Origin of the sequence: Brevibacterium permense (assembly GCF_025506275.1) — a bacterium.
Classification (GTDB): domain Bacteria; phylum Actinomycetota; class Actinomycetes; order Actinomycetales; family Brevibacteriaceae; genus Brevibacterium; species Brevibacterium permense_A.
In genome coordinates, this window is the sequence record NZ_QYCP01000083.1 from 57,672 (window position 1) to 111,200 (window position 53,529).

The window sequence follows — 53,529 nt, forward strand, 5'->3', positions numbered from 1 at the left end:
CGGATGAGGTCGTGGCTGTCTGCACTGTGCACTGGTGTCAGTCTCTCTGCTGGATGCGGATCATGTTCCCGGCGGGGTCCCGCAGGGCGCAGTCTCGCAGACCATAGGGCTGGTCCATCGGCTCCTGTACGATGTCGGCGCCCTTCGCCTCCACCTCGGCGAAGGCCTCATCGACGTTCGGTGTCGCGAGCACGATCGCGGCATAGCTGCCCTTGGCGATGAGTCTTTCGATGGTCTCCCGTTCGGTGTCGCTGATCGTCGGGTCGGTCACGGGAGGGGTGAGCACGATCGATGTATCGGGTTGGCCGACCGGTCCCACAGTCAGCCAGCGCATGCGTCCGGCACCGACGTCGAGGCGCAGCTCGAAGCCGAGGATGTCACGGTAGAAGGTCAGGGATTCTTCCGCATCGGTGTGCGGCAGGAAGCTGGCGTTGATCGAGATGTCCATGTCAGCAATCGTAGACTGCTCAGCTCGGTGGGACTTCTCGATTCCTGACCGGTCTCAGTGCATTCTTCACCACGATCGTCGGCAGCCGGTGCTCGCCTGCGGCGACTCCGTCGCGGTAACGGGTCGGTGAGAGTCCGACGAGTTCGCTGAAGCGAGTGCTGAAGGTGCCCAGGGACGAGAAGCCGACGGTGAAGCAGATCTCGGTGATCGTGAGATCGCCGCGGCGGATGAGGGCCATGGCCCGTTCGATCCTGCGCGTCATGAGATACGAATACGGCGATTCGCCGAAGGCCGATCTGAACTGGCGGCTGAGGTGCCCGGCGGACATGTGCACGCCTGTGGCCAGGGCCTCCACGCTCAAGGGCTGGTCGAACTCGCGGTCGATGCGGTCCCGGACTCGGCGCAGAGCCACCAGCTGTTCGTTCACCCCTCGTCGACTCCCTGTTTCAGGGTGCGTCCGCGGAAGAAGTCGGGATGGCGGACGGATTGGATGATCATGATGACCACGCCCAGGGCCAGCACCCCGATGCCGAGGACGAAGACAAGTCCGACGCCGAAGACCGAGGATCCCGAACCGTAGTCGGGGTCGAGCGAGTCGATTGCGGTTGTGATGAAGATGATCAGCAGGGTCACGCCCCCGATGAGCGGGAACAGGAACCGGTAGAAGAACGTGCGGGTCGAGGCGAAAAGGCTGCGTCGGAAATACCAGATGCAGGCCAGACCCGTGATGCCGTAGTAGAAGCAGACCATGAGTCCCAGCGCAGTGATCGTGTCCCACAGAGCGTTCTCCGAGAGCAGGCGCATGACGACATAGAAGATGATCGCGGCCCCCGCCGAGGTGACGGTGGCGACCGATGGGGACTTGTAGCGGGGAGAGACCCGACCGTACTTCTCCGGAAGCGCCCCGTAGTGGCCCATCGCCAGGATCGTCCGCGAGGGCGAGACCATCGTCGCCTGCAGCGAGGACAGGGAAGATGAGAGCACCGCAACGGACACGAGCACTGCAAAGGGCCCCATGACCGGGCCGGCGAGTGAGGCGAAGATCGATTCCTGGTTATCGGGATTGCCCGCTCCCAGCCCTTCGGTGCCGACTCCTGCAAAGGAGATGACGGCGATCGTACAGGCGATGTAGATGATGACGATCCCGATGATCGTGAGCATGGCCGCACGGCCCGGAGTCTTCTCCGGATCCTTCGCTTCCTCGTTCATCGTGATCACCGTGTCCCAGCCCCAGAACAGGAAGATCGACAGCGATACGGCCGCAGCGACGGTGGAGAAGTCGCCGGCAGACAGCGGATTGAACCAGTCGAGAGACACCGGTGTCGGATCGTAGGAGGTGCCGTTGGAAGCCTGCACCATCGCGGCGACGACGAACCAGCCCAGCGCCAGCACCTGGAAGGCGACCAGCCACACCTGCAGCTTCTCGGTGGCTTCGACTCCCCGATACGACACCCAGGCCGCAGCGGCGGTGATGATGATCGTCACGGGGATGTTGATCCACAGCACTCGTGTGAGTTCGGCGATGGACGGATCGGAGAACACCTGGGACAGCAGAAGGAAGAGGAAGTCGACGGCCACGGCCGCGAGGTTGGACAGCACAAGGACGGTGGCGGCGACGAGTCCCCAGCCGCCCATCCAGCCCAGCCATGGCCCGAACGCTCTGGTCGCCCACGTGAACGTCGTGCCCGAATCCGGCATCGCGGTGTTCAGTTCGCGGTAGCCGAAGACGACGAGGAGCATCGGCACGAAGCCGATGAGCAGCACGGCCGGGGTGTGCACCCCGACCTCGGAGATCGTCGGACCCAGTCCCGAGGTCAGTGTATAGGCCGGAGCGATGCAGGAGATGCCGATGACGGCTCCCCCGATGGCTCCGATCTTGCCGGCGGAGAGTCCTTTAGAGCTCAGTCCGCTCGTGTTCGTCGACGGTGACGGCTGTGTGCTGCTCATCTCAGGACTTCTCGCCGAGGATCCTCTCGGCGGTGGCGGTGCCGATGCGCACCGCTCCGTCGACGTGCTGGTAGCCTTCGGCAGCGATATCGGAGCTGGCGAAGTGGATGGGCCCGACGGGGTCGTTCTGGAACGGTCCCCACCGGTGCAGACCGCCCAGGTCGTAGCTCGTCGCATAGGCTCCGCGAGTCCATTCCTCCGCGCCGAAGTCGGAGAGGTAGAACACCCGCGGGTCGAGTGCCTTCGGGCCGAGGAATTCGGCGAGGGCTTCGAGTATCTTCGTCCGGCGGGACTCTTCGTCCAGGGCCCACATGGCATCGGCGTTGACATCGGAGATGAAGCCGACGAGAGTGCCCTGCTCTTCACCGTGGTTCGTGTTGTCGTAGACCTCTTGGACGAGACGGGAGGCGCCGAAACCGGTTCCGCACAGACCGTCTTCGCGCCAGAACGGGGTGTCGTAGGTAGCGTGGACCTTGATGACGAGTCCCATCGACTGGTGTTGGTGGAAGATCTGCTGAAGCCGGGGCAGAGGCGGGTCATAGCTGATGCGCGAGTAGAGGTTCGGCGGAACGGCGACGATCGCCTGGCCTGCGCTGACTGTCAGTTCGTCGGTCGATACGCTGACGCCGGTCTCCGACCATTCGATCCGGCGCACCGGCTGCTGCAGACGGACGATGTCTTCGCCGAGCTCGTCGGCCATCTGCACCGAAACCGACTGCATCCCGCCGACGACGCGACGATCGAGGATGAAGTGATCGTCGACGAGATTCGTGAAAGATCCCGCCGAGGCGGCCATGAGAATGGCTTGGAGTGCTGAGAAGGTGGTGGCGGGCTTGGTCAGCATGCCGCCCGCGACGAACAGCCCGATGTTCTCACATGCGAGTTCGTCCTCGGACTGCTGACGCAGCCAGTGGTGGAAGGAGATCGAATCGAGTTCGGCAGCATCTTCGGCATCCCAGGGGGCCTTAGGACCGATCCTGGCGGCGAGTTCGTCGAGGATGCCGATGAGGCGCTCCATCTCGGACTGGGTCGACTCCCCCACCGGGAACATCTCTCCCGAATAGACGGTACGAGTTCCGTCGGGAGCGATGTAGACGCTGTCTCCGTCACGGTACCGCGGGTAGGTCTCTTTGCCGAGTTCGTCGACGAGGGCCAGCAGCGCGGTCTGGTCCGGGGAGATCCACTGTCCGCCGAGTTCGAACATCTGCCCGTCGATGTGTTCGGTCCAGGTGCGGCCGCCCACGCGGTCACGGGCCTCGAGCACGATGACGCTGCGTCCGGCCTTCCGCAGCCGACGGGCGGCGCTCAGGCCCGATGGGCCTGCTCCGATGATGACGACGTCACGGGTTTCTGCGGACACGGCGAACTCCTTCTGAAGCGATTGGGATGGCTTCAGACTAACGAGGTCCCGGGCCCGTGCCAAGACGGATTCGGCAAGTGCGGAATCCGCACTCGCCCGGGCGGTCAGCGGAACTCGCGGGGATCCGCCGCAGGGTCGTTCTCGAGAGCAGTGATGAAGCTCCACGAATCGGGTCGCGAATCGTCGAGGTCATTGAATCCGTAGTGGACGGCCAATCCGTGGGTGTCCTGCGTCGTCGAATTGAAGCTGTGCCGGTCGGGATCGGCGGCCAGTGCGACAACGGAACGACCGAGCAGGTGAGGCGTCTCGGAGATCGCGAAATCGCGTGGCGGTTCGGTGCGGGTTTCGTCGAGCGAGTCGCGCATCCAGTCGTCCTCTGTGGTGCCGAAGTGATCGAGCATCATCTCCGATCGCAGCCAACCGGGGGTGATGGCAACGGCCGTCGCTTCCACCTTGTCGAGTTCGTGGCCGAGTCCGAAGGCCAGACGGCTCACAGCCGTCTTCGTGATGTCGAGGAAGATATTCTCCCGGTAGTGGCTTGCGTTGAACTCTGCGGTGCCGTCGGTGATCTCGATATGGAGACCGCCCGGATTCCGTGTGAGCAGGGGCAATGCAGCATGTGCGGTGTGCAGGTGAGTGAGCAGACCCGCCCGGAACAAGCGCATCTCGGTATCGAGTTCGGTCTCCCAGAACGGCGTGCCCCACTCGACGTAGGCTTCTCCCCCGATGTCGTTGACGAGGATGTCGAGACGCCCGTGGTCGGTTTCGATCTGGCCGATCACCTGTGAGATCCGGGCCGGATCGAGGTGATCACAGACGTGGGCTTCGGCCTGGCCGCCATCGCCGGTGATGAGGGCGGCGGTGTCTTCGATCGTCTCCGTGCGTCCGTAGTCGGAGCGACGCCCGTGGGTCGATCGGCCGGTGCAGTGGACGAAGGCGCCGGCGCGTGCGAGGTCACGGGCGATGGCGCGGCCGGCTCCTCGGGTGGCTCCGGCGACGAGGGCGACCTTGCCGCTCAGCGCACGTTGAGAGAACGGAGCGAAGTCGGCGGGGTCGGCGGCGTGAGTTGATTCCGGTGTCGGTGTATTCATGGGACCAGTCTCATCGGCTTCCGCTGACATCTCGTGTCAGTGTCCTTCTTTATTCTCGGAACTATGAAAGCTGCTCGCCTCGTTTCGGAGATCGTCATCCTCGGTGCGCGTTCTCGGCCGATCACGGCATCCGATCTCGCGGGACGTCTCGAGGTCACCGAGCGGACGATCTACCGTGACCTCGGTGAGCTGTCGCGGATGGGCGTTCCCGTCATCACCGAGGCGGGGCCCGGCGGCGGGATCAGCCTCCTCGGCGAATGGGTCTCGCCTGTGGCGGGTCTGACCCGGGACGAACTCGACTCCCTCCTCATCGGCTCCCCTGCTGCGGCCGATCTCGGCTTCTCGTCCACGTTGGCCACGGCCCGAGCGAAAGTCCTCACCGAATCGTCATCGGCATTCTCGCAGCTCATCCTCGTCGACGGGCCGGACTGGTTCATGGCCGAGGAGAATCCCGAGCAGCTCGACACCATCGTCACCGCACTGCGCACTCAGCGGGGACTGCAGGTCACATATCGCGGACGGAACGGTCTGCGATCGCGCGCGCTTCTGCCTCTGGGACTCGTCGTCAAGGCCGGTCGCTGGTATCTCGCGGCTCAGCCGCCGGGAGGCAGTCCCCGAACCTATCGAGTCTCACGGATCGGCTCGGCCGAGCTGCGATTCCTCCACTGCACTCCCCCATCTTCTTTCGACCTCGCGGGCTACTGGACGAGGGCGCTGGCCGAATTCGACGCCTCGATTCGCCGGACACTCGTGAGACTGCGACTGCCCGTGGCCCAGATCGACGACCTTCTGCGCGCGATTCCGGGCCGACTCACCGAGGACGCCGTCAACACGGGGCGGACAGATCGCGACACCCTCGAGATCGACATTCCGATGGAACCCGACGAGGTGGCCGTCAGCCAGCTCGTCACCGTGCCCGGGGTCGAAGTGCTCTCACCAAAACAGCTCCGCCGCGACCTGCACGATCATGCACGGGCCGCGGCGGAGCTCAATGAGTGAAGTGAGCAGTCAGCAGCTCACAGCCCGGGTCACTGCACTTCGTACTTGCCGTTGATCTGCCCGGCGCCGACGCCGCCGACGGCCTCCATGGCAGCCTTGGACAGGTCGAAGCACCGATTGCCGTGGTAGGGGCCGCGGTCGTTGACCCGCACCGTCACGGACTTTCCGTTCGCGCTGTTCGTGATCTTCACCTTGGAACCGAACGGCAGAGTCTTATGGGCCGCGGTGAGTTTGTTCGTATCGAACTTCTCACCGTTTGCAGTCGGACGGCCGTCGAATCCGTCACCGCCGCCGTAGTAGGACATGGGGCAGCTGCCGGATTCGCCGGTCGACTCGCCGGAGTTCGACGGTCCGTCGTTCTCACCCGCGGACCCGCCGCCGGTCGAGGCCTCATCCTTTTTGTCTGCGGTCTTCGACGGCTCGGGGCTGGGTGTCTCGATATGGGTGTCGATCGTGACTTCTGCGGGCTTCTCCTTGGCCTGTTTCTTCGCTTTGGCGAGGAATTCATCCGCGGCCTTCGTCGGTTCGGAGACGGCGACGGCGGGGGATTCGGCCGGCGCTTCCGCCACGACCTGGCCGCCCGTGGAGGAATCATTGGGCACCATTGCGAGGCTCGAAGCGACGACGGCTGCCGTTGCGGCGGTCGGCACGATGAAGGCGGAGAGCACCGGACGGGTGCGGACTGCTGCCAGCACTCCCCCGGCGGTGTTCTGGCGGTCGGTCGGTCCGTGGCGTCCAGTCTTCTTCTTCGCCGTCAGCGCTGAGAAGATCGAGCCGGTCTTCTTCGTGCTCGGTGCTGAGTGTCTGCCCACAGTGGTGTTCCTCGTCGTCATCAGAGAGTGTCTCGGCAACTCGGAGATGCGATGGGAAGACCTCTCGCTGCAGTGCGCTCGAGGAGAAACTCCAAGTTATCTGATCGTTATCTTCACAGATTCTAGTTAAGGAACTGTTACAAAAGCAATGTGGCACACCGGAACGGTGTGCCACACCGATGAGAGTCTGCTCACTACAGCATGTCCATGTGCCGCTGGTCCTCGGAATCTCGACGGGCGCGAGAGACGCAAGCCGATCCTGGTGAGCCGGTGATGGTCAGCGGGGCTTGCGCGTCACCAGCTTCCGGACGCCTTCGGCTCCTGTCGTCACGGTCTCCTGCGCTCGATCAAAGGCTCGTTCGACCTTGCCGCTGCGCACAGCATCATCGATCGCGTGCGAAACGCTTCCCAATGCACGGTTGACACCATTCTCGGTGGCTTCGATGAGGCGGGAGGTCGAAGTCGCCTCACGCACGTTCTTCACACCGGTGCTCGCAACGCTGTATGCGCGTCCGGCGGCCCGGCGGGCGCGTTCGGTCGGGGTTTTCGCGGTCGCGTCGATGACGTCGTCGGGTTCGATGGGTTCGCGGTGTGAGCTCATGGCTCCATCCTTGAACACAGCCTCGGTGAAATCAACACCCTGGTTAGGATTGGACCATGAATTCCCAGCGGGAGGTCATCGCGGACCCAGAGATCATCGCACACCGAGGTGGCCTGTGGCCGGGGATGAGCGAAAACACCCTCGAGGCCTTCGCCGCGGCGGCGGCGGCCGGAATCGAGTGGATGGAGACCGACGTCCACGCCTCCGCCGACGGTGTCCTCTTCGCCGCGCACGATGCCGACCTCAATCGCATCGCCGGGCTGTCCCTCACCATTCGCGAACTGCCGGCAGCCGAGCTCGACCACGTCGAACTCCTCGCGGGCGGTCGGCTCCCACGCCTCGAGTCGTTGGTGGAAGCACTGCCGGAGGTGCGATGGAACATCGATGTCAAGGCTGCCCACAGCATCGGCCCGATGATCCGCCTCGTTCACAATTTCCATGCTGCGAACCGAATCCGTCTCGCCTCATTCGATTCCGCAACGCTCCGACGGCTGCGCATGGCTCTGCCCGGTGTGCGGACGTCGACCGGAACGACGGAGACCGCCCTCTTCGCCCTCGGTCGGCTGCCGGGAGTTCCCGATCACGGGGTTGCTCCCCTCCCACCCGGAGCCGACGCCCTCCAGGTTCCGGTCTCGTTCAGACGGGTGCCTGTGGTGACTGCCGATTTCGTCGCGCGGGCTCACCGGTCAGGGCTGCTCGTCCACGTCTGGACGATCAATGACGAGGCGACGATGCGGTCGCTGCTCGATCTCGGAGTCGACGGAATCGTCACCGATGATGTCGAGCTCGGCCTCTCGGTGCTGGCAGGCCGGCACGGCTGAGTCGAGAATCCGGTCGAGGAATGGTTCCCTCCCGGTCGGCGAGGAATATTCGAGCACGGTAGACTGTTGCATTGCGTCCAAGGTGTGCAGTCGAGTCGGAAGGTCTTAGATATGAGCGAACGCAGTCTCCGCGGAACACAGTTGGGCTCGCGCAGCCTCGAAACCGAAGAGGGCGTCGAGCCGGCACCCCGCCAGATGGTCGAATTCGAATGCGAAGACGGGACCCGTTTCAAGGTGCCGTTCTCCATCGAAGCCGAGGTCCCCTCGACCTGGGATTCGGGAATCCACGGCATCGGTGTCCGCGTCGGAGTCAACGAACCCGATGGCGACCCCGTCAAGCATGTGCGTTCCCACTGGGACATGCTCCTGGAACGCCGATCCTTCGACGAACTCCAGGTGCTCCTGGACGAGCGCCTCGCAATCCGTCGCGGTGAGGTTCCGGCCAAGAGCTGAATCAGCCGCAACAGGAACCCAAAAGGGGTGCAGGTCAACAGACCTGCACCCCTTATTGCTACCTGACGGCGCAGCTGACTGCGGCGGCGACTCAGCCCCCAGCCGGCGACCTTCGTGAACGCTTCGGTGATGATCGAGCCGCTCATCTTCGATTCACCGAGCTCGCGTTCGACGAAGACGATGGGCACCTCGGTGACGCGGAAGCCGGCCTCCACGGTGCGGTAGGTCATGTCGATCTGGAAGCAGTATCCCTGCGACTGCACATCGGTGAGATCGAGTGCCTCCAGAACCGCGCGGTTGTACGCGCGGAAACCGGCGGTCGCGTCTTTGACTCCCAGACCCATGACCGCGTTGACGTACACGTTCGCGCCGCGGGAGAGGAAGTATCTCGACTTCGGCCAATCGACGATCTCTCCGCCGGGCACCCACCGTGAGCCGATGATGAGGTCCCCTCGTCCTTCTGCCGCGGCGTCGAGCAGCTGCCCCAGGTCAAGGGAACGGTGAGAACCGTCAGCATCGAACTCGCAGATGATCTCGTAGTCGCGGTCCAATGCCCATTCGAATCCAGCGATATAGGCCATTCCGAGGCCTGACTTCTCGCTGCGGTGGAGGACGTTGATGCGGGGATCCTTCTCAGCCTGCTCATCGACCCACTCGCCGGTTCCATCGGGAGAGCTGTCGTCGACGATGAGGACGTCGGCTTCGGGCTGCTGCTCGAACAGTCCGGCCAAAGTTACGGGGAGGGCGAGACGTTCGTTGAAAGTGGGGATGACGACAAGAATCTTGGAAAGCACGGACTCCACGATACGCGGTAGTCGCCCCAGACAATGAGTCGACACCCCCGCCTTCGGACCACGCTGCCGCGGCAGCGAGTTATCTATTGACGGGAGTGCCGACTCCATCCCACTTCAAGCGGAATGTTCACGTCGAATCTAGTGGCCCACAGAGACTTTGCAAAATCGCTGTGACCTGCGCTGATGGCTGAAACTGCAGGTCAGAGGCTCAATCAAAAAACCGAAATTTTCAGTCCATCGGCGTGTCGACTGGACAGACCGAGGCGTCGGTTTCGGATCAGAGTTCCACCCGAGTGGGCAGCGCCACATCGGGAGACAGTTCGGGCAGCCCAGGCGTTCCCGACCGCGGGTCGGTGCTCCAGGCTGCGACGCGCGGGTCAGCGACCTGAACGACGAGCCGTTCGACCTTCCAGCGCACGATATCGGCATCGGCACCGGGGGCGAGCACTCCGCCTTCGGGATTTCCGGCCGCCCTGTGGGCGAAGCGGGTTGCAGCGTTGAAGGCCGCACGGGCGCCGATTCCTCCGTCGCCGACGACGGCATCCCGCACTCCTGCCCAGGGCGAGGTCTCGGAATGGCTGAAGGACACCTGCGCTCCCGAGGCAAGCAGCTGAGCCAGGGGCTGCGGGCGAGCCGGGTCGACGGTGATGGCGATTCCGCTGCGGCCGAGGGCTTGGACCTGATCGTCCGGAACGGCGAAGTCCAGGCGCAGACGGTACCCGTGGCGTTGGGCATGAGCGGGATCAGCCCGCAGAGTCTCGAGCACCTCGGTGAGCTGGTCGTCCGAGTCGACGAGGATGAAGAGGCTCAGTGCCGGCAGCTCCTCGAGTCCGAGCAGGTCAGCGGCGGTGATCGAGGCGCGACGGGACCCAACGGAACCGGAGTCCAGCTGCGGGTAGTCGACGATCGACAGTGCCTCCGGAGCGTCGGCGGCGAACCGGGCGACCGCCTCGGCGGTGCCGATCGCGTGCACATGAGTGAATCCCTGCGCGTACAGGTCGGCTGCCGACGGGGCCGAGTCGTCCACGATCAGCCCGGCGTGGACGAAGCCCGGGGTGAGGAAGTCCTCACCGAGGTCGATCGCCTCCGGGTCCAGAGCCTTGGCCGCTTCATCGGAGCCGATGAACGAGACCTTTCCGTCTGCATATCCCAGCGCCGTCGCAAACGGGTCGACACTGCTGTAAACATCTCCGCCAAAGCACATAGTCACAGCCGACAGGCTACACCGTCGGCCGTTGCGGCTACACCTGTGTCAGCAGGGTCGGGTATCGTCATCGATTGTGAAGCCCTTGGTTCTGCTCGATACTCCAGCCCTGTACTACCGCGCCTTCTATTCGGTGCCGGATTCGATCGTCAATGCCGACGGTCACCCGGTCAACGCCGTACGAGGGGTGCTCGACACCGTCGCCCAGATGGTGCGCCGGTTCGACACCGATCGTGTGATCGCGACGATGGACGCGGATTGGCGTCCGGCCTTCCGCACCGCGGTCATGCCCGAGTACAAGGCGGCACGCGTCAAGGATGAGGAAGCCGGCACGGAGATCCCCCCGGAGCTGGCCGTGCAGCTGCCGATCATGAAACGCGTCCTCACGGCCGCGGGGATTCCCATCGCCGAGGTGGCCGGGACCGAAGCCGATGACGTCATCGCCACGATGGCCGCCCAGTCGAGAACCCCTGTGGTCATCGTCTCCCCCGACCGCGATCTGTTGGCTCTGCTCGACTCGTCCGCCGAAGTCAGCGTACTGCGCCCCCGGAAAGGCGGCGAGTGGGAAGCCCTGGCGCAGACCGACCTGCCGACGGCCTACGGAGTGCCCGACGGCGCCCGCTACCGCGAGCTCGCCGCTCTGCGCGGCGATCCGTCCGACGGGCTTCCCGGCGCACCTGGCATCGGGGAGAAGACCGCCGCGACCCTGCTGGAGAACTTCGGCTCCCTCGAATCGATCGTGAAGGCCGCCAAGGCCGGGGTGAAGACCGGCGGGCTCAGTCCGAAGCGAGCCGCAACGATCATCGAGGTCGAGGAGAGTCTGTACAAGACTCTGGAGGTCATGCGCTGCCTGACCGACGTCGATCACGGCATCGACCTCGACACCGTCCCGAACAGCTTCGACCGCGACGCGGTCGAGGGCGCGGCCGAGGGGCAGAACATCCGCCGCTCCGTCGACAATCTCATCGGTGCTCTCGAATCCGTATCGGGGACCGCCGGTGCGGCATCAGCACAACCCGCGGCACCTGGACGCACAGCGACAGCGTCCCCGCCACCCAAGTCTGCCGAGTCGGCTGAGTCGACGGCCCGGAGCGGGAACGCCGGTTCGTGGCCTCAGTCGCGGCTCGTCGGCTTCGACCTCGAGACCACCGGAGTCGAACCGGCCACTGCCCGCATCGTCACCGCCGCCTTCGTCGATGCGGCGGATCAGGTGCGCACGTGGCTGGCCGATCCGGGGATCGAGATTCCCGAATCGGCGCGGGCGGTCCACGGCATCACCACCGAATTCGCTCAGGCAAACGGAGCGACCGCCACTCAGGTCATCAGCGAGCTGTGCGCAGAATTCGCCGCACTGAGAGAAGAGGGCGCCGTCATCGTGGGGCACAACGTCGTCTACGACCTCAGTGTGATGGCCGCCGAGGTGGCCCGCCACCGCCCGGACATCGATTTCCCCTCGATCATCCCGACGATCGTCGACACCTTCGTCGTCGACAAGCACATCGATCCCTACCGTAAGGGCAAAAGGACGCTCATAGAGACGGCGAAGACCTACCGCGTCGAACTCCTCGACGCCCATGATGCTGCCGCCGACGCTCTGGCGGCTCTGGACATTTCCCGAGCATTGGCCGAAAAGTCCACGGAAATCTCGGCGCTGAGCAACGATGAGATCATGGCCGCACAGGCCGATTGGAAGCGCTCACAGGCCGCTGGGCTGCAGGCCTGGCTACGGCAGAAGGGCAATGCCGAGGCCGTCGTCGACGGTTCGTGGCCCATGTCCTGAGCGCTAGACTCGACACCGACGTACAAACGACGAAGGACGACAATGGGATTCTTTTCTCGCCTGCTCAACCGACCCGGCTCTCATGCGGAGAAGACGACAGGTTGGTTCGAGCGCGCCGTCGACGATCTGGACGCGGCCGGGCGCGAATTCTCCGAGCTCAGCGATGCCGAACTCACGGAAGCTGCCGGCGAGGTATTCGCTTCGGGCACCCAGCAGCAGACTTTCATCCGCTACTGCGCTCTGGCGCGCGAAGCCGGTGAGCGGGTTCTGGACGAGCGCGCCTATGACACACAGCTTCGCGGACTCATCGGCCTGCTGCAGGGCAGCATCGTGCAGATGGCCACCGGTGAGGGCAAGACTCTTGTCGGTGCGCTGGCCGCAGCCGGCTACGCACTGCAGGGGCGACGCGTTCACGTCGTCAGCGTCAACGACTATCTCGCCGTCCGTGACCGCAACTGGATGAAGCCCCTGTTCGACCTCCTCGGGGTGAAGTCGGCCGCGATCTCCGGCGCGCAGGGCGATGACGAACGCCGTGAAGCCTACCGCTCCGAGGTCGTCTACGCCTCGGTCACCGAGGTCGGCTTCGATGTCCTCCGTGACCGGTTCCTGACAGAGGATGCCGATCAGCGGGTTCCCGAACGCGATGTCGTCATCGTCGATGAGGCCGACTCCGTGCTCATCGACGAAGCGCGTGTGCCGCTCGTCCTCGCCGGATCGTCCAGCGTCCAGGACACCGACGCCGCCATCGCAGCGCTCGTGTCCCGACTCAGCCCCGACACCGACTATGAGGTCAGCGCCGACAGGCACGCCGTCTCACTCACCGACGCCGGAGTCGACCGGGTCGAGGAGGAACTCGACGTCGAACTCTTCGGAGAGGACTCCGAGACGCTCGCCGCCGTCAATCTGGCACTCCATGCCCGAGCGCTGGTCAGACGCGACGTCGACTATCTCGTCGTCGATGGACGGATCAAACTCATCTCCTCCTCCCGAGGTCGCGTCGCCGAACTCCAGCGCTGGCCGGACGGACTCCAAGCTGCGGTCGAAGCCAAGGAGAGCCTCGACGCCACCGACAGCGGTGAGATCCTCGACCAGATGACGGTCGAAGAACTCATCCACGGATATCAGACCGTCTGCGGAATGACCGGCACCGCTCTGGCTGTCGGGGACGATCTGCGCGAATTCTATGGGCTGGAGATCGTGCCCATCGATACGCACCTGCCCGTGATCCGCGTCGACGAACCCGACCGCCTGTTCACCTATCAGGAGTCGAAGGAACGAGCGATCGTCGAAGAGGTCGCCGACCATCATGCCCGCAGCCGTCCCGTTCTCATCGGCACCTCCTCGGTGGCCGAGAGCGAGTCGTTGGCCGAACGGCTGACCGAACGCGGAATCGACGTCGCCGTCCTCAACGCCAAGGACGATTCCCGGGAAGCAGAGATCATCGCGAAAGCCGGTGCACCCGGTGCGGTGACGGTGTCGACGCAGATGGCCGGACGCGGAACGGACATCCGACTGGCCGACGACGAGGTCGCTGACGCCGGGGGCCTCCTCGTCATCGGTGCCGGTCGCTATCCGTCATCGCGACTCGATGACCAGCTGCGCGGTCGCGCGGGTCGTCAGGGCGATCCCGGCACGTCCGTGTTCTTCACCAGCCTCGAAGACGAACTGGTCACCAGGGTTCCCGAGATCCAACGCTTCGTCTCCGAAGGTGATGAGACAGGTCTCATCGAATCCAAGCGCGCGCTCGGCCTCGTCGAACACGCTCAGCGCATCGCTGAGGGACAGAACACCGCACTGCATCGTGACACCTGGCGCTTCAATGAGCTCATGGCCAAACAGCGCGAGCTCGTCCTCGAGCGCCGAGCCGAGATCCGCAAGGACGACGAGCCCGTCGAGCAGCTGCGCAAGGAGCTCGGCGACCGTGCCGATGAGATCGCGCAGGACCACTCCGAAGAGCTGCTGGACTCGGTGCTGCGAGAGGTCATGCTCTTCCACCTCGACGCGCGTTGGGTCGATCACCTCGCCTTCCTCAACGATCTGCGTGAGGGCATCCACCTGCGCACATTCGCCAGGGAGAAGCCGCACGAGGCGTTCAACACCGAGTCGATCCGGGTCTTCTCATCGTTCTGGTCCGATGTCATCGACGATTCGAAGTCGACGGTCGAGGAAGCGACGATCACCGATGAGGGAATCGACCTCGAGTCGCACGGACTCAAACGCCCGTCGTCGACGTGGACCTACCTGACGACGGAGAACGCGTTCGGCTCCGATATCGAGAACATCGTCAAGAAGGTCCGTCGCTGAGACGATGACGCTGCGTCTGCACTCCCCCGGCGGAGAGCGCAGACGCGGTGACGCTCAGGAGTCGGCGACGACTCCGCGACGAATGGCTTCGATGGTGCGACGAACGCGCACTGCGGTCTCCGCGTCGATGACCTCAGCGACCTGACCGAGCAGATCGAGGCTCTGTTTGGCCCATCTGACGAAGTCACCGGCAGCGATATCACTGCCCCGCAGTGATTCCGACAGGGTTTTGCCTTCTGTCCACCGGTACATCGGTCTGATCAGCCCACGGTCCGGTTCGTCAGTCGTGGTCAGAGCATGCTGTTCTTCGAGGTGGAAGAGCCGACGCCAGATCGTCTCCGATTCATCGCAGACAGCCTTGAGGTCGGCGCTCGGTGCCCGATGTGCGGTCAGGGTGTCCCTGCGCGACTGGAACACGAAGATCGAGGCGTAGGCTGCAAGTTCCGGCTCATTGAGTCTGTCCCACAATCCGGCGCGAATCGTCAGTGCCACCAGGAGATCCCGTTCGCCGTAGATCCGCCGCAGCATCGTCGAGTGCTCGGGATCGAACCCGAGCCCGCGCAGCACATCCTGGACACGGTCGAACACCAGAGCGATCGAGGTGGTGCGGCCTTCGATCCGGGCGATGAGCGAATCGTTCTCCCGGACGAGCTTGTCCGCACGGTTGGCCCATCGGGCGTGGACTTCCCGATCCGGGCAGTAGTGACAGGGATGTGCCCGCATCTGTGCCTGGAGTTCGGCGACAGTGGTGCTCTCCCCCTGATGCTGTCGGGTCGATTGCCAATGGGCCTCCGCATCGACCCTGCCGTCGGCAACAGCGGCTTCGAGGATGGACAGCAGCTGCCTGCGATCGCCTGCCTGCCGGTGGTTGAACTTCTTCGGCACTCGGACGCGCCCCTGGGAGGCGACGGGTTCGGTCACCTCGTGGGGTCGCAGATGCCACACCTTGCCCTGCTCTGTCAGGACGGTGGGCAGTCGCGAGACACCGTCCTTGTTGCTCATCGGATTGATGATGACTGCGCGACCGCCGACCCGTTTGGCCGGCATCGTGACGACATCGCCGATCTTGAGTGCGGTGAGGGATTCGACGATGTCGCGCTGCCTGTTCCGCGACTTCGTCCGGGTCTCCTGCTTCTGGGTGTCCGAGAGAGCCCGGCGCAGTCCGGCGTATTCGGAGAAGTCACCGAGATCGCAGTGCATGGACTTCTCGTACGCCTCGATCGTGGCTTCGTTCTTGCGCACCTTCCGCGCCAGGCCGACGACGGCCTTATCGGCCTGGAACTGGGCGAAGGAGGTCTCGAGCACCTTGGCTGCCTCGTCCGAACTCATTCGCGACAGCAGATTCGCCGTCATGTTGTAGGTCGGCCCGAACGCCGAATTCAGTGCGTAAGAGCGGTTCGAGGCCAAGGCTGCCAGCTCGCTGACCTCGATGGTCGGGTGCCACACCACGACCGAATGGCCGATGCGGTCGATTCCGCGGCGACCTGCCCGCCCGGTCAGCTGGGTGTACTCCCCCGGAGTGATCATCACATGTGCTTCGCCGTTGAACTTCACGAGCTTCTCGAGCACGACGGTGCGCGCAGGCATGTTGATGCCCAGCGCCAGCGTCTCCGTGGCGAAGACGACCTTGATGATTCCCTGCGAGAACAGCTCCTCGACGAGCTGTTTGAACTGCGGGATCATCCCCGCATGGTGCGCGGCAACTCCGAGCAGCAGACCCTCGCGGAAGGTGTGATAGCCGAGGATGCCGAGGTCTTCGTCGGCGAGATCGTCGCGCAGCGACTCGAGAGCGGCATTGACGATCGTCTTCTCCTCCCGAGAGTTCAGATCGGTGCCCGTGCCCAGATACTGTTCGACGGCTTCATCGCAGCCATTGCGGGAGAAGATGAACATGATCGCCGGGAGCATGGCCGCCTCGGCGAGAGATGCCACAACCTGAGTGCGGCTGGGACGGCGGAATCGGGCACGGGTGGCACGTGCGCGCTTCGACCGCGGTCCCCCGTGTGTGCGAGTGGCGTGGTTGAGTGCCGGATCGATGCGGTCGGAATCACTGTGCGTGAACAGGTCGTACATCCGATGGCCGACCAGGACGTGATTGACCAGCGGCACCGGCCGGTGACTCGTGGATACGATCGTCGTCGGTCCCCGGACTTCACGCAGCCAGGCCCCGAACTCCTCCACATTCGACACCGTCGCCGACAGAGACACCATCTGCACACGGTCCGGCAGGTGGATGATGACCTCTTCCCACACCGGCCCGCGGAACCGGTCGGCGAGGTAGTGGACTTCGTCGAGGACGACGAATCCGAGGTCCGAGAGACCAGACACGTCGTTGTAGAGCATATTGCGCAGCACTTCGGTGGTCATCACGATGATCGGCGCATCGCGGCGGATCGACGTGTCGCCGGTGAGCAGCCCGACGTTCTCCGCCCCATGGACTTCTGCGAGGTCATTGAACTTCTGATTGCTCAGCGCCTTGATCGGGGTAGTGTAGAAGACCCGTTTGCCCTCGCCGCGGGCCAATTCCACAGCGAACTCCGCGATGAGCGTCTTGCCGGCACCGGTCGGCGCTGTGACCAGCACGTCCTCGCCGTCCTGCAGATGACTGCAGGCTTCGACCTGGAAGTCATCGAGGGCGAACTCGGTGCGCTCCATGAACTGTCCCAAGGGAGTGCGGGCGAATTCCGCACGCGCCTTGAAATCGGCATAGGCGGCCGAGGGGCTCAGCGGTTCTTCGGCAGAAGTGTCGGACGAAAGCGGCGTAGGGTCAGTCATTCTTCTCTTCGTCGGTCAGTTCGTCCTCGTCGACCCACAGGCCCTGCGCGATCAGGCGCTTCTTACGTCGGCGATCATTGAAGACACAGATCACCCACGCCAGGCAGAACAAGGTCATCATGGGGATGACGAGGAAGAACATGGACATGGCATCCGGAGTCGGGGTGGCGATCGCGGCGAACAGGAAGACGAGCATGACGATGATGCGCCACGATTTCTTGATCCTCTCCGCCGACAGGATTCCGAGCATGTTGAGTCCCACCATGAGCACGGGAAGGACGAACGCGAGTCCGAAGACGACGATGATGATCATCACGAAGCTCAGGTAATCCTGTGCCGGGATGATGTTCGTGCCGCCCTCGGGGGTGAACGAGGTCAGTGCCTTCACCGCATTGGGCAGAGCGAAGAACGCCATGGTCGACCCGGCCAGGAACAGCGGAATCGCTGCCCCGAGGAATCCGAGGGAGTACAGCTTCTCCTTGCGCTTCAGTCCCGGGACGATGAAGGCCCAGACCTCATAGAGCCAGATGGGGCAGGAGAGGAAGAGACCGATGAAGAACGAGAGTTTGATCTTCAGGTCGAAGGGAGAGGCGACTCCGGCGAAGTTGATCTCGGCCATCCGTCCGCCGTTGTCACGGATCGTCCGGATCGGCTCTTGGAGGATGTCGAGGACAGGGTCGTAGAGGAACCAGCCTGCCACCGCGCCCAGAGCGATGGCGATGGCGGAGATGATGACGCGATTGCGCAACTCGACGAGGTGCCCGACGACGGGCATCTTCTTCTCAGGATTGCTCTTCCGTGATCGAGATGGCTTCCGCTGGCTGTTCTCTTTCACTTCTCGTGAGACTGCGGGTCCTGCTTCTCTCGCCGCGACTCCTCGGATCCAGTGGTTTCACCGGTGGCCGTGGTGGAATCGGTCGAGGAGTTCTGGTTGAGCGCTCCCGGCTCGGTGGTCTTGCCGGATTCGTCGTCGTCGCGCAGGTCCTTGACTTCGGACTTGAAGATCTTCATCGACTGTCCCAGGCTTCGGGCCAGCTGCGGCAGTTTGGGTGCGCCGAAGATGATCACGATGATGAGGATCACGATCGCGATCTGCACGAAACTTGGTCTCATGGGGAGCTCCTTGGATTGTTGATGCTGTGGATGATTCTACGCGCTGCGGCTGAGCCTTTCATCCACATCCGGGCGCGGTCTTCGTCTCAGCCGAGCCTGCGCAGGGCGGCCGCAACGGCTTCGGTGTCGTCGATCTCGGTGATGACATCGGCATGGCAGAGCAGGAACCGGCTGAGCCAATCCACTGAATGCACGAGCAGGCGGATGCGTACGCTCGTGTCACCGCCGTCGAGGTACTCGCGATTCGTCACGTCGAGTTCATCTGCCAGCCATGCTCCCGCGGCCGCGAGACCGAGGGTGACTTCGTAAGAGCTCGTCGTCGACTCACTGACCGACATCGGCGGATGCGCTGCCGGTTCCCAGGAACGGATGCGCCCTAGGGCGAAGCGGCGGGGTGCACCGGCCGAGTAGCACCAGGCATCGACGTACCAGTCAGCACCGGGTACGAGCCGGGTCGGGGCGATGGTCCGGGTCGTGAGTTCGTCGCGGGAGCCGACGTAGTAGTCGATGCTCATCGCCGTGCCTTCTTCGACAGCCTGTCGCAGTGCGGTCAGCAGCTCTTCGTCGGCATCGATGGGGCTGACATCGACGGCGGTGCGCAGGTTCTCTCCTGCCGCTGCACGCAGTTTGGATGCTGCTGTGGCCACGGCTTCGGAATCGAGCCCGGGCAGGGACGAGAGCATGTCGAGCGCGAGCACGAGGACGCCGGCTTCCTCGGCGCTGAGCCGCACGGGCACGGAGACCTCTTCGGCGTTGGAGATGAAGATCTGCCCGCCTTCCCAGGACGCGTCGATGAGATCATCGGGCATATGTCCGGGTCGACCTGTGACGAAGAGCAGCTGCAGATCGTCGATGAGGGTGTCGGAGTCGATGCCGAAATAGGCGGCGGTCTCTTCGAGGTCCGCTCCCGGATGCGCATCGAGGTAGGGCACGAGACTGAGCAGCCGGGTGAGGCGTTCACGCGCTGAGGACACTGGTGCCTCCCAAGCGGTTGAGCGAGTCCCGAATCGTTTCGCGTCGGCGGTCGACTGCACGCACGAGGTCGGGCGGATCGACCACGTCGACGGCGTCCCCGAAGCCGACTATCTCAGCGGCGAGGCCCTCGACATCGGAATATCCGATGATCACGTCGTCTCCGTCGCTGCGGATCTGTCGACGGCGCAGCGGATCGGCCCGTTGGGCACGGATCCGCAGCGTCGCCTCGGCGACGACGGCCATCTCGGAACTCGACTGCAGGGCCAGCTGCGGGGAGAAGTCCTCGGGAATCTCATAGTCGCCGGGTTCACGGCCGCTGAGCTTCGCGATCCCTCCCTCCACACGGGAGAGCCGGAAAGTGCGGCGAGCTTCGCGATCGAGGTCGAAGCCGAAGAGGTAGACGCGGTCACCGCGGCTGAGCAGGGCATAGGGTTCCAGACGCACTTTCCTCACGCTCTGGCCGGGTTTGTGGTAGCGGAAGCCGACGGCTTCGCGGGCGTTGATGTGGTGGAGGGCTGTGGCGAAGTTCGCGCTCGCAAGCCGGTGCGCGGCGGTGCCCGGGTCGACGCTTCCCGGCCCGGCGGCGGACTGGCCGAGGTCGATGCCGAGAGCACGCAGCTTCGTCAGCGCCTGAGCCGAGGACTCCCCGAGTTCGGTCTCCGACCAGAACGCGGCGGCCACGGTCACGGCAGCCACCTCGGCGGGGGTGAGATCGACGTCGCCCATCGCATAGTCGGCGGTCGAGATCCGATACCCCGTCTCCCCCACATCACCGTAGGCATCGTGTTCGGCCCGGGTTGCGATGGTGATGCCCATGTGCCGCAGCAGCTCTTTGTCGCGAGAGAATTTGCGATCGAAGGCGACCTCGTCGAGTCCGGAATAGCCGTCGATGGCGCTCATCAGCGTTTTGCGCGACACCCAGCCGCGGGAAGCGCGCAGGGCGATCAGCAGATTCATCAGACGTTCGGTCTGCTGTCTCTGTCTGCTGGTGCGGGGTGTATTCACGATTCCACCGTAACCTAAGCCGGGCGATAGTCTTGGGACCATGATTCATTGGCGCAAAGGAATCGTCGCAGCGATTCGGTCCACCCGGCCAGGATACACAGAGGTCGAGGTCGAACTGGACGAGGCCGTGCCCGGCACCGATGTGAGATCCATCCGAGCGGTCGCCTACACCGATGCCGTCGGGCAACCGCAGAACCAGGACACCGTCATCGTCAATGTCTCGGCTCTTGCGAAGCGCCTGGGCACCGGTGGCTTCGGTCTCATCGTCGCCCTACCCGATGCGCTGCCGGCAGATCCCCCGGACGGCCCCGGTCATCTGGTCAAGGACCGCTATTCGCCGTTGCAGACGATGGTCCTCGGTGTCGACGATCAGGAGTCGCAGCATCATTCCACCCTGGCCGAGGCGGACAGCCTCGGTGGCATGCCGGTGGTCGTGGCCGATCTGCATTCGGCTCTGCCCGCGGTGCTCGCCGGCATCCGCGCCGTCGCCCCGTCGTCGTCAGTGGCCTATGTGCTCAGTGATGGTGCGGCTCTGCCGGCCCCGTTCTCTCAGGCCGTCGCCGGGCTCAAGGACGCCGGCTGGCTTAAGGGCGTGATCAGCACAGGCCAGGCTTGGGGCGGAGATCTCGAAGCGGTGACCATCCACACGGGACTGCTCGCGGCCAAGCACGTGATGGGTGCCGATATCACCATCGTCGCTCAGGGCCCTGGGAATCTGGGCACCGGCACGAAGTACGGCTATTCGGGGCTGGTCACCGGAGAGCACCTCAATGCCGCGGCACTGCTCGGCGGGCATCCGATCGGTCTGCTGCGGATGTCGAACGCCGATGCCCGCGGCCGCCATTTCGGAATCTCCCATCATTCGCTGACGCCCTTGAGTGAGATCGCACGACCGGGGACGACCGTACCGGTGCCCGATTTCTCCACCCTCGCCGAGGCGGAACGAGCCGAGATGGACCCGGATCCCGGTGTCGTCGCCGAGACCGTGGCCGAGCAGCTGCTTCGACTCCAGATGCATGATCTCGTCGACATCGATCTGACGGGGCTGTGGGAAGCCCTGCGCACTTCACCTGTGCGCCTGTCGACGATGGGAAGGAAGCTGCCCGCCGATGCGGCGTCGTTCCTCGCAGCAGCCGCCGCTGGACGCTGCGCCGCCGGGTTCGTCCGCCGCTGACCGCGTCGAACACAGGTCAGCGCCTGATCTCCGCAGTATCCCCCACCCCGTCCGGGAAGACAGATGTGGCCGAGTTCCGAAGAACCCGGCCACAGTCGTCTCAGGCAGGATCAGCGTGTGCTGATGATCTGGCTGATTCTCAGCGCACGTTCTCGAGGTCGCAGACGAAGATCAGCGACTCTCCGGGCTGGATGACTCCGCCCGCGCCCTGATCGCCGTACGCCAGGTGCGGTGGGATCTGCAGGGTGCGGCGTCCACCGACCTTCATGCCCTGGATGCCCTGGTCCCAGCCGGAGATGACCATTCCGGATCCGAGACGGAACTCCAGCGGGGTGCCGCGGTTGTACGAGGCGTCGAATTCCTCGCCCGTGGAATGGGCGACTCCGACGTAGTGCACGCTCACGGTGTCGCCGGGTCCCGCCTCGGCGCCGGTGCCGATCACATCATCGGTGATGATGAGCTCGGTCGGGGCGTCTCCGCCGGGGAAATCGACTTCGGGCTTCTGCTTGCTCATGTGTTCCTCCTGGTGTCGGGTCTGTTGAGATATCGGACGTTCTCAGCCCTGGGCCGAGAGGATGTCGACGACGAAGATCAGGGTCGCATCACCTGGGATGGACGGTTCGCTGCCCTGTTTGCCATACCCCTTGTCCGGCGGGACGACGAGGACGACCTGGTCGCCGACCTTCTTGCCGACGAGTCCCTCGTTCCAGCCGTCGATGACCTGAGCCTCGCCGACCGGGGCGACGACGAAGGGTTGTCCGTCCTTCTTCCAGTTCGAGTCGAAGGTCTTCGATGTGTCGTCCCAGAGCCAGCCGGAGTACTTCACGGCGACGCTCTGGCCCTTCTTGACCTCGTCGCCTCTGCCTTCGATCGTCGTGTACGACTCGAGCTCGGTCGGCTTCTTGCCCTTCGGCTTCGAGATCGATGGGGCACCGTCGTCGGCCCACTTCACGGTCACGGGGTTGTCCGACTGATCGGCTTTCTTCCCCTCGGCGCGAGTCAGCGGCTTCTTCGTGTCCTCGATGTCGATGACGTAGACGAGCGTCTGTGACGCCTCCCCCTGCTGGGCGCTGCCGTTGAGCGACATCATCACGCGGGAACCGACCTTGACGTCGATGAGCGCGTTGTAGAGGTCTTCGGAGATCTGGGACTTGTCCATGGGGAATCCGGCGGCGGAGTCCGAATCGTAGCTGGATTCGACGGTCTTGCCGGTCGTCCCGGAGACCAGCGTCATCTGTGCCGTGACCTGCTCGCCGTCGGCGACTTTGTCGCCGGTGCCCTCTTTGAGCACCTTCTTCTCGGTCTTGTCCATGACCAGCGGTGCTTCGAAGCTGACCTTAGGTTTCTTCCCCATCTTGCCGTCGACGGTGATGTCGTCGAGGCTGGTCGACTTCGCGTCCTGAGCGGCCACCGACGGCGGAGGCGTGGTCGAGTCCTCTGACTCATCACCCTGCCCGCAGGCCGAGAGCAGCAACAGGCCCGCCGCGATGGCGCTGAGCACTTTGGTGCGCACTGGTTTCCTTTCGTCACGCCGAGGCCGCGCCCGGGTAGGGGCTCGACCGAATCACAGGGCGATCTTACAGGCCCGCGATGAGTGTTTCCGCCTGCGGGTGAGTCGTGGCGAACGGGTCCTTGAGTGCGACTGCTCGTCCGGATTCGTCGTTGAAGCGCAGGTGCACCCAGTCGACGGTGTAGTCGCGACGGGCCGCATGGGCTGCGCGGACGAATTCGCCGCGGATCGCCGCCCGTGTGCTCGCAGGCGGTACGTCCTTCGCTCGTTCGGCCGCCTCGGCGGGGACGAGGCTCTTCGCCATCCCGGCGGCCTCGAGCTTGGGAAACAGGCCCGTCGCGGGCGTGATGTCGTGGAAGGCGATGTCGAGGCGGTGGATGCGCGCATCGGCGATATCCGTGATTCCGCGCTGCATCGACCGTTCGATGAGCGTGCGTTTCATCACCCAGTCGATCTCCGTGTCCACGGTCGAGAAGTCCTTCGATTCGACGGCGGTGAGCATCCGCGACCACAGGTCGATGACGTAGTGGGCCAGATCATCATCGCCGAGGCTGTGCTCCCCGGACTCCACGATCCGCTGCGCCCGGTCCCGGTAGTCGCCGAGCAGTCCCAGCGGAGTCGTCGTGGTTCCGTCGGTGCGTTCGAGCACGACCCGTCCCGTGAGATCACGGGCGACGAGCCTGATATCGCGCACCGGGTGGCGCAGCCCGTTCTCCGGGATCCGTGCGCCCTGTTCGATGAGGTCGAGCATGAGAACTGCGGATCCGATCTTCAGCGCCGAGGTGGCCGTCGACATAGAGGAATCACCGACGATGACGTGCAGCCGTCGGTACTTCTCCGCATCGGCGTGCGGTTCGTCGCGGGCGTTGATGATCGGACGCGACCGTGTCGTCGCCGATGACAGCCCTTCCCACATGACGTCGGACCGCGCGGAGAGGCCGAACATCATCTCCGAGCGGTCGGCTTCCTCGTCGGGGGTGAAGGCCGAACGGCGTGGAATCACGGCTCCGGCTCCGACGAGCAGCTGCCGCGAGACGAGGAAGGGCAGCAGGACCGTGGTCAGCCGGTTGAAGTCGAGGGTGCGGCGGATGAGGAAGTTCTCGTGGGACCCGTACGAGTTGCCTGCCGCGTCCGTATTGTTCTTGACCATGTGAACGCGTCCGCCGATGCCGTCGGCCTCGAGGGCGGCCTGTGCTCTGTCCAGCAGGTCGATCATCAGGCCTTCGCCGGCTCGGTCCTGGGCGAGCAGGTCGCCTAAGTCATCGCATTCGGCGGTCGCATACTCCGGGTGGGATCCGACGTCGAGGTAGAGGCGCGACCCGTTGGGCAGGAACACGTTCGACGACCGACCCCATTCGACGACGGGACGGAAGAGATATCGGGCGATCTCCTCGGGGCCGATGCGACGTCCGTCGGGGTCGACGGTGTGGGCGAGTCCGTATTCGGTTTCGAGCCCGTAGATGCGTGCCATTCAGTCCTCCCGCAGTGCGCTCATCGCCGCGTCGTCGAGGCGGCGGAAGGTCCGCTGCTTCGTCGTCGTGCGGTCGAGAACGGCTGCCTCGAGTGCGTCGGTGGCCAGGATCGCCTGGGTCGCGGCTCCCAATGCGGTCACACCGTGGTTGAATACTTCGCGCAGAGTCATCTGCGAGGTGCGCACCCCGGCCAAGGAGGCCGTGATCGCATCGGCCTGACCGCCGATGGCCACATGTTCGGTCTCGTCGATGACGGATCCGTCATAGCTGAGCCGGTAGAGCTGGTCGGTCTCCGGTGTGAGTCCGAGTTCGGCGACGACGAGTTCGACTTCGAAGGGCTTCGACTCGGTGGTGAAGACGCCGGCCAGCGTCTGTGCGTACGCGTTCGTCAGTCCGCGAGCGGTGACGTCGGAGCGGTCGTAGGAGTATCCGCGCAGGTCGGCATAGCGGACGCCGGCCTGACGCAGGGTTTCGAACTCGTTGTACTTGCCGACCGCGGCGAAGCCGATGCGGTCGTAGATCTCAGCGATCTTGTGCAGCGTCGGTGACGGGTTCTCCGCCAGCAGCAGGATGCCTGCATCGAAGCGCATGACGACGACGGATCGGCCGCGGGCGATGCCCTTGCGGGCGAAGTCGCCCCGGTCCTTCATCAGCTGTTCGGGTGAGACGTAGAACGGTGCCTGACTCATCGACGATCCTTTCGCTGTAGCGGTGCCGCAGTCATCACCGGGCGGTGGCCGTGCGGCGGGCGACGACCTCGGTGGCGGTGTCCAAGACGGTGGCCGAATCGACCTCGGTGATCCCGTTCTCGAGGTCGACGGTGAAGATCGTCGGAGCGATCTGCCGGACGAAATCCGGTCCGCCTGTCGCCGAGTCGTCGTCTGAGGCGTCGAAGAGGGCTTCGACGGCAACGGAGATCGCCGAGGCGGTGTCGAGGTCGGCCCGCCACAGCTTCTTCAGCGCCCCGCGGGCGAAACCGGAACCGGAGCCGATGGAATGGAATCGGTGCTCTTCGTACTTTCCGCCGGTGACATCGAAGCTGAAGATCTGGCCGTGCGGTCTGGATTCGTCGACTCCGGCGAACAGCGGGACGACGGTGAGTCCCTGCATTGCCAGGCCGAGGTTTCCGCGCAGCATCGCAGCCAAGCGGTTGGCTTTGCCGTTGAGCGAGAGACGGGCGCCTTCGATCTTCTCGTAGTGTTCGAGTTCGAGTTGGAAGAGCCGGATGAGGTCGAGTGCGACCCCGGCAGCGCCGGCGATGCCGATGACGGAGTAGTCGTCGGCGGCTTTGACCTTCTCCATCGAGTGCGAGGCGATGAGGTTGCCGATCGTCGCTCTCCGGTCACCGGCCATGAGGATGCCCGAGGCGGTGCGGAAGCAGATGATCGTCGTGCCTTCCGGCGACTGTTCGGCCAGATCCCGCACACTGGGGTGCGGAAGCGCTTCGGGCGCCAAGGAGCGGGCGAGTTCGACGAACGAGTTGCTCGTCGAACTCAAGAATGCAGGAGGGAATCCTGCCATCTCATTGGCCGCCCTTCTGCACGAAGTTCTTGACGAACTCCTCCGCGTTCGACTCGAGCACACCGTCGATCTCGTCGAGGATGGAATCGACGTTCTGAGTGTTGATCTGTCCCTGCACGGCCTCCGGCGGATCGACGGGGGCGTCTCCCCCACCGGACGATTTGTCTCTCTGGACCTGTTCCTGCGAGCTCATCTCACACTCCTTCAGTCGTTCTTCGAACTCAGTCTATCCACTCCGAGTGCCTTCAGCAGGCCCTCGGCGGTCTCGATTCCCTCCACCCGATCGGCAAGCAGCTCACGGGTGCCTTTGAGCGGTTCGTGCATGGGCAGACGCACCACACCCAGGGCTCCCGCGTTGACCACGAGCGAGTCCCAGCTGGCGGCGACCAGATCCTCGCCGAGGCGGCTGACCGCCACGGACCGCAGGAACGCGCGGGTCCCGTCGGGTGCGTTGACCACGGCGGCTTCGACCTCGGCGTCGGTGGTCATCCGACAGATGCGGCCGGCACGTTCGAGCTTATGGAACAGCCCCTTCTCCGGTCGCACATCGTGGTACTGGACGTCGATGAGGGCCAACTTCGGATGGTCCCAGTCGATTCCCTCACGAGAACGGTAGCTCTCGAGCAGCACCCATTTGGCGACCCAGTCGATGGAGTCGGCCAGGGTCTTCGGATCGGTCGAGAGCCCATCGAGGAATCGGCGCCATTCGGCGAGCACCTCGGCGGTTTCGGCATCCTCGGCATCGGCGTGTTCGAGGCACGCGGAGTAGAAAGCTTCTTGAATCTCCAATGCCGTTGTCGTCGTACCGTCGCTCAGCGCCAGCGGAGCGCTGAGGTTGAGGTCGTGGCTGACGTCCCACAGCGACTGCAGGGCATCGGCGAGTTCGATCTGCGGAGCCAGCCCGGCCTCGATGAGTCCGAGGACGAGGGAGGTCGAACCGAAGCGGACGAACGTCGCAGGCTCCGCCAGGGTCGCGTCGCCGATGATCACGTGCAGCCGACGGTATTTCGCGGGATCGGCATGTGGTTCGTCCCGGGTGTTGACGATGGGACGGCGCAGGGTGGTCTCGAGCCCCACTTCGGCTTCGAAGAAGTCGGCGCGGGACGAGATCTGGAAACCCTTGTCCTCGCCTTGGCGGCCGATGCCGACCCGTCCGGATCCGCACAGGATCTGCCGGGTGACGAAGAACGGGACGAGGCCCGCGACGATGTCATCGAAGTCCGTCGACCGGTCGACGAGGTAGTTCTCATGGGTTCCGTAGGAGGCTCCCTTGGAGTCCGTGTTGTTCTTGTACAGATTGACCGGTTCGGCGCTCTTCTCGAGGGTCCGCACCGATTCGAGGGCGACGAGGTCGCCGGCCCGGTCGAAGGTGACGATATCGCGTGGAGTGAGGACTTCCGGGGACGAGTACTCGGGGTGAGCGTGGTCGACGTAGTAGCGGGCGCCGTTCTCCGTGACGACGTTCGCCAGGTACTGGGCTTCGACGTCGTCCTGCGGTATATGGGTCAGCTGCGAGGAGTCGGCGTCGGCGATGTTCATGAAGAAGCCGCGGGCGTCGGCCAATGGAGACTCGGTGGCGAAGTCCCAGAAGTTCTGGGACGACTTCAGTCCGCGCGGTCCGGCATACGCGTCGACGACACGCGCCGAGTCCCGCATCGGGTTCGCTCGCGGATTGCCCGGCTGGCTGAGGCCGAACTCCGTCTCGGCTCCCATGACGCGCCTGACTCTGAGCATCTGATTCTCCTCCAAGGTCTAGACTCGGGGACGTGGCAACGAAGAAATCTCATCTCCCCATCGCATTGATCGTCGACCTCATCCTCGTGGTTCTGTTCACGATCGTCGGTCATTACACACATTCTCACAATTTCGATCCGCAGGGGCTGATGACCACAGCATGGCCGTTCGTCGCAGCCCTCGTCATCGCCTGGCTGCTCACGGCCGTCTGGGATCGGCCGATCGCTCCGCTGGCCACGGGAACCGGGGTCTGGGCGATCACCGTCCTCGTAGGACTCGTCCTGCGCGGGGTCACCGGAGCCGGCGGCGATCCGGGGTCGGTGCCGGTGAGCTTCATGATCGTCGCGACGTCGCTCAACTTCATCACTCTGGTCGGTTGGCGTCTCATCGCCACGGCCGTCTCCGGGGGTTCGGGCCGCCGCAAGCGCAGCCGGTGAGCATCTTCCGCTTCGGCCCTGTGCACGGCCGGCAACGAGACGAGCCCGCCGCTTCCGTCAGCTGACGGAGGCGGCGGGCTCGTCGTTCTTCACGGAACCGGACCCTTCTCAGACGAGGTCCGAGTTGGGCCGCACCTCGGCGATGTCGGTCTCGTACGGCACTGTCGGGGCTCCCCTGGTCGTGTCGAGGTGCATCATCCGCAGATGAGTGACCCTTTCGCCCTTGCGCCCGGAGATCCGTGCCCATTCGTCGGGGTTCGTCGTGTTCGGCAGGTCTTCGTGTTCGCTGAACTCTTCGGCGATCGCATCCTCGAAGTGGCCGGGGCGCAAGCCGCGCTCGCCGGTGTCGAGCAGCGATTTGATCGCCGCCTTCTTCGCACGGTCGACGATGTTGTGGATCATCGCACCGGAGGCGAAGGCTGAGAAGTGGAGGACTTCCTTCGACCCGTCGGCGTAGCTGACCTCGACGAATTCATTCTCCGGAGTCTCTGCGAACATCCGTTCCACACAGCTGTCGATGAGTGCCGAGACCGCCTCGGCGGGGGTGTCGTGGCCGGCGAGCACGCTCGAGTGCAGGGGCAGCTCCGCGGTGAGGTACTTCTCGAAGATGTCTCGGGCCGCTTCGGCGTCGGGGCGTTCGATGCGGATCTTCACATCAAGCCGGCCGGGGCGCAGGATCGCGGGGTCGATGAGATCTTCACGGTTCGACGCACCGATGACGATGACGTTGTCGAGCTGTTCGACTCCGTCGATCTCGGTGAGCAGCTGCGGCACGATCGTCGTCTCCACGTCCGATGACTTGCCGGTGCCGCGGGTGCGGAACAGTGATTCCATCTCGTCGAAGAACACCACCACGGGGAACCCTGCCGAAGCCTTCTCCCGTGCCCGGGCGAAGATCAGGCGCAGCTGACGTTCGGTCTCGCCGACGTACTTATCGAGCAGCTCCGGACCTTTGATGTTGAGGAAGTAGGTCTTGCTCGTGCGCACCTTTCCGGTGCGGTCGGCCAGGGAGTTCGCCACGGCCTTCGCGATGAGCGTCTTTCCGCAGCCGGGAGGGCCGTAGAGCAGGATGCCCTTGGGCGGTTTGAGTCCGTGTTCGGTGTAGAGCTCGGGATGTTCGAAGGGCAGTTCGACGGCATCCTTGATCTGTTCGATCTGGTCGGCCAGTCCGCCGATGTCCTGGTAGGTGATGTCGGGGACTTCTTCGAGCAGCAGCGAGGAGACCTCGGGCTTCTCGACGACCTGCAGCGCGTAATGAGTCCGGGTGTCGACGACGACGGCATCGCCGACGCGCAGTCCCGCGTCGACTAGGCCGGCTGCGAGGGTGAAGACCTGCTCGTCATCGCCGGGAGCTCCGACGAGGATGCGCTGGGAGTCGACGAACTCACGGACGTTGACGACCGATCCCACGGGTGGGAACTCGCCGGTGCCGATGATGACGAGGCCTTCGGACAGGAGCACATCGGCACCGGCTCGCAGCGTCTCGGGTTCGACTTCGGGGGCGACGGCCACGCGCATGCGTCGTCCGCCGACGATGACATCGGCGGTCACTGCGTTCTCGCCGAGCGCGATGAGTGTGCCCCAGTTGTTCGGCGGCTCGGTCAGGCGCCGAGCCTCTTCCTTGATCCGGTTCAGCTCATCACGGGCCGTGCGCAGAGTCTTCGACAGTGCTTCATTGCGTTTGCCCGCTGTGTAGAGCTGCTGGCGCAGGGACGCGGTGTCCTCGCGCAGCTTCTTCACCTCGGTCGTGGTCTCTGTCATCGATCCTCCTTCGGCCCTGTGCTGTTGCTGGTCGGGCTGTCTGTGACATCTGTGGGCAGCGCATCTGCGGAGTCGTCAGGCTCGGTGCGCAGGCGTCTGCCGGCCTCTCGCATCACACGGCGCAGCTTCTTGCCGTGCGCTGTGCGGGTGCCGATCGCCGCCTCGGTGACTTCGGGCTCCGTCCACGCCGCCACATCCTCCGCGGCCGCGGTGGCTCCCTGAGGACGTTTCTTCTTCTCCAGCGGACTGATGCCGTCGGCCATTCGGCGGGCCATGATGAGGAACCCGGTGTGGGCGATCATCCGGTGGTCCGGCCGGACGGCGAGTCCGTCGACGTGCCAGCCGCGGACCATGGCCTCCATGGACTCGGGTTCGGCGAACTTGCCGGAAGTGCGCAGGGCTTCGACGAAGCGTGAGAGCTGCGGAACGGTGGCGACATACGCGATGACGATTCCACCGGGTGTCAGGGCTTCGCTGACGGCCTCAAGTGTGTTCCAGGGGGTGAGCATGTCGAGGACGACGCGGTCGACGCTGCCGGGCCCGAAGGTCTGCGGCAGAGTATCGGCAAGGTCGCCCACGGTGACGGACCAGTTGTCCGGTTCGCCGTCGAAGAAGTCGGCGATGTTTCCGGTCGCGATCGTGGCGAATTCCTCACGCAGTTCGAACGAGTGCACGGATCCGTTCGGTCCCACGGCGCGCAGCAGCGCCATCGATAGGGCTCCGGATCCGACGCCGGCTTCGACCACGGTGGCGCCGGGGAAGATATCGCCGAGGGTGACGATGAGTCCCGAATCCTTCGGGTAGACGACTGCGGCGCCGCGGGGCATGGAGAGCACGAAGTCCTCGTAGCGCGGACGGAAGACCTGGAAGTCGACTCCCCCGGTGTTCGCGACGATGATTCCTTCTGTGCGCCCGATGATGTCGTCGTGGCTGATGAGGCCCTTGTTCGTGTGGAAGTGCTCACCCGGCGCGAGCACGAAGGTGTGCATCCGCCCCTTGGGGTCGGTGAGTTGGACCTTCTCTCCGCGGCTCAGAACGCGCGGGGGCCGGGAATGCAGTGGCTGAGTCATGATGAGTCCACTCTACGCTGGTGAGGATTGCCTCACACAACCGGCTCAGGCTGCTAAGAGTTCGTCGAAGAATTCCTGCAGGTCGATGACTCCGACCAGGGTGCTGCCGTCCATGACCAGGCTGAACTGCGCCTTAGGACGGTGGGTGAGCGATTCGAGCAGGTGCGGGGCCGTGATGTCCTTCGGCACTCCGATCCACCCGGCCAGAGGGCGGGCGACCTCGCCGGCGGGAACGGCTTCGAGGGTTTCTGCGAGACGACCGGCTGCGGCGTGCCGGTCGACGAGACCGTACGGCAGCCCCTTCTGGTCGAGGACGACGATGAGGGTGCGTTCCTTAGCGTTCCCGAGCGTGTTCGCATAGTCGAGGGTGTCGGCAAGGTCGGCGTCCCAGGTGGCGGCGATCGCGGGCTGGATGACCTGGGAGAGGTCGTAGGTCTCCATCTTCCGGGCCCTCTTGGCGTGGGTGGCGGCATCTCCGGCGGAGAACCACAGCATGATCGCAATGAGCGACATCCAGGCCACGGTCAGCGGATCGGGTCGATCGCCGCGGAGCAGCGGGGTGATGACCGACCAGCCGATGAAGCCGACGGCGATGATCCGGCCGACCCAGCTGGCCACGATCGTGCCGAGGAACTGCGAACCGGTGATGCGCCACATGATCGCCTGCAGCGCCCAGCCGCCATCGAGTGGAATGCCCGGCAGCAGGTTGATAGCACCGAGAGCGACATTGGCGAAGGTGACGGCGATGAGCAGCAGCCACGGCACCGAGGTAGGACTCGCCGCACTGAGACACCACCACCCCAGCAGGGCGAGAACGATGTTGACGATGGGGCCGACGATGGAGATGACGAAGCTCGTCATCGCCGCTTTGTCGCGCGGGTTGTCCATCTGCGGTTCGAAGCGGGTGAACCCGCCCCAGATGTTCAGCTCGATCGCGGCGACCTTCTGCCCGTAGAACTGGCCGGCGACTCCGTGCGCGAGTTCGTGGAGGAACACGGAGGCGAAGAGGAGGACAGCGTAGGCGAAGGCGACGAACCAGGCCCCGATGCCCAGATCCGGTCGGACCTGGTTGAGCCACGGGGTGAAGAGGATGGTGATCACGATGGCGGCGAGGAACCACGACCATGCCAGAATCACCGGAGCGCCGAGGACGGTGCCCAGGCGCAGACCCGATGACGCACCGGGGTGGTGGTTTTTCGCGGCCATTGAAGGGGTTCCTCCGGTCGATGTCGTGGTCAGCGGACCACTGAGGGTCGGTTACTCAGCCTAACAGCGACGACGCACTCATCGCTGGTCGCCACGTCGTGTCCGTGCAGGTCGTTACAGTGGAGTTATGGCCGAGCTCACCAGTCTGTCGCCCTCCCGGGCCAATGACTTCATCCAATGTCCTCTGAAGTTCCGCTTCCGCAGCATCGACAAGCTGCCGGAGCCGCCTTCTCAGGCGGCGTTCCGCGGCACTGTGGTCCATTCGGTACTCGAGAAGCTGTTCACCGCGCCGGCGGCCGAGCGCACGGCGGAGCTCGCACAGACGATGCTCATGCCGGCGTGGGAGGAGCTTGTCGAGAAGGACCCGGATGTGCTCGAGATCTTCGAGGGCGAATCGGAGAAGGAGACGTTCTTCACATCGGCGCGTCGGCTCATCGATTCCTACTTCGTGCTCGAGTACCCCGAGCATCTCGAACCGGAGGAGACGGAGAAGTTCGTCCGCACCACACTGGACAACGGTCTCGAGCTGCGCGGGTTCATCGACCGCGTCGACGTCGCCCCGGGTGGGGAGCGGCGCCTCGTCGACTACAAGACGGGCAAGCAGCCGAAACCTCAGTACGGACGAGAAGCCAAGTTCCAGATGGGCTTCTACGCTCTCGTCGTCTACCGGCTCTCGGGCGAGCTCGTCCACACCCTGCAGCTGATGTACCTGGGTTCGCGCAGCGTACTGAAGTCTCATCCGACGATGGCGGAGGTCGAACAGACCCAGTTCGAGATCGATGCCATCTGGAAGGACATCATCGCCTCGGCCGAGTCGGACCGCTGGCGGCCGAAGAAGTCACCGCTGTGCAATTGGTGCACGTTCAAGCCGCTGTGCCCGGCGTGGGGCAACACCGCTCCCCCGACTCCGGAGATCACGAAAATCGTGGGAACGTAGAGCTCAGGCGCTCTGCTGCGCACGGAGGCGTCGCAGATCGGCGACACTGCGGCCTTCGAGACTGTTCCACAGGATCCGCCCCGGACGAGGTTCGAGGTCGATGAAATGTGGGATTCCGATCGCAATGGTGCCGGCCGTCTCGGCGCTGGCCAGACCCGGCTTCGAATCCTCCAGTGCCACACAGTCGGCCGGGTCGAGGTCGAGCAGCGCAGCACCCCGCAGATAGGGCTCGGGATCCGGTTTGCCGACGGTCACCTCATCGCCGGAGACGAGACCGGCGAAGCTGTCGGGCGGACAATTGGCGATGACCGCCTCGGCCAAGGGCCGGTACGACATCGTGACCATGACGTTCGGGATGCCTTCGGTCTTGAGTTCGGCCAGCAGCTCCAGCGCACCGGGGCGGAAGGGCACGGATTCTCGGATCTGTCCGATGACGCTGTCCATCAGGGTCTCGACGATCTCCTCGGCGGGAAGGTCGAGGCCGGCCTCACGCATCATTCGGGCGGAGACGATGAGCTCGTTGCCGACGAATTCGAGCCCCTGCTCTTCCGACCAGGACAGCCCATGGGCGTTCATGAGCTCGGTCTCGGCGCGGATCCAATACGGCTCGGTGTCGACGAGCGTTCCGTCCATGTCCCACAGGACGGCGGCAGGGTCGGCTGATGCATGGTTCGTCATACGCCCAGCGTAGTCTGGAACCATGAGTATTCTTCCATCCGGGTCCGGGGCACTCGTCTTCATCGCCTTCGAAGGTCAGGATGCCGATGCTTCCGAAGCAGCGAGCTCACTGGTCAAGGATCTCATCGAAGTCTGGCACCTGGACGACTCCGAGATCCTCGACACCGATGGGTTCTACGAATTCCGCTTCTCCGAACCCGAGATCATCCGCGACGAGGACGGGACGGCGTCGATCGCCTGGCCGGGTGTCGCGGTCCATCGAGGTCTCCTCGGCGAGCAGCCGATCACGGTCATCCACGGTCACGAACCGGGATTGAAATGGCGGGAGTTCCTCTCCCTCGTCCTCGCTCACGTCGGTGACGACGATACCGTCATCCTCCTCGGCGGTCTCCATGCCGAGGTTCCGCACACACGTCCGCTGCCGATAGTGGCCAATACGGAGGACGCAGAGCTTGCATCCGAGCTCGGCATCGACGCCAACGGCTATGAGGGTCCCATCGGCATTCTGGGTCTCCTCAGCGTCGCCTGCCGGTGGCGCGGGGTCCGCGCCATCAACCTGTGGGTGGGAGTGCCGGACTATCTGGCCGAGTCGCCGTCGCCGAAAGCCGAACTCGCGTTGGCGAAGGCCGTCGAACGCTATGTCGGCATCGAAATCGACATCCACGTGCTCGAAGAGGAGAGCCGGGCATGGGAGCTCGGCGCCGACGAACTCGTCTCCTTCAACCCGCGTCTGGCAGAACTCGTCCAAGCACTGGAGAAACAGAACGATTCGACGGAGCTTCCCGAAGCCAGCGGGGACGCCATCGCGGCCGAGTTCGAACGCTATCTGCGCAAACGCGGCCGCGATAAATGAATCACCGACTCCCGGCGGTCAGGCGGTGAACGCCGGTCGACAGCGGTCGATCGATGTCAGTCGAGCAGGCGGATGCCGAGGAGGGCGTCGACGGCGTCGGCGACTCGGTCGCCGGTGATCGCTGCTGTCTCCGAGGGTTCGGAGTCCGCATAATGTTCGGCCCATTCGTCGAGGATCCCCAGAGCCCGCGGGCTGTCGAGGTCATCGGTGAGTGCTTCGCGCAGCACCCCGATGATGTGCTCACGCAGACCCTGGCGACATTCTGATTCGCATTTGGCCGCATGCTTCCATGCCTGCAGGCGTGCTTCGGCGATGGACAGCTGCTCCTCGGTGAAGCTCCAGTCGCTGCGGTAGTGGTTGGACAGGATCACGGTGCGGATGGCCATGGGGTCGACTCCGCGCTCGCGCAGCTTCGAGACGAGGACGAGGTTGCCCTTGGACTTGCTCATCTTCTCGCCGTCGAGGCCCACCATACCGGTGTGCATATAGGTCTTCGCCATCGGTGTGTCCCGCCAGGCAGCCGCATGGGCTGCGCTCATCTCATGGTGAGGGAAGATGAGGTCGCTGCCGCCTCCCTGCACGTCGACGGGGAAGCCGAGATACCGATCGGCGATGACTGTGCATTCGACATGCCAGCCCGGTCGTCCCCGGCCCAGCGTGCCTCCGTCCCAGGACGGTTCGCCTTCGCGTTCGGCCCGCCACAGCAGCGGATCGATGGGGTTCTTCTTGCCCGGAGTCTCGGGGTCTCCGCCGCGTTCGGCCGAGAGCGCTGCCATGGTCTCGGCGTCATCATGGCTGACTGTGCCGAACGGTGGGGTGATCTGCGTCGACACACGGTAGTAGACGTCACCGCTGTCGAGAGTGTAGGCGGCCCCCTTGTCCACGAGATCGCGGACGCCGGCGGCTATCTCGTCGACGGATTCGACGACGCCGATGAAGTTCGCCGGCGGGATCACCCGCAGGGCTTCCATATCCTCTCGGAAGAGATCGATCTGCGACGAAGCGAGGTCGCGCCAGTCGACTCCCGTTGCGTCGGCCCTCTCCAGCAGAGGATCGTCGACGTCAGTGGTGTTCTGTGCGTACTCGACTTCGAGTCCCGCATCGCGCCAGATCCGGTTGAGCAGGTCGAAGGCCACATAGGTGGAGGCGTGCCCGAGGTGCGTCGCATCGTAAGGGGTGATGCCGCAGACATAGAGCCGAGCGGTCTGTTTCGATCCACGCAGTCTGCGCGGGCTGCGTGTGCTCGTATCAAAAACCGTAGGCACCTTGCCGGTGCTGGTCAGACGGGGCAGTTGAGGTTCGGGCCATGACTTCACGGCACCCAGCCTAACCGAGAGGCAGGCGTTCGGCACTTCCGAGGCGAAGTGATGCCGGTTTCATATCGGCGGCCAGGGTATGACGGTGCGATCGTCCGGTGCGTCGGGGAAGAACTCGGCGGCGAGAAGCCGGTTGGCCCGGTCCTTCAGAGCCTCGATCTCGTCTGCCGACAGGCAGTCGCTCAGCTGCGTCCGCAGCCTCTCGTCCATGGTGGCGACTTCCTGAAGCGCATCGATCTCTTCGGCGCAGAACGATGTGCGAGAGAAACCCCACAGAACGGTGCGCAGCTTCTCCTCATTGTGGAACGTCAGTCCGTTGTCGATGCCGAATACGCCGATGTCGGCCGCGGCGGTGCTCGGCAGACAGCTGCCGGTGATGACATGACCTGCTTTGCGGTCGGCGTTGTTGGCGAGCAGGTCGAAGAAGGCGATGGAACGCAGGCCCTCGTCGACGGAGTGCGAGAGCACGAGGTCACGTCCGTCCTCGGTGCGCAGAGCGAAGATCGGAGTGTGATCGACGGGAATCCCTGTGACCGTCGACAGCGTCACCGCTTCGCCATCGTCGGAGGCTTCGACATAGGCCTGCAGGGATCCGCGGCCGGCGGGCAGATCATCGCGCAGAACCGTCGGTGGAACGACCCCCAAGTCGAGTGCGGCGGAGAGTCGATACGCCGCCACCTCGCGCAGAGCCAGTGTCTGTGCCGGGAAATCGTGCAGGGGCCGTTCGCCTGAGATGGGCTTGTAGACGGCCTTGATAGCCCGGCCCTCGTGTTCGAGCACGAGCAGTCGGGTGTCGTTGCTGGCGCGAGGGATCGATCCCATCTCCGTCCAATCCCCCGCGGCCAGCGCGTCGAGGAGAATCCCGTGGTCCATCACTGATCAGGCGCCCGGGATCCCGTTGGCACGGGGGCATAGATGGCCGTCGGGTTCGAGCGGGAGGGAGCAGAACGGGCAGTCTCCGCGTCCGGCGCTGACGACCTGTTCTCCGCGGCGGGCGAATTCTCGGGCGGCGGCTGCGTCGAGGACGATGCGCAGGACTTCGCGTTCGACTTCGTCGTCATCGGGGTCGGCAGAGGTTCCGGCCTGGGCGTCCGCCTCTGTGAGTTCGAAGCATTCGATGACGAGTTCGTGCTTGACGGTGTCCCACCCCAGGCTCATCGTGCCGACGCGGAACTCCGGTTCGATGGGGACGTTGAGACCGGCGTTGTCGATGAGATCGTCGAGCGCCGTCTGCGGCACCCGTGCGGCCGGATCCTTGATCATCACCATGTCGAGCAGTTCGGTGATCCGGTCGGAGAGGATTTCGACCTGCTCCTTCTCGACGACCACGGTCGTCAGCGCGTTGCCGGACTTCGCCTGGAGGAGGAACGTCCTCTCACCGGGGAGTCCGATTGTGCCGACGACGAAACGATCGGGTGTGGGGTGGTCGTACAGAGCTGCCATGTCTTCAGCCTAGTTCAAAGACTTACATGTCGGTCCGGCCTGGGATACATTTGAGTCATGAGCACTGATCCTCGTGAGGCCCTGGACGCATTCCTCGAAGCAGTGAGAGAGCATTACGCTGCATCCGCGCACCGCAACGGTGACCAAGACCCCCGAGTCGAAGCCGCTTATATGGCTTTGGCCGATGCCTTCGAAATCTACGAAGACGCGATCTACACCGCGTTCGACGAAGTGACCCCATTCGAACTCTTCGATGATGTCGAGGATGCCAAGGACGATGACGAGTTCCTCCTCGACGATGACGACGAGGACGACTGAGAGCTTCGTGCGCTGACCACTTCGCGGAGGTTTCCGTGAAAAGCGTGGCACAATTGCGCCTTGTTGCCGTGACGGCATATGCCCCGCCTGCGACATCAGTGAAGCCGATTGAGATCAGAGCAGCGAGCGCGTTTCCGGATTGTCCTGTACAGACGTCAATGAGAATCCCGAGCAAGCCGAGGCTTGACGAGATCGCGCCCATCGCCACCGCGGCCGTAGCCATCCTCGAGGTACCTGCAACTTGCAGAACGCGGCCCCTGCGAACCAGACCGCCACTGCCGCAGTCCCGAAGAGCAGCGCGGCGATGTTCAATGGTCGATCATTCGCCCGGGGAGGAGTCACTTCTGTCGTCCGCCTCATCATGCAACCTGTCCCCCCTCTGAAATTCGCCCTAGACCGACGGACTCCATGAGATCTGGTCGAGCACCTCGGCGATCTCATCTGCCAGTTCGACCTCGCTGGCGGTGACCTCGGCCAACTGTGCCGAAGTGCGCGGCGAGACCAGAGTGCTCGCGATTCCGTGCTGCCGGTTGAAGGCCAGGGCGATGTCCAATGTTGACACGCCCAGAGCGGTCGCGGCACGACGGACGCCGGCAAGCACGCGGTTCGATCGCTCATCGAGGTAGGCACCGGCGTAATCGCTCAGCTCCCCCGCCAATCGCGAATCCTGAGGAGTCGCGTTCCGGTACTTGTCGGTGAGCACTCCGCGACCCAGTCCTGCTCCGGCGATGAGTGAGACTCCCGCATAGTCGGCGGCCGGAACGAGCTCTGCCTCGGCCTCGCGGTTGAGCAGCGAGTATTCTGCGACGGCACACGCGACCGGAATCCCGGCCCCGCGCATCTCCGCCAGCTGCCAACCGGTGTGGTGGGACACGCCCACGTAGCGGATCTTCCCGAGAGTGAGCAGGGTCTCGACCGCCGATGCGGTCTCGGCACGGTCGACCTCGGCATCGAAGACGTCGAGGACGAGCACGTCGAGGTGGTCGCGACCGACTGTGCGCAGCAGGGAATCGACTTGGCTGAGGATCCTGGAGCGTCCGAGTCCGGCCTCGATGTGGCCGGGTTCACTTATGGACACGCCCACCCGGGCCAGCAGCAGAATCTCTTCGGGAAGTCTCAGCCGTCCGAGCACCTCGGCAGAGATCGTGGCCGAGCTGGGCAGCTCGATGAGGTTGCCACCTGCGTCTTTGTACCCATCGACAAGGCGCTGGGCGACCTGGTCATCGACCCGGTGCCCCCACTCGAAGGTCCCGAGACCCACATCGCTGACGTCCAGACCGGTAGTGCCGAGGCGTTGGTGCTTCATGCTTCTTGAGGTTACCCGATGCTGCGACTACCGTGGTTTCGTTCCCACCTCATATTCTCAAGGAGTCGTATGTACGACTGGCTGGTCGCTGCCGTGCTCGGAATCGTGCAGGCACTCACCGAGTTCCTCCCGATCTCCTCCTCGGCGCATGTGCGCATCGTCGGCGAACTCATGCTGCCCGGTTCGGATCCGGGCGCGTTCTTCACCGCCATCATCCAGATCGGCACCGAGGCGGCCGTCGTCGTCTACTTCTGGCGCGATATCGTCACAATCATCTCGAAATGGTGCAAGGCACTCGTCGGCAAGCATGATCGCAAGGACCCCGAGGTGCGCCTCGGTTGGCTCATCATCGTCGGCTCGATCCCCATCGTCATCATCGGCCTGCTCTTCCAGGACTACATCGAGGGTGCTCTGCGCAGCCTGTGGATCACCGCGACGATGCTCATCGTATTCGGTCTCATCATCGGCATCGCCGACTGGGCCGGGAAACGCGAACGCACCCTCGAGGACATGAACTGGGGTCAGGGCATTCTGTTCGGCTTCGCCCAGGCGCTCGCTGTCATTCCCGGCGTGTCACGCTCGGGCGGCACGATCATGGCCGGCCGTTTCATGGGCTTCGATCGTCCAGCGGCGGCTCGCTACTCGTTCCTGCTCGCCATTCCCGCCGTCGTAGGTTCCGGTCTCTACGGTGTGGCGCAGACGCTCGGTCGCAGTGAAGCCATGGTTCTCGGTTGGGGACCGACGTTCCTCGCCACAGTGATTTCGTTCGCTCTCGGTCTCGTCGTCATCCACTGGTTTCTCAAGTACGTGGAGACGAAGTCCTTCGCCATCTTCGTCTGGTATCGCGTGGCCCTGGGCATCGTCCTCTACATCCTGCTCGGCACCGGAGTCCTCGCAGCAGTCTGAGCCGGCGCATTTCATTTCGGGCTGTCGTCCGACACTCCAGCATCATCTGATCCCGGCATTCGCTCGTGAGTGCCGGGATCAGCGCATTCCGCCGCCGCCGACGGCGGCCGATTGAGCGAGTCCGGCGGCGGTCACCGACATCGCCGCGAGCACCGGACTGTCACCGGAGAAGTCGATGACTGTGAACGATCCGGGAGCGACGCTCAGCCGTTGGAAGTCATCCAGCGGCATCCCCAGGGCGTCGGCGACGATCGCCTTGATGATGTCTCCATGGGAGACGATCATCGCCCACCGAGGCGGCGCCGATTTCTCGGTACCGTCCGTGGGTTCTGCATCGGGCCGGGATTCGGCATCGGCATGTTCCTCCTCACGCAGCTGGGCCACGAGATCACGGACGCGGGCTGTGGAACGCTCGGCCGCCTCGGCGATGGATTCCCCTCCGGGGAACCTGGCCTGCGACGCCGACTTCACTACGGTCGCCCACAGAGGCTCCTCGCCCAGTTCCTTGAGTGGCCGGCCCGTCCATTCGCCGTAGTCGAGCTCGATGACGGCCTCGTCGACGTCGATGCGATCGAAGTCAGCTGTTTCGGCCGCGATCGTTGCGGTCTGTTCGCAGCGCTGCAGGGGCGAATGCAGCAGGTGGGTGAAGTGCCGGTGCGGCAGAAGTTCGAGATTGGCCCGCAGCGCCCGGATTCCCTCGTCGGTGAGGGACACGCCGGGGGCACGTCCGGCCAGGATTCCGGAGACGTTGGCGCTGGAGAGGCCGTGCCGCAGCAGAACGATGACGGGCATACCCTCAAGATTAGCCCAGATCGTCTAGGGTGAGGCCATGAAACGTCAGCGTCCACGTATGACATACGAGTTCCGGAAGGTCTCGTTCTCTCGCGATGTGCCGCGGTCGGTCAGTCTGCAGGAACTCAACGACCAGGCGGAATACGGCCGATGGGAGCTCGCCCGCACCCGCATCTCCGTCGGCGGAGTCCGCACCGTGTGGCTGCGCCGGAAGATCATGCCGTTGACGATGAGCAGCTGATGGTGTGAGATCGCCTTCCCTCGTTCCTGTTCTCACTGCCGGCCTCGTCACGATCACTGCGGGAGCGGCGATGTCCCTGCAGGGACGAGCGAACGGTCTGCTCGGGCAGGTGCTCGGACACGCCGTCTTCGCCGCGCTCGTCTCGTTCTTCGTCGGTCTCCTCTGCGTCGGCATCGCCTTGACTCTCTCGGCCCGATCCCGTGCTGCCGGCCGACGTCTCATCGCTCTGCTGCGGGACCGTACGCTGCCCTGGTGGATGCTGCTCGGCGGCTTGAGCGGCTGTCTCGTCGTCATCGCACAGGCCACGACCATTCCGCGGATCGGCGTGGCCATGTTCACGATGGCGTTCGTCTCCGGCCAGGTCACCGGCGGGCTCATCGTCGATGCCACCGATCTGCCGCCGGGCGGCCGTCAGCGTCTGAGCGTCCTGCGCATCCTCGGCGTGGTCATCGTCCTGGCTTCCCTGGCCTTCGCCGCCGGTGACCGGCTGCAGTCGGGGATTCCGCTGTGGACTCCCCTGCTCCCGCTCGTCTCCGGGGCACTGACGAGTGTGCAGCAGGCGTTCAACGGCCATATCCGGGCTGCCACCGAATCGGCGGTGGTCGCGACAACAGTGAACTTCACGGTCGGCTTCGCGGCGCTCGTCATCGGCACATTCGTCCTGCTCGTGGCCGGACATCCCTGGCGCGGATTCCCGACCGCGCCGGATCAGTGGTGGATCCTCCTCGGTGGGGCCTTCGGGGTGGTCTTCATCGCCTTGACGACGGTCACCGTAGCCAGGCTGGGCGTGCTGCTGCTCAGCCTGTTCGCGCTCTTCGGCAACCTCGTCGGGGCGTTGGCCCTCGATGTGCTGCTGCCGATCCCCGGCTCCGATGTCACGGTGACCACGGTGCTCAGCGCCATCGGAGTGCTCATCGGGATCGTCGTGACGATTCTGCCGGTGCCGGTCGGCCCCTCGTCAGCGGTCAGGCTTTCATCAGGAAGTCGCCGAGGACCCGCGTCCCGAACTTGAGCGCCGAGATCGGCACCCTCTCATCGACGCCGTGGAACATGGCAGGGAAGTCGAGGTCGCCGGTGAGCTGGAGCGGAGCGAAGCCGTAGCCGGTGATGCCGAGCTCGGCCATAGACTTGTTGTCCGTGCCTCCGGAGAGCGTGTAGGGCAGGACGTTCGCGCTCGGGTCGTCGTCGAGCAGGCTCTTCTGCATCTGCGCGACCAACGGAGTGTCGAACGGCGACTCGAGTGCCTCGCCTTCATCCTCGGCGGTGATGTCGATCCCCTCCCCCGCGAGTTCCTTGATCTTGAGCATGACGTCCTCGTGCTGTCCCGGCAGAGTGCGGCAGTCGACGTAGGCGGTCGCGGTGCCGGGAATGACGTTGTGTTTGTATCCGGCTTCGAGGAACGACGGGTTGGAGGTGTTCTGCAGGGTCGGTGCCACGAACTTCTCGACGGAACCCAGCTCGGCGAGCAGCTGCGGAATCGTCTCTGCCGTGAACTCGATTCCCGTGAGCTCCGAGACGCCTTCGAGCAGTTTCCGTGTGGCCAGGGGGATCTCCTGCGGCCACGGATGGTTGCCGATCCGGGTGATCGCGGCGGCGAGCCGCGTGACGGGGTTGTCGTCGTTGCGCTGAGATCCGTGTCCCGCGGTACCGTGAGCGACGAGGTTGAGCCAGGCCAACCCCTTCTCTGCCGTCTGGATGAGGTAGATCCGCTGGCCGCGGACGTCGACGGAGTAGCCGCCGACCTCCGAGATCGCCTCGGTGGCCCCGGAGAACAGCTCGGGACGATTGCGCACCATATGGCGGGCACCGTAGTTTCCTCCGGCCTCCTCGTCGGCGAAGAACGCGATCACAAGGTCCCGACGCGGAGTGAGTCCCTGGCGGAGCATGGCGCGGACGGACGCGACGATCATCGCGTCCATGTTCTTCATGTCCACCGCTCCGCGGCCCCACAGCAGACCGTCTTTGACGACTCCTTCGAAGGGGTCGACGGTCCAGTCCTCCGCGGCCGCCGGAACGACGTCGGTGTGGCCGTGGACGACGAGTGCCGGAGCCTCCGGATCGGAGCCTTTCACACGGGCGACGAGATTGGCCCGGCCCGGGGAGGATTCGACGATTTCGGACTTCAGGTCCACCTCGGCGAGCCAGGACGCGATGAGTTCGGCGGCCGGCAGCTCCGGGTTCGCTTTGTTCCCGCCCCAGTTCTGGGTGTCGATGCGGATGAGCTGACGGCACAGTTCGGTGACTTCGTCCTCTGCGGCGCTGAAATCAAACACGGGACTCCCCTCGATGGTGGTTCGATCACGCGGCAGTGCTGTGATCGGCCTGACAGTCACCACCGTATCCCACCCGCGAGCCCGGCTCACAGACGAACGGGCGTGAATCAGCGGGTCAGAAATTCATACGTGGTGATCGGGATCGGGGCGGATGATCTTTGAACCCGCGGGAGCCCCGATGCCGCGGACGGCTCCGACTGCCGAACACGAAAATGGCCTCCGGATCGAAATCCGGAGGCCATCGCCTCGTTGTGCGCGAAGGGGGACTTGAACCCCCACGCCCGATAAGTTGGGCACTAGCACCTCAAGCTAGCGCGTCTACCAATTCCGCCACTCGCGCTGGCAACAGAGATAACTCTACATGCGCGAAACGGTGTCGCAAAATCGAAATCGGCTTTTGTGACGCACTGCACTTATCACGCCATCATTCGAGGTGTGCCACCCGAGAGAGGACGTGCGGTTTGCCGTTCTTCAGATCGAAGACGGCCGACTGCGCGGCCTCGTGACGACGCCCCTCGGTCAGCGCATAGCCGACCGTGCCGGGCAGCAGGATCGGCTTCGCGAAGGAGACATCCCAGCGGTAGGACTCGAGCCGCGGATCCATTGCCGAGAACGCCCGGGAGGCGCTGTACATCCCATGGGCGATCTGCCGCGGGAATCCGAATCCCTTAGCGGCCAGACCGTTGAGGTGGATCGGGTTGTAGTCACCGGAGACCTTCGCATAGCGCTGACCGATGATCGGATCCAGACGCCACAGGGCACTGGGCTGCGGCGCCGTGAACTCGAGGTGCGGCACCTGTGCCTTCGGCTTGGCTCCGGAGAGCTTCCGCCCCTTGGCCAGGTACGTCGAGACCTCGTCCATCACGGGACGACCGTCGACATTCGCCTCGAGCCGAACCTCGATCGTGGTGCCCTTCGTGTGCTCGAAGGGACCGGCGAGTTCGAGGTGGAAGTCCACAACCTCGCCGAGGCGGGCCTGCGAATGCATATCGACGCGATTGTGGATGTGGACCATCCCCATCATCGGCAGCGGCACTTCGGGGTCGGCCAGCAGCTGCATGCTCAGCGGGAAGCCGAGGATGTGCAGGTAGCCGGGGTGGACGATATCGTCCAGACCGTGACCGACGACGTTGGCGAATCCCGCATAGGCGACCGGCTCGAGCGGAATGCTGCGATCGATCGCATGATCCGGCAGCTCCGGACCGGTGCGCGGGCCCACCGGCAGTGTCTTGAGCAGGGCCCGGGCATAGATGGGAAGCATCGAATCCGCCATCATGCACCCACCATGTTCTGACCGCACACGCGCAGCGTCTGTCCGTTGATGCCGCGGGCACCGCTGGATGCGAGGAAGCAGATGGCTTCGGCCACATCGACCGGCTGCCCGCCCTGCTGCAGGCTCGAGAGCCGGCGCGCGACCTGGCGTGTGAGAGTCGGCATCTTCGCGGTCATGTCCGTTTCGATGAAGCCGGGTGCCACCGCATTGATCGCTCCCCCGCGGGCGGCGAAGTCCTCCGCCGAGGCGGCCGTGAGTCCGATGACTCCGGCCTTCGAGGTCGCATAGTTCGTCTGGCCGCGGTTGCCCGCGATTCCCGAGGTCGAGGTCAGGGAGACGACCTGGGCGCCGTCGGCGAAGAGTCCCTTCTCCGACAGGCGCGCATTGATCATCGTCTGCGCGGCGATGTTGACGGCGATGACAGAATCCCATTTGGCCGCGTCCATGTTCGCCAGCATCTTGTCGCGGGTGATGCCGGCGTTGTGGACGAGGATGTCCACGGGTGCCCCGAGCGCCTCGGTGATCTTGTCCGGGGCATCGGCTGCGGTGATGTCGAGCTGCAGCGACTTGCCGCCGATCCGGTTCATCACCTGCGCCAGCGCCTGCCCGGCCTGCGGCATATCCACGCCGATGACGTAGGCGCCGTCGCGGGCGAGGTTCTCGGCGATCGCGGCTCCGATTCCACGTGCGGCACCGGTGACCACGGCGGTGCGTCCGGCCAGCGGGCCGGCGGCACCGGTGGACATGAATTCGTCTAGGCTCAGCCGCTGACCGGCGTCCGAAGACACCGTGAGGAACTGGCCGGAGACATAAGCGGATTTGCCCGAGAGCAGGAACCACAGGGCCGCGTTCACCGAGGGTGCGGTGAGGTCGACGCCGTCGAGCAGGATTCCGTTGGCGGTCGCGCCGGCGCGCATCTCGTGGGCGACCGACCGGGTGAAGCCGGTGATGCCCTGGGCGGTGGCGGCCTGCTCCGGTGTCTGGATCTGCGCATCCGGTGCCGTCGAGATTGTGATCACTCGGCCGCAGGCGGCCAGTGAACGCAGGGCGGCGCCGATCTCGAGGACGACCGGTGACAGGTCGGCCAGGGACTGCGCGTCGTCGAGGACGGCGATGACGGCCCGCAGCTTCTCACCGGTCTGGGCGTTGCGGCGGACCTCGAGTCCGTTCTCCAGCAGCTGATCCGCCAGCCCCTGGGCTCCGGGACCGGTGCCGAGGACGAGGACCGGCTTGTTCTCATAGGACGCCGGGGTGGAGCCGAAGCGGTTGAGTTCGACCGGCTGCGGCAGACCGAGGGTTTTGGCCACCTGCTTCAGCGGTCCATTGACGAGGGAGAGATAGGTGTCTTTCATGCTGCCTCCACAATCGCAGTGAGTCCCTGTCCGCCTGCGGCGCAGATCGAGACCAGGGAGCGCTTCTTGCCAGTGGTCTTCAGGTGCTTGGCGGTGCTGGCGATGATGCGTCCGCCGGTGGCGGCGAAGGGGTGACCTGCGGCCAGGCTCGAGCCGAGCGGGTTGAGCTTGTCGCGGTCGATGGTGCCCAGTGCCGCATCCAGTCCGACCTTGTCCTTGCAGAACTCTTCGGATTCCCAGGCGGCCAGGTGGGAGAGCACGGTGGAGGCGAATGCCTCGTGGATCTCGAAGACATCGAAGTCGTCGAAGGTCAGCCCGTTGCGGGCCAGCAGCCGCGGAACTGCGTAGGCGGGGGCCATGAGCAGACCTTCGTCGCCGTCGACGAAATCGACGGCGGCTGCTTCGGCATCGACGAGGCGTGCCAACGGGGTGAAGCCGTGCTCGGCGGCCCAGTCCTCACTGCCCAACAGCACCGAGGAGGCGCCGTCGGTCAGCGGAGTCGAGTTGCCGGCGGTCATGGTCGCCTCGGTGGCGAGCTTCCTGCCGAAGACGGGGTTGAGCTTCGCCAGGGATTCCACGGTCGAGTCGGCACGCATGTTCGTATCGCGGCTGACCCCCAGGTACGGGGTGGTGAGGTCATCGAAGAAGCCGGATTCCCATGCCGCGGCGAGGTTCTTGTGGGAGGCAACGGCCAGTTCGTCCTGGGCCTGTCGGCTGATGCCCCAGGCGGCGGTGGTGATCGCCTGGTGCTCGCCCATGCTCAACCCCGTGCGCGGTTCGCCCGTGCTCGGAGCCTGCGGTGCGAGGTAGGCGGGGCGGATCTGGGAGGCGATCTTCGCCTTCTGCATCATCGTCTTCGCACGGGTGAGCTCGAGGAGGATCTCGCGCATCGAATCGTTGATGACGATCGGAGCGTCGGACGTCGAATCCACGCCCGAGGCGATTCCGGATTCGATCTGCCCGGCATTGATCTTGTTGTTGAGGCTGACCACGGCCTCGAGGCCGGTGGCACAGGCCTGACCGAGATCGAAGGCGGGGGTCGTCGGTGCCAGGGCGGAGCCTAGTACGGCTTCCCGGGTGAGGTTGAAGTCCTTCGAATGCTTGAGGACTGCACCTCCGGCGACCTCGCCGATGTTCTCTCCGGCCAGTCCGAAGCGGGCAACGAGCCCGTCGATGGCCGAGGTGAGCATATCGAGGTTCGTGGCCTTCGAGTACTGCTTGTTCGAGCGGGCGAAGGGAATTCGGTTGCCGCCGAGGATGACGGCGCGGTTGTTGGGAGCGGACATGTGCACCTCCGAGTGGTTGATTTAGCCGATACCGACAGTACCTGATACTGTCGGTTACATGAAATCGATCACAGACGGTCGCTCGACGAGATGGCAGAAGCATCGCGATGAGCGTCGTCGCGAACTTCTCCGTTCCGTGCGCCTCGCCGTCGACGAGTCCGGCGACGATATGTCGATGGAGCAGATCTCGGACGCGACCGGGACGTCGAAGTCGGTGCTCTACCGCTACTTCACCGACCGGGCAGGTCTGCAGGCGGCCATGGGCGAATGGGCGATGGGCGTCATCGTCCGGTCTCTCGATGAGGCCGCGGCCGCCTCGGCGAAGGGCGAGGGCTCAGCCGCGGCGCAGGAGTCCCTGGCCGCGATGATCCGCGCATTCGTCACGCTCGCCGCGAATTCTCCGAACGTGTATCGCTTCTGCGACACCGCGGTCAACCGGTTTGCGCCCGAGGAGACCGGCGGTTTTTTCAATTCCATTGCCGGGCAGCTGGCCGAACGCCTCGGCCTGAGCGGCGAACAGGCTCGGCTGTGGTCGGCCGGAGCGATCGGTTTCGTTCGCGCCGCCACCGAGACGTGGCTGTCCCGACCGGACCGGCCCGAGGAATTCGCCGCCACCATCACCCATTGGCTCTGGGCAACCCTGCCCGAACAACGAGGAGGAGAACAATGAAGCTGTCTCTTGACCCGAAAGTCATCAACGACGTCCTCGACGGACATTGGGCAGAAGCTCGCCGACGCGGGCGGACCCTGGCCGAAGAGCCGTCGACCCATGACGATCCGGCCGATGATCTCGACACCGCACGAGCGAAGACCCTCGACGGGGTCATGATGATGGCCGAGACCGGACTGCCGATGACCGGGTTGTCACCGGAGATGGGCGGAAAGAACGAACACGCCACGAACGTCGCCGGGTTCGAAGAGACCGTCACGGCCAACCCGAGCCTGCAGATCAAAGCCGGCGTCCAGTTCGGGCTCTTCGGCGGAGCGATCCTCCATCTCGGCGACAAGGAGCAGCATCAGAAGTGGCTGCTCGACGCTCAGTCCGGCCGTCTGCTGGGTTCGTTCGCGATGACGGAGATCGGGCACGGCTCCGATGTGGCGAACGTGGCGACCACCGCCACCTACGATGAGGCGACCGAAGAGTTCGTCATCGAGACCCCCTTCAGGGCCGCAACGAAGGAGTACATCGGCAACGCCGCCCGCGATGCCCGGGCCGCCGTCGTCTTCGCTCAGCTCATCACCAAGGGTGTCAAGCACGGGGTGCATGCCTTCTTCGTGCCCGTCCGCGACGAGGCCGGTGAGCCGATGCCGGGAGTCTCGATCGAAGACGACGGCTACAAGGGCGGGCTCAAGGGAGTCGACAATGGTCGCCTCGCCTTCGACTCCGTGCGGATCCCACGCACCAACCTGCTCAATCGCTACGGAGACGTCACCGCCGACGGCACGTACTCCTCCCCCATCGAATCGCCGGGACGCCGCTTCTTCACGATGCTCGGCACCCTGGTCCAGGGCCGGGTCTCGCTCGACGGCGCCTCCGTGGTCGCATCGAAGATCGCCCTCGACATCGCTGTGCGCTACGGGCTCGAGCGCAAGCAGTTCACGGCCGGCGATGACTTCGCCGAGACGACTCTGCTCGACTACGGCCAGCATCAGCGTCGCCTCATGCCGGCCCTTGCCGCTGTCTACGCCTCGGCGTTCGCGCACGAGAAGCTGCTGACCTCCTTCGAAGAGGTCTTCGCCGGAGCCGATGACTCCGAGGAGAACCGGGCTCTGCTCGAGACCCGGGCGGCTGCGTTCAAGGCCGACTCGACCTGGATGGCGCTCGACGTAATCCAGGAGTGCCGTGAGGCCTGCGGCGGTGCCGGATTCATGGCGGATAACCGCCTCGTGGGGCTGCGCGCCGACCTCGACGTCTACGTCACATTCGAAGGCGACAACACGGTGCTGCTGCAGCTCGTGGCCAAGCGCCTCCTCGGCGACTATGCCAAGGAATTCGCGAACCTCGACGTCGGCGGAGCCGCCCGCTTCATCGGCACCCAGGCCGCCGAACATACGCTCTACCGCACCGGTCTGGCCAATGCAGGACGGGCGATCTCGGATGCGCTGACACCGAACCTCGGCGACAAGCGGATCAGGTCGGGACGCCTGCAGCGGACCCTCCTCGAAACGCGTCTGGAGGTCATGGTCGCCGGAGTCGCTCAGGCGCTGCGGCCCGCGACGAAGATGCCGGCCGCGCAGGCGGCCGATCTGTTCAACGTCCACCAGCATGAGCTCATCGAGATGGCACGCGCCTATGTCGAGCTCGAGAAGTGGAAGGCGCTGGACGAGAAGATGAAGGAGCAGACCGACGCCGATCAGGCCAAGGCTTTCCGTCGTCTGCGTGACACCTACGGTCTCGGACTGATCGAGAAGCACATGGCCTGGCACCTCATGTACGGTCGCCTGCCGATGTCGCGTGCACGCCAGATCAACGAGACGCTGAACCGTCTGTGCAAGAAGCTCGCGGCCAATGCCCTCGACCTCGTCGAAGCATTCGGCTACTCGGATGTCCACCGTCGGGCCACCATCGCCTCCGGCGTTGAAGCTGAGCGTCAGGCAGAGGCCGCCGACTACTACCGTCGGGCGCGGGCTCGTCAGGACTTCCCGGTCGACGAGAAGCAGCTGCGCAAGGCCGCGAAGAAGAAGGCGAAGGCCGCCGCACGGTGACCACAGGGTCCGTGATTCCGGCACACCAGACGACCCCCGCAGCGAACGGTCTGCGGGGGTCTTCTGGTGCTTGGGGAGATTCGGGTAGCTGGCTGGCGACTGTGCTCGTCGCCAGCCAGCCCCACCGGTCTCAGTCGGCGAGGAAGTCGGCGAGCACCGCGGAGATCTTCTCTGTCTCGGTGAGGAACCCGTCGTGACCGACCGGGGAGTCGATGATGTGGTGTCGCACTCTCCCCGGCAGCGCCTCGGCGAGGATGCCCACCTGTTCCGGCGGGAACAGCCGATCCGAGGACACGGAGACCACGAGGTTGTCGGTGCAGGCGTCGGCCAGTGCGACCGTGAGGTCGGAGGAGCGACCTCGGCGCACATCATGGTCGCGCAGGGCACGTGTGAGCACGATATAGCTGTGCGGATCGAACCGGGCGGTGAGCTTCTTGGCCTGATGGTCCAGGTACGAGGTCACCTCGTAGTAGTCCTCCGAACGCAGCCGACGGGAGAAGCGTTCATTGAGGTCGGCATCGTTGCGATACGTCAGGTGCGCGATCTGCCGGGCCAGTCCGAGACCATGACTGGGGAAGCTGCCGACGGCCGAATAGTCTCCGGAGTAGTAGTCGGCGTCGAGTTCGATCGCGCGTTCCTGCATCATCGCCCAGGCGATCTGGTCGGCTTCGCAGAAGGCCGGTGCGGCGATGACCGCGCATTTGCGGACCTTCCGGCTGTCCAACAGAGCGAACTCGAGCGCTCGCGCACCTCCCATTGATCCGCCGATGACGGCGACCCAGGAGTCGATGCCGAGGATCTGGGCGAGATTGTGCTCCAGGCGCGCCATGTCGCGGATCGAGACCCTAGGGAATCGGGAGCCGTAGGCCAGGCCGTCATCATAGGACGACTGCGGCCCGGTCGTTCCCGAGCAGCCTCCGAGGGAGTTCGCGCACACCACGAAGTACTTGTCGGTGTCGACGGCTTCCCCGGGTCCGACGACACCCGCCCACCATTCTGTGACGCGGGTGTCGCCGGTCAGAGCATGCTCGATGAGGATCGCATTGGACCGGTCGGCGTCGAGTGCGCCGAAGGTCTCATAGGCGATCTCGACCGTGCCGAAGGTGTGTCCCGAGTCCGTGCCGAAGCCGAGGATCCGTTCGACGGAAGTGCTCTGGGTGGTCATCTCAGGCCGCGGTCTGCGCCTTCGCCGCAGCTGCCGCGAAGCCCTTGTCGAGGTCGCCGATGATGTCGTCGACACCTTCGATGCCCACGGACAGGCGGACCAGTGCCGGGTTGACTCCGGCCGCCTTCTGGGCTTCCTCGTCGAGCTGAGCGTGCGTGGTCGAGGCCGGGTGGATGACGAGCGAGCGGACGTCGCCGATGTTCGCCACCAGCGAGTGCAGCTCGAGGGCGTCGACGAAGGCCACAGCGGCGTCGTATCCGCCGGCGATGTCGAAGGCGAGCACCGAACCCACGCCGTTCGGCAGGTACTTCTTGGCCAGTCCGTTCCAGGGGCTCGACTCGAGTCCGGCGTAGGCGACGCGGTCGACCTGGTCGTGGGCTTCGAGGTAGGCGGCGACCTTGTTCGCGTTCTCCACGTGGCGCTCGATGCGCAGGCTCAGGGTCTCGATGCCCTGGGCCAGCAGGAACGCGTTCGTCGGGCTGAGCGAGGGTCCGAGGTCGCGCAGGCCCTGCACGCGAGCCTTGAGCCCGAAGGACACGTTCACTCCGAAAGGTCCATCGGCACCGAGGTCGCGAGCGAAGACGAGTCCGTTGTAGGAAGCGTCGGGTTCGTTGAAGCCGGGGAACTTCTCCGGCTGTGTTCCGTAGTCGAAGTTGCCGCTGTCGACGAGGACACCGGCGACGGAGTTGCCGTGGCCGCCGAGGTACTTCGTGGCCGAGTGGAGCACGACGTCGGCGCCGTGTTCGATCGGACGCACGAGGTAGGGGCTGGCAAGGGTGTTGTCGACGATCAGCGGCACACCGGCATCGTGAGCGATTCCGGCGATCGCCTCGATATCGAGGATGTCTGAGCGCGGGTTCGACACGACCTCGCCGAAGAGGAGCTTCGTGTTGTCCTGGATCGCGCTCTTCCACGCCTCGTGGTCGTCGACATCGACGAAGGTGGTGTCGATGCCGAGCTTGCGCAGGGTGACGTCCAGCAGGTTGACGGTTCCGCCGTAGAGGCTGGAGCTGGCCACGATGTGGTCACCGGCTCCCGCGACGTTCGTGATCGCGAGGAATGCCGCGGACTGGCCCGAGGCGGTGAGGACGGCGTGGACGCCGCCTTCGAGATCGGCGATGCGGTTCTCGACGACCTCGTTCGTCGGGTTCGTCAGGCGGCTGTAGACGGGGCCGACATCCGTGAGGGCGAATCGCGCTGCGGCGTGGTCGACGTCGTTGAACACGAACGAGGTTGTCTGGTGGATGGGCAGGGCGCGCGAACCGGTGGTCGGATCGGGAACCTGTCCGGCATGGATCTGACGAGTTTCGAATGCCTGGGTCATGATGACTCTCCTGTATGAGTGCGGTGGCGGTGTCGCTGGTTGAGGCGATGTGATGTGTCTACTGTCATCGACTTCGCCGGCTGGCACCCGCCTGTGTGTCATGTTGGCGTCATCGTGTGTCATGTTTCGTCACACCGTGCCGTGCAGCTGTCATCTGGCGTGCCTGCGTCGTGCTGTCATCGGGCAGTGCCTTCATCCGATGCCTTCGTCGCGTACGGGTGATGCCCTTGTCACACGTGCACAGTGCCGACGTTCACCGGAAGTTCCGCGCCTTCGTCGGCAGCTGCACCTCGAGGGGGACGAGTTTATGCGCGTAGAGGCTGACCACGTCTCCCCCGCGCTGGATGAGTCCGGTGACGACGAGGGCGTTGCGGGAGGTCGCGACCGTGCGGAAGCGTTTCATCAGCCCGGCCGTGGCTACGACGTTGAGCATCCCGAATTCGTCTTCGAGGTTGATGAAGGTGATCCCCGAGGCGGTGGCCGGGCGCTGCCGATGGGTGACGATCGCGGCCACCGTCATCCGGGTTCCGTCCGCCGCACTCGCTGCATCTGCGGTCGATGAGTATCCGCGGGCGCTCAGCGTCTCGCGCATCATCTCCGTGGGGTAGCCGTCGACGGTGATCCCGGTGGAGAAGAGTTCGGCCAAGGTCGTGTCGAAGGCGTCCATGGTCGGCAGGCTCGGCGCCGAGTCCACGCTCGCAGTTCCCGGCAGCAGCCCCGGATGGGCACCAGCGACTCCCCCGGCCAGCCACAGGGCCTGCCGTCGGTCGAGGTCGAATCCGGATAGGGCCCCGGCCGTGGCCAGCGATTCCAGGGCCTGCTTGCCGATGCCGGTGCGTTCGGCCAGGTCCGCCACCGAGGCGAAGGGAGCGATCTCGCGTTCGGTCACGATCACCTCGGCGAAGGAGCCGACATGCGCGACCGTGTCCAGTCCCAAGCGGATCCCCAGCTCCCCCGCCGAGGCGGTCGGGTCCTTGCCCTCCCCCGCTGAGG

At 64.7% G+C, this 53,529-nt stretch carries 52 protein-coding genes, 1 tRNA gene and 1 pseudogene (1 of these 54 cut by a window edge); 15 read left to right on the forward strand and 39 right to left on the reverse strand.

Going from position 1 to position 53,529, the window contains the following annotated elements:
- The 6 genes from D3I60_RS07560 to D3I60_RS07585 form a co-directional block, all read right to left on the reverse strand.
- Positions 1-32, reverse strand: partial view of an excinuclease ABC subunit UvrA gene (locus tag D3I60_RS07560; RefSeq protein ID WP_262775519.1) — the start only. The gene continues 2,341 nt to the left of window position 1, outside the view; only the first 32 of its 2,373 coding nucleotides appear in the window; the start codon lies at positions 30-32; the stop codon falls past the left edge of the window.
- Positions 33-37: 5 nt separating this feature from the next.
- Entirely contained in the window at positions 38-448 is a 411-nt protein-coding gene (locus D3I60_RS07565; RefSeq protein WP_139467215.1) for a VOC family protein, read from the reverse strand.
- Between the two features lie 19 nt (positions 449-467).
- Positions 468-875, reverse strand: coding sequence for a helix-turn-helix transcriptional regulator (locus D3I60_RS07570; protein WP_262775520.1), 408 nt, complete (start codon positions 873-875; stop codon positions 468-470).
- On the reverse strand, positions 872-2,395 hold the full coding sequence (locus tag D3I60_RS07575; protein WP_262775521.1) for an APC family permease: 1,524 nt from the start codon (positions 2,393-2,395) through the stop codon (positions 872-874). Before D3I60_RS07575 ends, D3I60_RS07570 begins: the two co-directional genes overlap by 4 nt.
- 1 nt (position 2,396) lies before the next feature.
- On the reverse strand, positions 2,397-3,755 hold the full coding sequence (locus tag D3I60_RS07580; protein WP_262775522.1) for a flavin monoamine oxidase family protein: 1,359 nt from the start codon (positions 3,753-3,755) through the stop codon (positions 2,397-2,399).
- Positions 3,756-3,859: 104 nt separating this feature from the next.
- The gene (locus D3I60_RS07585) at positions 3,860-4,846 is read right to left on the reverse strand and encodes an SDR family oxidoreductase (RefSeq protein WP_262775523.1); all 987 of its coding nucleotides are present in this window, start codon (positions 4,844-4,846) and stop codon (positions 3,860-3,862) included.
- Between the two features lie 63 nt (positions 4,847-4,909).
- Here D3I60_RS07585 and D3I60_RS07590 point away from each other — a divergent pair, with 63 nt between their 5' ends.
- Positions 4,910-5,845, forward strand: coding sequence for a helix-turn-helix transcriptional regulator (locus D3I60_RS07590; protein WP_262775524.1), 936 nt, complete (start codon positions 4,910-4,912; stop codon positions 5,843-5,845).
- Positions 5,846-5,874: 29 nt separating this feature from the next.
- On the opposite strand, the gene D3I60_RS07595 is transcribed toward D3I60_RS07590, so the two are convergent.
- Both D3I60_RS07595 and D3I60_RS07600 read right to left on the reverse strand, forming a co-directional pair.
- Entirely contained in the window at positions 5,875-6,657 is a 783-nt protein-coding gene (locus D3I60_RS07595; protein WP_262775525.1) for a septal ring lytic transglycosylase RlpA family protein, read from the reverse strand.
- Between the two features lie 277 nt (positions 6,658-6,934).
- Entirely contained in the window at positions 6,935-7,258 is a 324-nt protein-coding gene (locus D3I60_RS07600; RefSeq protein WP_262775526.1) for a hypothetical protein, read from the reverse strand.
- Between the two features lie 56 nt (positions 7,259-7,314).
- On the opposite strand from D3I60_RS07600, the gene D3I60_RS07605 reads away from it, so the two are divergent.
- Together D3I60_RS07605 and D3I60_RS07610 are read left to right on the forward strand one after the other, a co-directional pair.
- Positions 7,315-8,079, forward strand: a complete 765-nt coding sequence (locus D3I60_RS07605; RefSeq protein ID WP_262775527.1) for a glycerophosphodiester phosphodiesterase family protein — start codon at positions 7,315-7,317, stop codon at positions 8,077-8,079.
- A gap of 111 nt (positions 8,080-8,190) precedes the next feature.
- Positions 8,191-8,532: an RNA polymerase-binding protein RbpA gene (locus D3I60_RS07610; protein WP_262775528.1), complete on the forward strand. Its 342-nt coding sequence runs from the start codon at positions 8,191-8,193 to the stop codon at positions 8,530-8,532.
- Between the two features lie 338 nt (positions 8,533-8,870).
- Here D3I60_RS07610 and D3I60_RS19495 read toward each other — a convergent pair.
- Positions 8,871-9,434 (reverse strand): annotated as a pseudogene (locus D3I60_RS19495) (glycosyltransferase); the annotation flags it as partial.
- Positions 9,435-9,603: 169 nt separating this feature from the next.
- Positions 9,604-10,530 carry a metal-dependent hydrolase gene (locus tag D3I60_RS07620; RefSeq protein ID WP_262775564.1) on the reverse strand — a complete coding sequence of 309 codons (927 nt, stop codon included), beginning with the start codon at positions 10,528-10,530 and terminating at the stop codon, positions 9,604-9,606.
- A 76-nt stretch (positions 10,531-10,606) separates the two neighbouring features.
- On the opposite strand from D3I60_RS07620, the gene D3I60_RS07625 reads away from it, so the two are divergent.
- Together D3I60_RS07625 and secA2 are read left to right on the forward strand one after the other, a co-directional pair.
- Positions 10,607-12,310 carry a 5'-3' exonuclease H3TH domain-containing protein gene (locus D3I60_RS07625; RefSeq protein ID WP_262775529.1) on the forward strand — a complete coding sequence of 568 codons (1,704 nt, stop codon included), beginning with the start codon at positions 10,607-10,609 and terminating at the stop codon, positions 12,308-12,310.
- A gap of 42 nt (positions 12,311-12,352) precedes the next feature.
- Positions 12,353-14,614: an accessory Sec system translocase SecA2 gene (secA2, locus tag D3I60_RS07630; protein ID WP_262775530.1), complete on the forward strand. Its 2,262-nt coding sequence runs from the start codon at positions 12,353-12,355 to the stop codon at positions 14,612-14,614.
- Between the two features lie 54 nt (positions 14,615-14,668).
- On the opposite strand, the gene D3I60_RS07635 is transcribed toward secA2, so the two are convergent.
- The 5 genes from D3I60_RS07635 to D3I60_RS07655 form a co-directional block, all read right to left on the reverse strand.
- Positions 14,669-17,389 carry a DEAD/DEAH box helicase gene (locus tag D3I60_RS07635; protein WP_262775531.1) on the reverse strand — a complete coding sequence of 907 codons (2,721 nt, stop codon included), beginning with the start codon at positions 17,387-17,389 and terminating at the stop codon, positions 14,669-14,671.
- Positions 17,382-18,224 (reverse strand): twin-arginine translocase subunit TatC, encoded by an 843-nt coding sequence (gene tatC / locus D3I60_RS07640; protein WP_308423766.1) that lies wholly within the window; start codon positions 18,222-18,224, stop codon positions 17,382-17,384. The genes D3I60_RS07635 and tatC overlap by 8 nt, the downstream gene beginning before the upstream one ends.
- Positions 18,221-18,502: a Sec-independent protein translocase subunit TatA gene (gene tatA, locus D3I60_RS07645; protein ID WP_262775532.1), complete on the reverse strand. Its 282-nt coding sequence runs from the start codon at positions 18,500-18,502 to the stop codon at positions 18,221-18,223. Before tatA ends, tatC begins: the two co-directional genes overlap by 4 nt.
- A gap of 86 nt (positions 18,503-18,588) precedes the next feature.
- Positions 18,589-19,476: a WYL domain-containing protein gene (locus D3I60_RS19155; protein ID WP_262775533.1), complete on the reverse strand. Its 888-nt coding sequence runs from the start codon at positions 19,474-19,476 to the stop codon at positions 18,589-18,591.
- Complete coding sequence (locus D3I60_RS07655; protein ID WP_262775534.1) at positions 19,460-20,482, reverse strand: helix-turn-helix transcriptional regulator; 1,023 nt, start codon at positions 20,480-20,482, stop codon at positions 19,460-19,462. The genes D3I60_RS19155 and D3I60_RS07655 overlap by 17 nt, the downstream gene beginning before the upstream one ends.
- Before the next feature lie 40 nt (positions 20,483-20,522).
- Between D3I60_RS07655 and D3I60_RS07660 the strand changes: the two genes are divergently transcribed.
- Positions 20,523-21,656: a DUF3866 family protein gene (locus tag D3I60_RS07660; protein ID WP_262775535.1), complete on the forward strand. Its 1,134-nt coding sequence runs from the start codon at positions 20,523-20,525 to the stop codon at positions 21,654-21,656.
- Between the two features lie 139 nt (positions 21,657-21,795).
- Here the strand turns inward: D3I60_RS07660 and D3I60_RS07665 are convergent, their stop codons facing one another.
- The 7 genes from D3I60_RS07665 to dop form a co-directional block, all read right to left on the reverse strand.
- Positions 21,796-22,170, reverse strand: a complete 375-nt coding sequence (locus D3I60_RS07665) for an FKBP-type peptidyl-prolyl cis-trans isomerase (RefSeq protein WP_025778366.1) — start codon at positions 22,168-22,170, stop codon at positions 21,796-21,798.
- Positions 22,171-22,212: 42 nt separating this feature from the next.
- Positions 22,213-23,169, reverse strand: a complete 957-nt coding sequence (locus D3I60_RS07670) for an FKBP-type peptidyl-prolyl cis-trans isomerase (protein ID WP_262775536.1) — start codon at positions 23,167-23,169, stop codon at positions 22,213-22,215.
- Between the two features lie 64 nt (positions 23,170-23,233).
- Positions 23,234-24,637: a Pup--protein ligase gene (gene pafA, locus D3I60_RS07675; protein WP_262775537.1), complete on the reverse strand. Its 1,404-nt coding sequence runs from the start codon at positions 24,635-24,637 to the stop codon at positions 23,234-23,236.
- Positions 24,638-25,327, reverse strand: a complete 690-nt coding sequence (prcA, locus tag D3I60_RS07680; protein WP_262775538.1) for a proteasome subunit alpha — start codon at positions 25,325-25,327, stop codon at positions 24,638-24,640.
- A 34-nt stretch (positions 25,328-25,361) separates the two neighbouring features.
- Positions 25,362-26,159, reverse strand: a complete 798-nt coding sequence (prcB, locus tag D3I60_RS07685; RefSeq protein WP_262775539.1) for a proteasome subunit beta — start codon at positions 26,157-26,159, stop codon at positions 25,362-25,364.
- Position 26,160: 1 nt separating this feature from the next.
- Positions 26,161-26,352, reverse strand: a complete 192-nt coding sequence (locus D3I60_RS07690) for a ubiquitin-like protein Pup (protein ID WP_025778371.1) — start codon at positions 26,350-26,352, stop codon at positions 26,161-26,163.
- A gap of 11 nt (positions 26,353-26,363) precedes the next feature.
- Positions 26,364-27,893, reverse strand: coding sequence for a depupylase/deamidase Dop (gene dop / locus D3I60_RS07695; RefSeq protein ID WP_262775540.1), 1,530 nt, complete (start codon positions 27,891-27,893; stop codon positions 26,364-26,366).
- Between the two features lie 32 nt (positions 27,894-27,925).
- On the opposite strand from dop, the gene D3I60_RS07700 reads away from it, so the two are divergent.
- Positions 27,926-28,330 (forward strand): DUF3054 domain-containing protein, encoded by a 405-nt coding sequence (locus tag D3I60_RS07700; protein WP_262775541.1) that lies wholly within the window; start codon positions 27,926-27,928, stop codon positions 28,328-28,330.
- Positions 28,331-28,438: 108 nt separating this feature from the next.
- Here the strand turns inward: D3I60_RS07700 and arc are convergent, their stop codons facing one another.
- The 3 genes from arc to D3I60_RS07715 are packed head-to-tail and all read right to left on the reverse strand — an operon-like array spanning position 28,439 to position 32,367.
- On the reverse strand, positions 28,439-30,091 hold the full coding sequence (gene arc / locus D3I60_RS07705; protein WP_262775542.1) for a proteasome ATPase: 1,653 nt from the start codon (positions 30,089-30,091) through the stop codon (positions 28,439-28,441).
- Positions 30,088-31,161 carry a tRNA (adenine-N1)-methyltransferase gene (locus D3I60_RS07710; RefSeq protein ID WP_262775543.1) on the reverse strand — a complete coding sequence of 358 codons (1,074 nt, stop codon included), beginning with the start codon at positions 31,159-31,161 and terminating at the stop codon, positions 30,088-30,090. The genes arc and D3I60_RS07710 overlap by 4 nt, the downstream gene beginning before the upstream one ends.
- A 45-nt stretch (positions 31,162-31,206) precedes the next feature.
- The gene (locus tag D3I60_RS07715; protein WP_262775544.1) at positions 31,207-32,367 is read right to left on the reverse strand and encodes a site-2 protease family protein; all 1,161 of its coding nucleotides are present in this window, start codon (positions 32,365-32,367) and stop codon (positions 31,207-31,209) included.
- 127 nt (positions 32,368-32,494) lie between these two features.
- Between D3I60_RS07715 and D3I60_RS07720 the strand changes: the two genes are divergently transcribed.
- Positions 32,495-33,304: a RecB family exonuclease gene (locus D3I60_RS07720; protein WP_262775545.1), complete on the forward strand. Its 810-nt coding sequence runs from the start codon at positions 32,495-32,497 to the stop codon at positions 33,302-33,304.
- Between the two features lie 3 nt (positions 33,305-33,307).
- On the opposite strand, the gene D3I60_RS07725 is transcribed toward D3I60_RS07720, so the two are convergent.
- On the reverse strand, positions 33,308-33,982 hold the full coding sequence (locus D3I60_RS07725; RefSeq protein WP_262775546.1) for an HAD family hydrolase: 675 nt from the start codon (positions 33,980-33,982) through the stop codon (positions 33,308-33,310).
- A gap of 22 nt (positions 33,983-34,004) precedes the next feature.
- On the opposite strand from D3I60_RS07725, the gene D3I60_RS07730 reads away from it, so the two are divergent.
- On the forward strand, positions 34,005-34,835 hold the full coding sequence (locus tag D3I60_RS07730) for a proteasome assembly chaperone family protein (protein WP_262775547.1): 831 nt from the start codon (positions 34,005-34,007) through the stop codon (positions 34,833-34,835).
- Positions 34,836-34,891: 56 nt separating this feature from the next.
- On the opposite strand, the gene mshC is transcribed toward D3I60_RS07730, so the two are convergent.
- From mshC to D3I60_RS07745, 3 genes are read right to left on the reverse strand one after another with little or no spacing between them, the layout of a single operon-like run.
- Positions 34,892-36,151 carry a cysteine--1-D-myo-inosityl 2-amino-2-deoxy-alpha-D-glucopyranoside ligase gene (gene mshC / locus D3I60_RS07735; RefSeq protein WP_262775548.1) on the reverse strand — a complete coding sequence of 420 codons (1,260 nt, stop codon included), beginning with the start codon at positions 36,149-36,151 and terminating at the stop codon, positions 34,892-34,894.
- 60 nt (positions 36,152-36,211) lie between these two features.
- A complete protein-coding gene (locus D3I60_RS07740; protein WP_262775549.1) occupies positions 36,212-37,024 on the reverse strand; it encodes an SCO1664 family protein in 813 nt (270 codons plus the stop codon).
- Between the two features lie 6 nt (positions 37,025-37,030).
- A complete protein-coding gene (locus D3I60_RS07745) occupies positions 37,031-37,594 on the reverse strand; it encodes a DUF3090 family protein (RefSeq protein WP_262775550.1) in 564 nt (187 codons plus the stop codon).
- A 57-nt stretch (positions 37,595-37,651) separates the two neighbouring features.
- On the opposite strand from D3I60_RS07745, the gene D3I60_RS07750 reads away from it, so the two are divergent.
- Positions 37,652-37,912, forward strand: a complete 261-nt coding sequence (locus tag D3I60_RS07750) for a hypothetical protein (protein WP_025778383.1) — start codon at positions 37,652-37,654, stop codon at positions 37,910-37,912.
- A gap of 391 nt (positions 37,913-38,303) precedes the next feature.
- On the opposite strand, the gene D3I60_RS07755 is transcribed toward D3I60_RS07750, so the two are convergent.
- Positions 38,304-39,218 carry an aldo/keto reductase gene (locus D3I60_RS07755; RefSeq protein WP_262775551.1) on the reverse strand — a complete coding sequence of 305 codons (915 nt, stop codon included), beginning with the start codon at positions 39,216-39,218 and terminating at the stop codon, positions 38,304-38,306.
- 69 nt (positions 39,219-39,287) lie between these two features.
- Here D3I60_RS07755 and D3I60_RS07760 point away from each other — a divergent pair, with 69 nt between their 5' ends.
- The gene (locus tag D3I60_RS07760) at positions 39,288-40,124 is read left to right on the forward strand and encodes an undecaprenyl-diphosphate phosphatase (protein WP_262775552.1); all 837 of its coding nucleotides are present in this window, start codon (positions 39,288-39,290) and stop codon (positions 40,122-40,124) included.
- A 78-nt stretch (positions 40,125-40,202) separates the two neighbouring features.
- On the opposite strand, the gene D3I60_RS07765 is transcribed toward D3I60_RS07760, so the two are convergent.
- Entirely contained in the window at positions 40,203-40,916 is a 714-nt protein-coding gene (locus D3I60_RS07765) for a histidine phosphatase family protein (RefSeq protein ID WP_262775553.1), read from the reverse strand.
- 58 nt (positions 40,917-40,974) lie between these two features.
- On the opposite strand from D3I60_RS07765, the gene D3I60_RS07770 reads away from it, so the two are divergent.
- Positions 40,975-41,157 carry a DUF5703 family protein gene (locus tag D3I60_RS07770; RefSeq protein ID WP_262775554.1) on the forward strand — a complete coding sequence of 61 codons (183 nt, stop codon included), beginning with the start codon at positions 40,975-40,977 and terminating at the stop codon, positions 41,155-41,157.
- A gap of 4 nt (positions 41,158-41,161) precedes the next feature.
- Positions 41,162-42,169, forward strand: coding sequence for a DMT family transporter (locus D3I60_RS19160; protein WP_262775555.1), 1,008 nt, complete (start codon positions 41,162-41,164; stop codon positions 42,167-42,169).
- On the opposite strand, the gene D3I60_RS07780 is transcribed toward D3I60_RS19160, so the two are convergent.
- From D3I60_RS07780 to D3I60_RS07800, 5 genes are all read right to left on the reverse strand, one after another.
- The gene (locus tag D3I60_RS07780) at positions 42,123-43,430 is read right to left on the reverse strand and encodes a M20/M25/M40 family metallo-hydrolase (protein ID WP_262775556.1); all 1,308 of its coding nucleotides are present in this window, start codon (positions 43,428-43,430) and stop codon (positions 42,123-42,125) included. The genes D3I60_RS19160 and D3I60_RS07780 overlap by 47 nt on opposite strands.
- Before the next feature lie 252 nt (positions 43,431-43,682).
- A tRNA-Leu gene (locus D3I60_RS07785) sits at positions 43,683-43,770 on the reverse strand.
- 84 nt (positions 43,771-43,854) lie between these two features.
- A complete protein-coding gene (locus tag D3I60_RS07790) occupies positions 43,855-44,706 on the reverse strand; it encodes a MaoC family dehydratase (protein WP_262775557.1) in 852 nt (283 codons plus the stop codon).
- Entirely contained in the window at positions 44,703-46,055 is a 1,353-nt protein-coding gene (locus tag D3I60_RS07795; protein WP_262775558.1) for a 3-oxoacyl-ACP reductase, read from the reverse strand. Before D3I60_RS07795 ends, D3I60_RS07790 begins: the two co-directional genes overlap by 4 nt.
- Positions 46,052-47,341, reverse strand: coding sequence for an acetyl-CoA C-acetyltransferase (locus D3I60_RS07800; protein WP_262775559.1), 1,290 nt, complete (start codon positions 47,339-47,341; stop codon positions 46,052-46,054). Before D3I60_RS07800 ends, D3I60_RS07795 begins: the two co-directional genes overlap by 4 nt.
- Positions 47,342-47,399: 58 nt before the next feature.
- Here D3I60_RS07800 and D3I60_RS07805 point away from each other — a divergent pair, with 58 nt between their 5' ends.
- The gene (locus D3I60_RS07805) at positions 47,400-48,011 is read left to right on the forward strand and encodes a TetR/AcrR family transcriptional regulator (protein WP_262775560.1); all 612 of its coding nucleotides are present in this window, start codon (positions 47,400-47,402) and stop codon (positions 48,009-48,011) included.
- Positions 48,008-50,047, forward strand: coding sequence for an acyl-CoA dehydrogenase family protein (locus D3I60_RS07810; protein WP_262775561.1), 2,040 nt, complete (start codon positions 48,008-48,010; stop codon positions 50,045-50,047). The genes D3I60_RS07805 and D3I60_RS07810 overlap by 4 nt, the downstream gene beginning before the upstream one ends.
- A gap of 130 nt (positions 50,048-50,177) precedes the next feature.
- On the opposite strand, the gene metX is transcribed toward D3I60_RS07810, so the two are convergent.
- From metX to D3I60_RS07825, 3 genes are all read right to left on the reverse strand, one after another.
- Positions 50,178-51,212, reverse strand: coding sequence for a homoserine O-acetyltransferase MetX (metX, locus tag D3I60_RS07815; protein ID WP_262775562.1), 1,035 nt, complete (start codon positions 51,210-51,212; stop codon positions 50,178-50,180).
- 1 nt (position 51,213) lies between these two features.
- Positions 51,214-52,536, reverse strand: coding sequence for an O-acetylhomoserine aminocarboxypropyltransferase/cysteine synthase family protein (locus D3I60_RS07820; RefSeq protein WP_262775563.1), 1,323 nt, complete (start codon positions 52,534-52,536; stop codon positions 51,214-51,216).
- A gap of 253 nt (positions 52,537-52,789) precedes the next feature.
- Positions 52,790-53,529: helix-hairpin-helix domain-containing protein (locus D3I60_RS07825; protein WP_440588566.1), on the reverse strand; the 740-nt coding region annotated here is incomplete at its 5' end.

Excerpts from the sequence above, each read along its gene's own strand:
- D3I60_RS07600 (WP_262775526.1), bottom strand. The coding sequence starts at position 7,258 with ATGAGCTCACACCGCGAACCCATCGAACCCGACGACGTCATCGACGCG.
- D3I60_RS07605 (WP_262775527.1), top strand. The coding sequence starts at position 7,315 with ATGAATTCCCAGCGGGAGGTCATCGCGGACCCAGAGATCATCGCACAC.
- D3I60_RS07565 (WP_139467215.1), bottom strand. The coding sequence starts at position 448 with ATGGACATCTCGATCAACGCCAGCTTCCTGCCGCACACCGATGCGGAA.
- D3I60_RS07575 (WP_262775521.1), bottom strand. The coding sequence starts at position 2,395 with ATGAGCAGCACACAGCCGTCACCGTCGACGAACACGAGCGGACTGAGC.
- D3I60_RS07660 (WP_262775535.1), top strand. The coding sequence starts at position 20,523 with ATGATTCATTGGCGCAAAGGAATCGTCGCAGCGATTCGGTCCACCCGG.
- D3I60_RS07585 (WP_262775523.1), bottom strand. The coding sequence starts at position 4,846 with ATGAATACACCGACACCGGAATCAACTCACGCCGCCGACCCCGCCGAC.
- D3I60_RS07715 (WP_262775544.1), bottom strand. The coding sequence starts at position 32,367 with ATGGCCGCGAAAAACCACCACCCCGGTGCGTCATCGGGTCTGCGCCTG.
- D3I60_RS07610 (WP_262775528.1), top strand. The coding sequence starts at position 8,191 with ATGAGCGAACGCAGTCTCCGCGGAACACAGTTGGGCTCGCGCAGCCTC.
- D3I60_RS07740 (WP_262775549.1), bottom strand. The coding sequence starts at position 37,024 with ATGGACCACGGGATTCTCCTCGACGCGCTGGCCGCGGGGGATTGGACG.
- D3I60_RS07730 (WP_262775547.1), top strand. The coding sequence starts at position 34,005 with ATGAGTATTCTTCCATCCGGGTCCGGGGCACTCGTCTTCATCGCCTTC.
- D3I60_RS07795 (WP_262775558.1), bottom strand. The coding sequence starts at position 46,055 with ATGAAAGACACCTATCTCTCCCTCGTCAATGGACCGCTGAAGCAGGTG.
- D3I60_RS07810 (WP_262775561.1), top strand. The coding sequence starts at position 48,008 with ATGAAGCTGTCTCTTGACCCGAAAGTCATCAACGACGTCCTCGACGGA.
- arc (WP_262775542.1), bottom strand. The coding sequence starts at position 30,091 with ATGACAGAGACCACGACCGAGGTGAAGAAGCTGCGCGAGGACACCGCG.
- D3I60_RS07770 (WP_262775554.1), top strand. The coding sequence starts at position 40,975 with ATGACATACGAGTTCCGGAAGGTCTCGTTCTCTCGCGATGTGCCGCGG.
- D3I60_RS07745 (WP_262775550.1), bottom strand. The coding sequence starts at position 37,594 with ATGGCAGCTCTGTACGACCACCCCACACCCGATCGTTTCGTCGTCGGC.
- prcA (WP_262775538.1), bottom strand. The coding sequence starts at position 25,327 with ATGAGTCAGGCACCGTTCTACGTCTCACCCGAACAGCTGATGAAGGAC.
- D3I60_RS07805 (WP_262775560.1), top strand. The coding sequence starts at position 47,400 with ATGAAATCGATCACAGACGGTCGCTCGACGAGATGGCAGAAGCATCGC.
- D3I60_RS07710 (WP_262775543.1), bottom strand. The coding sequence starts at position 31,161 with ATGACTCAGCCACTGCATTCCCGGCCCCCGCGCGTTCTGAGCCGCGGA.
- D3I60_RS07635 (WP_262775531.1), bottom strand. The coding sequence starts at position 17,389 with ATGACTGACCCTACGCCGCTTTCGTCCGACACTTCTGCCGAAGAACCG.
- prcB (WP_262775539.1), bottom strand. The coding sequence starts at position 26,159 with ATGGCAGGATTCCCTCCTGCATTCTTGAGTTCGACGAGCAACTCGTTC.
- D3I60_RS07690 (WP_025778371.1), bottom strand. The coding sequence starts at position 26,352 with ATGAGCTCGCAGGAACAGGTCCAGAGAGACAAATCGTCCGGTGGGGGA.
- D3I60_RS07665 (WP_025778366.1), bottom strand. The coding sequence starts at position 22,170 with ATGAGCAAGCAGAAGCCCGAAGTCGATTTCCCCGGCGGAGACGCCCCG.
- D3I60_RS07790 (WP_262775557.1), bottom strand. The coding sequence starts at position 44,706 with ATGATGGCGGATTCGATGCTTCCCATCTATGCCCGGGCCCTGCTCAAG.
- D3I60_RS07820 (WP_262775563.1), bottom strand. The coding sequence starts at position 52,536 with ATGACCCAGGCATTCGAAACTCGTCAGATCCATGCCGGACAGGTTCCC.
- D3I60_RS07750 (WP_025778383.1), top strand. The coding sequence starts at position 37,652 with ATGAGCACTGATCCTCGTGAGGCCCTGGACGCATTCCTCGAAGCAGTG.
- D3I60_RS07760 (WP_262775552.1), top strand. The coding sequence starts at position 39,288 with ATGTACGACTGGCTGGTCGCTGCCGTGCTCGGAATCGTGCAGGCACTC.
- D3I60_RS07725 (WP_262775546.1), bottom strand. The coding sequence starts at position 33,982 with ATGACGAACCATGCATCAGCCGACCCTGCCGCCGTCCTGTGGGACATG.
- dop (WP_262775540.1), bottom strand. The coding sequence starts at position 27,893 with ATGCTCAGAGTCAGGCGCGTCATGGGAGCCGAGACGGAGTTCGGCCTC.
- secA2 (WP_262775530.1), top strand. The coding sequence starts at position 12,353 with ATGGGATTCTTTTCTCGCCTGCTCAACCGACCCGGCTCTCATGCGGAG.
- D3I60_RS07720 (WP_262775545.1), top strand. The coding sequence starts at position 32,495 with ATGGCCGAGCTCACCAGTCTGTCGCCCTCCCGGGCCAATGACTTCATC.
- D3I60_RS07800 (WP_262775559.1), bottom strand. The coding sequence starts at position 47,341 with ATGTCCGCTCCCAACAACCGCGCCGTCATCCTCGGCGGCAACCGAATT.
- tatA (WP_262775532.1), bottom strand. The coding sequence starts at position 18,502 with ATGAGACCAAGTTTCGTGCAGATCGCGATCGTGATCCTCATCATCGTG.
- D3I60_RS07755 (WP_262775551.1), bottom strand. The coding sequence starts at position 39,218 with ATGAAGCACCAACGCCTCGGCACTACCGGTCTGGACGTCAGCGATGTG.
- D3I60_RS07590 (WP_262775524.1), top strand. The coding sequence starts at position 4,910 with ATGAAAGCTGCTCGCCTCGTTTCGGAGATCGTCATCCTCGGTGCGCGT.
- D3I60_RS07765 (WP_262775553.1), bottom strand. The coding sequence starts at position 40,916 with ATGCCCGTCATCGTTCTGCTGCGGCACGGCCTCTCCAGCGCCAACGTC.
- D3I60_RS07620 (WP_262775564.1), bottom strand. The coding sequence starts at position 10,530 with ATGTGCTTTGGCGGAGATGTTTACAGCAGTGTCGACCCGTTTGCGACG.
- pafA (WP_262775537.1), bottom strand. The coding sequence starts at position 24,637 with ATGGCACGCATCTACGGGCTCGAAACCGAATACGGACTCGCCCACACC.
- metX (WP_262775562.1), bottom strand. The coding sequence starts at position 51,212 with ATGACCACCCAGAGCACTTCCGTCGAACGGATCCTCGGCTTCGGCACG.